Raw genomic sequence first — 56728 nt, forward strand, 5'->3', positions numbered from 1 at the left:
CGCCTGGGGATGAGGAAACGAGGCTCATCTTATCTCCCGTTCACCCGCAAAAGACGACAACAAAACGTCATCATCCCGAAAAAGAAAAAACCCGCCGAAAATATCGACGGGTTTGTCAGCGGTCTGAAGAAGCGGCCTTCGGGCCGCTTCTTTTTTATTGTCGTCCTGTCTATGGTTTATGTAGGGCATTGCGAGAGTCAGCAGGCGAGATCGGCCACCACGGCATCGAGAATGAGCATGCCTGATGGTGTGCAGCGCAGGCGGGAATTGCCGATCCTCTCCACGAAACCGTGCTGGAGAAGAAACTCTTCTTTTTCCGGGTCAAGGTCGCGGCCGGAAAGATCGCTCCAGCGGGCGAGGTCGATGCCCTCGCGCAGGCGAAGCCCCATCAGCAGCAATTCATCTGCCTGTTCATCGACACCGAGCAATTCCTGATCGACCATGCCATGGCCTTCCCGCTCTACTGTTTCGAGCCAGGTCTCGGGATGCCGCTCGGTGGCGGTGGCGAGCTTGGAAGCGCCACGCGTCAGGCGTCCATGCGCACCGGGGCCGATGCCGGCGTAATCGCCATAGCGCCAGTAGGTCAGGTTATGGCGGCTTTCGGCGCCGGGCCGGGCATGATTGGAAACCTCATAGGCGGGCATGCCGTAACGCTCGGTGATTTCCTGCGTCGCTTCATAAAGCACGGCCGAATGCTCGCCATCGGGCACGATGAGCTTGCCGGCCTTGTGGAGGCCATAAAAGGGCGTGCCTTCCTCGATCGTCAGCTGGTAGAGCGACAGATGGTCGACAGCATAGGAGACAGCCTCCTTCAGTTCGGCGTCCCATTCGGTCACCGTCTGGTTCGGGCGGGCATAGATGAGATCGAAGGACATGCGCGGAAAAATCTCCCGCGCCAGCCGGATGGCTTTCAAGGCATCGGCAACATCATGCAGGCGGCCAAGGAACTTCAGGTCGCGGTCGTTCAGCGCCTGCACGCCGAGCGAGACGCGATTGACGCCCGCCGCGCGGTAACCGCGAAAACGCTCCGCCTCGACGCTGGAAGGATTGGCTTCCATGGTGATCTCGATACCATCAGGCACATGCCAGAACCGCGCCACGCCATCCAGCAGCGCGCCAACAGTCTGCGGGTCCATCAGCGAGGGCGTACCACCGCCCATGAAAATGCTGGTGACGACGCGCGGGCCGCTCAGCGTCCGCATATGTTCCATTTCACGCAGGAAAGCCGCCGTAAACCGTTCCTGATCCACCGGCCGGTGGCGGACATGGCTGTTAAAGTCGCAATAGGGGCACTTGGCCGCGCAGAAGGGCCAATGCAGATAAATCCCGAAGCCGGGATCGCCCGTATCCGGCAGAAGCGATGCGCCGGGGGCAGAAAGTTGGTGCTCCCCGACCATCGGGTTCATGCCTCCAGGCAGGTTTCTACGAATTTCTTGAAGGCGCGGGCGCGGTGCGACAATGCAAAGGCGTCGCCATGTTTCCAGCCGTGTTTCTCATCCGCGCTCATTTCGCCGAATGTGGTCTCATATCCCTCGGGTTTAAAGATGGGATCATAACCGAAACCGCTCGTTCCGCGCGGCGGCCACACAACAGTGCCTTCCACCTCGCCACGGAAATATTCGACATGCCCGTCCGGCCAGGCGAGACACAGCACGCTGACGAAGCGGCCGGTGCGATCCTCCGGCTTCGAAGCTCCTCGCTCGGCCAGCGCATCCTCGACCTTCTGCATCGCCATGGCGAAATCGCGCGTCCCATCGGCCGTCTCCGCCCAATTGGCGGTATAGACACCCGGCGCACCGTCAAGCGCGTCGATAACAAGACCGGAATCGTCGGACAAGGCAGGCAGGCCTGATGCCTTCGCGGAGGCAAGCGCCTTGATGGCGGCATTTTCCTCAAATGTGGTGCCCGTCTCGTCCGGTTCTGAGAAGTTCAGCTCCGCCGCAGATTTGGCGGAGAAACCGAAAGGGCCGATCAGATCGGCGATTTCGGCGATCTTGCCCTTGTTATGGCTGGCGACAACGATCGTTCTGGTATCGAGCTTGCGCATGGTTCTTTCCCGTCGGCTCAGGCGATCGCCTGTTTCTGAAGGGCGACCAGTTCGCTGCAACCGGCCTTGGCGAGACCGAGTAGCGTCAGGAATTCTTCCTCGGAGAAGGGCGCGCCTTCAGCCGTTCCCTGAACCTCGACGATACCGCCCGAGCCGGTGATGACGAAATTGGCATCGGTTTCGGCCGAGGAATCTTCGAGATAGTCGAGATCGATCACCGGCTGGTTGGCGAAGATGCCGCAGGAGATCGCGGCGATATGGTCCTTCAGAACTTTCTCGACCTTGATCATGTTGCGGGTTTCCATCCATTTCAGGCAGTCATGCAGGGCAATCCATGCGCCGGTAATGGAGGCGGTGCGGGTGCCGCCATCGGCCTGGATGACGTCGCAGTCGATGCTGATCTGGCGCTCGCCGAGCGCCTGCAGGTCGACGACGGCGCGCAGCGAGCGGCCGATGAGGCGTTGGATTTCCTGTGTGCGTCCGCCCTGCTTGCCGGAAGCGGCCTCGCGCTTCATGCGTTCATGGGTGGAGCGCGGCAGCATGCCATATTCGGCGGTGACCCAGCCCTTGCCGCTGTTGCGGAGCCACGGTGGCGTCTTTTCTTCAAGGCTTGCGGTGACGAGCACATGCGTGTCGCCGAATTTCACGAGACAGGAGCCTTCGGCATGTTTCGAGAAATTGCGTTCGAAGGAAACCTTGCGCATCTGGTCGATTTTTCTGCCTGAAGGCCGCATATGATCCACTCTCCATGTTGGTCCCTGCCTTCTAAGGCGAGGTCCGGGCTTTTGCAAAGCCAATTTCCATTTTGCCGCGGCGTTGCAACGCATTATATTGATGCAAGCTGGTTTGAACGACAAAGAACGGACGAAATGGGTTTTTCCGCACCGCTATCACAAGATCAGGCATCGCTGCTGGATGAACGGTCTCGGGAAATTTTCCGGCGCATCGTCGAAGGTTACCTCGATACGGGCGAACCGCTCGGATCGCGCAGCCTGTCGCGACTTCTGCCGATGTCGCTTTCGCCTGCCTCCGTGCGCAATGTCATGAGCGATCTCGAGGAGCTCGGCCTCATTTATTCGCCGCATATCAGCGCCGGGCGTTTGCCCACGCAGACGGGATTGCGCTTCTTTGTTGATGCCTTCATGCAGGTGGGCGATCTGCCCGCCGAGGAGAGGGCTAGTATCGACCGCCAGATCGGGCCGGTCGCCGGTCACGAACAGTCGCTGGAAGGGTTGCTGACGGAAGCAAGCCGCATGCTTTCCGGCATGTCGCGTGGCGCCGGACTGGTGCTGACCGCCAAGAACGATGTCATCCTCAAACATGTGGAATTCATAAGGCTGGAGCCCACCAAGGCGCTCGCCGTGCTGGTGGGTGACCACAATCAGGTCGAAAACCGCATCATCGAATTGCCGGCCGGTATTTCCTCGTCGCAATTGACCGAGGCTGCGAATTTCATCAATGCTCATCTCTCCGGTCAGACGCTGCATGAATTGCGCGGTCAGTTTCAGGCGCAGCAGGCGGAACTGCAATCGGAACTCGGCATATTGGCGCAGGACCTCGTGGAACGTGGTCTTGCGGTGTGGGCGGGAGACAATGAAGAGGGCAAGCTCGGCCGTCTCATCGTTCGCGGTCGCTCCAACCTGCTCGAAGGCCTCGCCGGTGAAGAGGATATCGATCGGGTGCGCCTGCTGTTCGACGATCTGGAGCGTAAGGAAAATCTCATCGAAATCCTCAACCTTGCGGAAAGCGGCTCAGGCGTCAGGATTTTCATCGGCTCGGAAAACAAGTTGTTTTCGCTGTCCGGTTCGTCGCTGATCGTCGCGCCCTATCGTGACGAGGACAATCGTGTCGTGGGCGCGGTCGGCGTTATCGGCCCGACCCGGCTGAATTACGCCCGTATCGTGCCGATGGTGGATTATACCGCGCAGATCATGGCGCGCCTTTCCCGCAAGCAAAGATAGGACAGGCCCGCAAAGGTCAGAGAATGCGGCAAGCTTTTCGCCGCAAGCCTTGATTTTTGCCCGTCAAAGCTCGATATCGGGCGCAACCAACAATATTCAAATCTGGAGAACGTCATGACCGACGATACAAAAAAGCCCGGACCTGACGCGGACGTCGCGGAAGAGTTTGTCGATCCTGCCCTGGTAGGTGAAGAACAGGCCGAAACGGCAGAACCCGATCCGGTCGAGCTGCTCAAGGCTGAGAACGCCGATCTGCGCGATAAATTCCTTCGCCTTGCAGCCGAGATGGACAATCTTCGCCGTCGCACCGAGCGCGATGTCAAGGATGCCAAGGCCTATTCCCTGGCCGGTTTCGCACGCGACATGCTCGCCGTTTCCGATAATCTTCGCCGCGCGCTCGAAGCCATTCCCGATGAACTAAAGACCAACGGCGAAGCCGGTCTCAACGGTCTGATCGAAGGTGTCGAGATGACCGAACGCTCGATGCTGTCGACGCTGGAACGCCACGGCGTGAAGAAGATCGATGCCGAGGGCCAGAAATTCGATCCGAATTTCCATCAGGCCATGTTTGAGATTCCCAACACTAAGGTTCCAAACAACACCGTGTTGCAGGTGGTTCAGGCTGGTTTCACCATAGGCGATCGCGTCCTGCGTCCGGCGATGGTCGGCGTTGCCAAGGGCGGCCCGAAGGCGGACGTTGCAGCATCCTCTGAGCCGGGCACTTCGTCTCTCAATGAAAAGGACGCGTAAGGCTTCTGTCCTTACGTCATAAAAAACGCGCCTTCAGGGCGCGTTTTTTATTGCCGTTAAAACTAAGGCGGAACCCGCGATCAGGCCGCTGTTGCTTGCTCCTGATTGAGGAAAGCGTAGATTGCCGTGTCGGAATCGGTAGCGCGCAGTTTGGCGACCAGTTCAGGGTCGCGCAGGGCGCGTGCGATTCTGGACAAGGCCTTCAGATGATCCGCGCCGGCGCCCTCGGGCGCGAGCAGCAGGAAAACCAGGTCGACCGGTTGGTCGTCCAGCGCTTCGAAATCGACCGGTGTTTCAAGACGTGCGAAGACGCCGGTGATCTGATGGATGCTGTTGAGCTTGCCATGCGGAATGGCGATACCGTGGCCCACACCGGTGGAGCCGAGTTTCTCACGCTGGAGGATGACGTCGAAAACTTCCCGTTCCGAGACTCCGGTAATTCTGGCTGCCTTTGCGGCCAGCTCCTGAAGCAACTGCTTTTTGGAATTCACCTTGAGGGCGGGAATAATCGCATCTTGTTGCAGCAAATCTGCCAACGCCATTCTCTTTTTCCTTCATGCCATCGAGACGATGCAGGAGGCAGACTGCACTTTCGCGCCCTGCCTCCCACGTCTTGTCAGACTGTTCAGCTCTTGATCGTTTCCGCGTCGATCCAGCCAATATTGCCGTCATGACGCCGGTAAACGATGTTGAGATATTCCTTGCCCGGGCTGCGGAACAGCAGAACCGGTTCGTCCGTCATGTCGAGCGCCATCACGGCGCTGGCGACGGACATCGTCTTAATCTGTTTGGAACTCTCCGCAACGATGGTGGGTGCGTAATCGTCAGGAACCTCGTGGTCCTCATCGGGAACAGCATCCATCACCGTATAGGCGATTTCCTGCGACATGCCATTGGCGCCATTATGGTGGTCCTTAAGCTTGCGCTTGTAGCGGCGCAGGCGCTTCTCGATCCGCTCTGCGGCGGCATCGAAGCTCGCCTGCGGATCATTTGCCTGACCCGCCGCGTGCAATACAACGCCGGTATCGAGATGCAGCTTGCAATCGGCGGCAAAACGCGATCCGGATTTCTCCACGGTTACCTGGCCTGAATACCCCCCATCGAAGTATTTGGTAACCGCCAGACCTATATTGTCCTCGATCCGCTGCCGGAAAGATTCACCGATCTCCATATGTTTACCAGATACACGCACACTCATGGAAATTTTCCTTTTTGTAGTGATTTGCGAGTACCAGCTTACGTCAAGCCGCGCGCGCATCCAAGCGTTTCGAAGACCTTAAAAAGCCCTCATTCGAATTTTACGCCCATGGACGGTGGAGATGAATCCGTTACAAATGACCTTGCTGACGTGTGCGGCGGGCTTCTAGCCGCTGCCGTGGCAAGAGTCAATGGTGCGGCAAAAAACCGCCATAAACGTTCTTCGTGGCTACCGCTCAGAATACAGCCAGCTTGGCCAACGCCTTCTTTTCCCGACGCCTCTGCACGGAGGAGGGGATGTTCATCGCCTCCCGATATTTGGCGACGGTGCGCCGGGCGATATCGACGCCGCTCTTTTTCAGGTTGTCGACGATATCATCGTCTGAAAGAACCGCCTCGGCGGCTTCCTGCGCGATCATGGCCTTGATGCGGTGACGCACCGCTTCCGCCGAATGGCTGTCTCCGCCTTCCACGGCGCTGATCGAGACGCTGAAGAAATATTTCAGTTCGAACAGCCCGCGCGGCGTCAGCATGTATTTTTTGGTTGTCACCCGGCTGACGGTGGATTCATGCATCTTGATGGCGTCGGCCACCGTCTTGAGGTTCAGCGGGCGCAGCTGGTCGACACCATTGACGAGGAAGGCATCCTGCTGGCGAACGATTTCCGTCGCCACCTTCATGATCGTCCGGGCGCGCTGGTCGAGGCTGCGGGTCAGCCAATGGGCCGTTTGCATGCATTCGGCCAGAAAATCCTGATCCTCGCCCGCGCGCGCCTTATGTTTCGACACCTCGGCGAAGTAACTCTGGTTGATGAGCACGCGCGGCAGGGTCTCTGGATTGATTTCCACCAGCCAGCCGCCGGTGGAAGAGGGGCGAACGATAATATCGGGAACGATGGTCTCCGAAACCATCGAATCGTAACCGGCGCCGGGGCGGGGATTGAGCGTGCGGATTTCCGCCAGCATGTCGAGGAGATCTTCCTCATCGACGCCGCAGATTTTTTTCAAGGAGGCGAAGTCGCGTTTCGCCAGAAGTTCCAGATTGTCGACGAAAGCCCGCATGGCCGGGTCGAGCCGATCCTTCTGGGCAAGCTGGATCGACAGACATTCGCTTAAGGAACGGGAAAATACACCCGGTGGGTCGAAGCCCTGAAGCGTCTTCAGAACGTGTTCGACCGCCGATGGAGCCGCCCCCAGCCGTTCGGCGACGTCGTCGACGGCATCCGCCGCAATATAGCCGGTCTCGTCAAGCTGGCCGATCAGCGCATCGGCGATCATCCGGTCCTCGGCGGCGGATATGGCGAGCGGCAGTTGCTGATTGAGATGGTCGCCGAGGCTCTGTCTGGCCGCAACGAAATCGTCGAGATCGTAACTTTCTCCCGACTCCTGGCCGGGCATGGATTTCCATTGGCCGGCCAGTTCGGGCGCATCGGCCTTTCTGGGCTCGGCATCGTCGGGAAAGACGTTTTCAAAGCTGGTGTCAAGTTGCTCGCCGAGATTTGCGGCGCGGTCGCCGTACCAGTCGTCACTGTCTGACGTCACCGTGGCGGATCTCTCCGAACTTTCGCTATCGGCGTCGCCAAAACTTTCCGCGTCTACAGGTGTATCGCTGCTTAAATCGCCATCGTTTGCCGCAATTTCCAGCAGCGGATTGCGCTCTACCTCCTGCGCGATGAACTGCGTCAGCTCGAAATGCGTCATCTGAAGCAGCTGGATGGACTGCATCAGTTGCGGTGTCATCACGAGAGACTGGTTTTGACGCAGCAAAAGGCTGGCAGACAATGCCATGGCGGACGCGAAACTCCCCTTACAGCTTCTCCATCGTCTGATTTTCCAGAAATTTTACTGAGACGACAGGACTTGGCCCAAAAATTGCTTTTTTATTTTGTTTGGTCAAGCGTCAGGGCCGGGCGCGATGAAGAATCTTTCGCGTGCCGATCATGATGATTTAAAGCCGAAACGACCTGAAATCCTAAATCATGATATAGATCATATAATTAGAGCCGGATTTCAAGCAAAACCGCACACAGGCTTCGCCGTCCGGCTCCAGGTCTCAAAGGCTGAAATTATTGCCGAGATAGAGGCGGCGCACATCCGGATTGTTGACGATATCGTCCGGACGCCCATGCGTCAGCACTTCGCCGGCATGGATGATGTATGCGCGGTCGATGAGGCCGAGCGTTTCACGGACATTGTGGTCAGTCACGAGAACGCCGATGCCACGCGCTGTCAGGTGCCGCACCAGATTCTGGATATCGCTGACCGAAATCGGATCGACGCCCGCGAAGGGTTCATCCAGCAGCATGAAGGTCGGATCGGTCGCGAGCGCGCGGGCAATCTCCAGACGCCGCCGCTCGCCGCCCGAAAGCGCCACGGCCGGCGATTTCCGCAGTTGCGCGATATGAAACTCTTCCAGCAGCTCATCGAGCTTGCGGTTGCGCTTGGCCGCGTCCGGCTCATGCACTTCCAGTACGGCGCGGATGTTTTCCTCGACCGTCAATCCCCGGAAGATCGAAGCTTCCTGCGGCAGGTAACCGACGCCGAGACGGGCGCGCCTGTACATCGGCATGGTGGTGACGTCATTGCCGTTGATGGCGATCTTGCCGGTATCGACGGGCACCAGGCCCGTTATCATATAAAAACAGGTGGTTTTTCCGGCGCCGTTCGGGCCGAGCAGACCCACGGCTTCGCCACGGCGCACGACCAGCGAAACCCCGTTGACGACGCGGCGCGTATTATAGGTCTTCGTCAGACCATGCGCGATCAGCGTGCCCTGATAGGGGGTCTTGTCCACCGGCGAGGCTGCGTCCGCGGATCGATCGCGCCCGCCGCCGAATATCTTTGAGATCGAGGGTATCTTCACGAGGAAAGACTACTGTTTTTTCTGGGATTTCGGATCAAGCATGATCCGAACAGGGCCGCCGCAGCTTTCCAGCTTGGCCTGCCCCGTATTCATCAGCACGGTCAGCTTGCAGCCGGTGAAGACATTCGTACCTTCAGACAGCACGACCTGCTTGCCCGTCAGAATGAAGGTCTGCGCCGCCATGTCGAATTCACCGTGGTCGGCCGTGGCTTTCTGGGTCTCGGACGTCAGGTAGACATTATTGTCGACGAAGATTTTTTCGATATTGGCGTCGCCGCTGGTGAGCGAAGAACCCTCGCCCTTGTAATTCACCGTCATCTTGCCAGCCTGAAGGGTGGTCGTTCCCTGCACCACTTTCACATTGCCGGTGAAATAGGCCTTGCGCTCCTGATCGCGAATCTCGAGCTGATCGCTTTCAATCGCGATAGGCTGGTCGCCGGAGAGTTTGACGCCCTGCATGTTGCTGGTGGTGTTCTGGGCGAAGGCCACAGTTGCAAGACACGAAAGAACAAGACCTGCGGCTGCAAGGCCGGCGGATTTGCCGAGGGAAACGGGACGGGAAATTTGCATCATCTGGACCGGGCTCTCACTTGCCTTCATTCTTGATATTGGATGCAGCGATACGTGCCCGTACCTGCCCCGAAAATGTAATTGTTTTGCCATTATCGGCGATGTCAATCGATTGCGCAACAATCGAGCCGTCGTTTGTTTTGATCGAAACCGGCTCTTTGCTGCTCATTTTTCCGGCCTTCAGATCGACATCCGCAGACTGGAACTTCGCTTGTATGCCATTGCTGAGATTGATGTCAAAAGGCGCAGTCATCTTCAGCGTGTTGGTCGCCCGGTCGAAAATGCCTTCCTGGGCGATCACCTGCGCAACACTGTCGTTTACCGGCACTGCCGCCAGAACCTTTTCAAGCGTCATGAGATTGGGGTTGGCGATGTCCTGCAACGCACGGTCGGCGTTCATGGAATAATCGATCCCCTTCTCGTTGCGGCCGGCGACAGCAGGCTTTTCCATCACGATCTTGCCGTCTTCAATTCGTGCGCTCTCAAGAGAGACTTCGTCGGGGGCCCAGGTTCGGATAACCGAAACCGCGATGAAGGCGAGCGAAATGATTGCCGCGCCGAGCGGCAGAATGATCTTCAGCCGCTTCACGCGCGTGGAATGCCGCAGCGCGGTGTCATAGGCGCCGTTCTGGTCATTGCGCGGCGAAAATGCTGGCGCGGGTTCGCGGAGTCTTTCGAGCATAAGAGCGGGTCCGGAATGCCTCTAGGGCGCCATAATGGCGCATCATCGAAGCTTGTGTCTCTATCTAAATGTCTTTGGCATGTGTGCTTTGTCCTGCCAATATGGTTTTTGTCTGGATAGGTGCAAGGGAAATGCGAATTTTATCTTAATTCTGGTTTCCTTATTGTTTCCTTGCGGCTTCGCGTTAGAAGAACCATATGGCCTGAAGCGCAAAAGCGGATGACAGGGGTTTTTATGGACAACATGGCGATAGCGGATCGCAGGCGGTTGCGCCGCAAGCTGAGTTTCTGGCGGATTGCCGCCGTTCTGCTGCTTGTCGCCGGCGCTTTCGGTCTTTACCGGTTTTTATGGGATGGACCGCAGCAAAGTGCGAAGCCTCATATTGCCCGTGTCGAGGTTTCCGGCCTGATCACCGACAATACCGAACTGCTTGAGCGGCTCGACAAGATCGCAAGGAGCGAGAATGTCAAAGGGCTGATCGTGTCGATTTCCTCGCCAGGCGGCACCACCTATGGCGGGGAGCGCATCTTCAAGGCTATCAGAGGTGTGGCCGAAAAGAAGCCGGTTGTGTCCGATGTCCGCACGCTTGCCGCTTCCGCCGGTTATATGATCGCATCGGCAGGCGATGTCATCATTGCCGGTGAAACCTCGATCACCGGCTCGATCGGGGTGATTTTCCAATACCCCCAGATCGGCCAGCTGATGGACAAGCTCGGCGTCTCGCTGCAGGAAATCAAGTCGTCACCGATGAAGGCCGAGCCTTCGCCTTTCCATGAGGCGCCCGAAGAGGCAAAGACCATGATCCGCGCCATGGTGATGGACAGCTACGGCTGGTTTGTCGATCTCGTTGCCGACCGTCGCAAATTGCCGCGCGAGGACGTGCTGAAACTGGCGGACGGATCAATTTACACCGGCCGGCAGGCGCTTGCCAACAAGCTCGTCGATACGCTCGGCGGCGAAAAGGAAATTCGCAGCTATTTCGAAACACGCGGTGTTGCCAAGGATTTACCGATCGTCGAATGGCGCGCGCCGTCATCCCGTTCGCCTTTTGCGCTTTTTAGTGTTGCGCAAATAGCGAAACTTCTGGGATATGACGATTTAATTCCCTTCGCAGGCCCCAGCCAGCTCGGTGCGGACAAGTTGTTTCTTGACGGTCTTGTTTCCGTTTGGCAGGTTGAGCCGCGTTAAAAATCCAATTCTTTCAGGGGGCAACCGTGATCAAGTCTGAACTGGTGCAGATCGTTGCTGCGCGTAACCCGCACCTTTATCACCGTGACGTGGAAAACATCGTCAACGCGGTGCTGGATGAAATCACCGATGCCCTGGCGGCAGGAAATCGCGTCGAGCTTCGTGGTTTCGGCGCATTTTCGGTGAAGAACCGTCCGTCCCGCTCGGGCCGGAACCCGCGTACGGGTGAGTCGGTTTTCGTCGAGGAAAAATGGGTGCCTTTCTTTAAAACGGGCAAGGAACTGCGCGAGCGCCTGAACCCGGGTATGGGCGACGAAGAGGACGATTGATCGTTCTTGACGCCGGGCGACTGAAAAGGAGCCTGCGAAACGCCCGCAGCGATGGAGTATTGTCGGATGTCGAAAAAAATCATCAACCTCATCATCCTGCTTCCACTGGCGATCATCCTCGTCATCCTGTGCGTGGCCAATCGTCAGTCGGTAACCCTGGCGCTCAATCCGTTCCGGCCGGAAGACGGCGTTCTGTCCTTCACCGCGCCGTTTTTTGTTTTCCTGTTTCTGGCGGTCATTTTTGGCGTTCTCATGGGCTCGGCGGCCACATGGTTTGCGCAGGGCAAACATCGCAAACGTGCCCGTATCGAAGCAAAAGAGGCCGTTCGCTGGCACGATGAGGCGAACCGCCAGAAGGCGGCCACCACAGGGCAACTGCCGCATGCGGGACAACTCCCGGCAAAGTGATGGTGCCGACAGTCGCTGCGGCTCTAGTCGAGCGGCGTGCGGAATGCTATTTGCTGGCGCAATAAGACGCGGGCAGAAGCGGAAAGATTTCCATTGAAGAAAAAAGACAGCCGGCCGGGCAATCGTGCGCGTGCCGGGAGCGAAAAAAAACAGGTCCATGCCGCAAAGCCGGCGCGGCGCACGGATACGGCGCCGAAGAAGCGCGAGCCGGACGCAGTCCGCAGCGTGCCGAAACCTGCGCCAAGGGAAAAGGCCATTCCGGTGGCGGCCGTTGAACAGGTGCCCGCGCGGCCCCTCAAGCATCGCACCGGTGAACTGCCAGCGGAACAGGTTCCTGTCATTCTGGAATCGAGCGGCGCGGGTGATTTTCACCTGATCGACAGCGGTAACGGCCTGAAGCTCGAACAATATGGCGATTACCGCATCGTTCGCCCCGAGGCGCAGGCTCTCTGGAAGCCTTCGATCCCGGACCGCGTATGGCAGAATGCCGATGCTGTCTTTACCGGCGATACGGATGAGGATGGCATGGGCCGCTGGCGCTTCCCGAAGGCGGCGCTCGGCGAAACCTGGCCCCTTTCCCTGCTTGGCATCGAATTTCTCGGCCGCTTCACGGCCTTTCGTCATGTCGGCGTCTTTCCGGAACAGATCGTGCATTGGGAATGGCTGAAACATGCCGTCGAAAAGGCCGATCGCCCGCTGAAAGTGCTGAACCTCTTCGGTTATACCGGCGTCGCGTCGCTGGTCGCGGCGGCCGCAGGCGCTGAAGTCACCCATGTCGATGCTTCCAAGAAGGCGATTGGCTGGGCCAAGGAAAATCAGGCGCTTGCCGGGCTCGAGCAGGCGCCGATCCGCTGGATTTGTGAAGACGCGATGAAGTTCATCCAGCGTGAGGAACGCCGGGGCAGCAGCTACGACATCATCCTCACCGACCCGCCGAAATTCGGCCGCGGCACCCATGGCGAAGTCTGGCAATTATTCGACCATCTGCCGCTGATGCTGGATATCTGCCGCGAAATCCTGTCGCCCAAGGCGCTCGGCCTTGTGCTGACGGCCTATTCGATCAGGGCCAGCTTCTATTCGATGCATGAGCTGATGCGTGAAACCATGCGCGGTGCCGGCGGTGTCGTCGCGTCCGGCGAACTCGTTATTCGCGAGGCCGGGCTTGATGGCAAGACGCCGGGCCGTGTGCTGTCCACATCGCTGTTCAGCCGCTGGGAGCCGAAATGATGAAAGATATGCGCGAAAATACCACGCGCCGCGTTGGCCAGGTCAAGGAAGTGACCAGCCTTGCCAATCCCATCATCAAGGACATCAAGGCGCTCACACAGAAAAAGGGCAGGGAAGAGACCGGCACCTTCATGGCAGAAGGCCTGAAGCTGGTCATTGACGCGCTCGAACTGGGCTGGACGATCAAGACGCTGGTTTACGCAAAGGCCGCCAAGGGCAAGCCGCTGGTGGAGCAGGCGGCGGTCAAAACGGTCGCGTCGGGCGGACTGGTTCTCGAAGTCAGTGAAAAGGTCATCGCCTCGATCACCCGCCGCGACAATCCGCAGATGGTCGTCGGTATTTTTGAACAGAAATGGAAACCGCTGAAGGAGATCCGCCCGGAAAAGGGCGAGACCTACATCGCGCTCGACCGGGTTCGCGATCCCGGTAATCTGGGCACCATCATCCGCACTGCCGATGCGGCGGGTGCTTCGGGCGTCATTCTTGTCGGCGACTGCACCGATCCGTTTTCGCTGGAAACGGTGCGCGCCACCATGGGGTCGGTCTTCGCCACGCCCGTCGCCCGCGCTTCGGCCGAGGAATTCCTGTCCTGGAAAAAATCGGCGCAGGTCAGCGTCGTAGCCACCCATCTGGCCGGTTCGGTGGACTATCGAAAGATCGACTACGCCGGAAAGCCGGTCGTGCTCTTGATGGGCAACGAACAATCCGGCCTGCCGCCGGAACTCGCCGGCAAGGCCGACCAGTTGGCGCGCATTCCCCAGCAGGGCCGCGCCGACAGCCTCAATCTCGCCATCGCAACCGCCGTCATGCTGTTTGAGGCGCGGCGACATCTCCTCCAACTCGCACCGGTGACGTAATGGCCAAAGCGGCATTGTTCTCGAAAATCGGCCCGGCTTTCGCGTTGATCGCCGCCGCGCTGGTGCTGGACCAGATCGTCAAGCAGCTGGTCGAAGCCTATCTGCCGCTGCAGGAGATGGTTCCCGTTGTCCCGTTCCTGGCGCTTTATCGCACCTACAATCTCGGCGTGGCCTTTTCGATGCTGGAGGACATGCACGGCTGGTTCATCGTCAGCATGCGGCTCGTCATCGTGGTCTTCGTCTTGTGGTTGTGGCGAAAGACGGCGGAGGACCGTACCTTTGCCCATCTCGGTTTCGCCTTCATCATCGCAGGTGCTGCCGGCAATCTGCTCGACCGTTTTTTTTACGGCCATGTCATCGACTATATCCTGTTCCACACGCAGACATGGTCTTTCGCAGTCTTCAATCTGGCTGACAGTTTCATAACCATCGGCGCAGCCTGCGTCATTCTCGACGAGTTTTTGCACGCCCGGACGGCTAAAAAGTAAAATTTTAGGGTTTCAGCCAAACATATCAAAACCGCTGCCGTGGTAGCGGTTGCCTATGAGCGAACTGACAAGACTTCGTCAAAAAGTTTCAGATGATCTGGGCCTGACCGCGACGGCGGCGCAGCCGGCGGATCGTGTCGAGGCAATAACGCGCCATGCGGATGAAGAACATGCGCCCGATGCCAGATCGATCGCATTCTATGTCGCCGTGTCGTTATCGCTCGGGGCTTTTTCCGCCGCCTTGATTGCGCTTGCCATGCCTTACGCGGTTACCGTCGCGCTGGCGACCTTGTTTGGCGCCGTGCTCGTCGGCGTCCTGCTCTACGCGCTCTTCGGCGAAACTTCCCGGCATCCCGCTGCGCTGGATGAAGGTTCCGATCTCCGGCTGAGACAAGCGCAAAACCGCTCGCTGATTGCCGAAATGCAGGAATTCATGGGTGATATCGTCGTGGTCCGCGACATGAACCGGCGCATTGTCGAGGCGAACGGGGTCTTTCGGGAAATCACCGGCTGCGCCGCGCCCGAAGGGCTCAGCTGCGAGGAAATCGGCATCGCTTTCCGTCCGGGCGACAAGGTCCATGCTTATGATGTGGAGATAGCGACCCCGTTCGGCCAGCGCATCTTTTCCTGGCATGATGTCGTGACCCGCGATCTGGCAAGCAGCCGTCTTCTCATCAGCAGCATTGCCCGGGATGTGACCGAGGAGCGGCTTGCGCTGGCCGAAAGGGAAGACGCCAGGCTGCGCGCCGAACAGGCCGATGCTGAAAAAGCGCGGCTGCTTGCAACGGTAAGCCATGAAATCCGCCTGCCGCTTTCCGGTATGCTGGGCATGAACCATCTTCTGTCGAAGACGAGGCTCAACGAAGAGCAGCGAAATTATCTCGATGGCATGCGCCAATCCGGCCAGTCGCTGGTGCAGCTTGTCGAGGATCTTCTGGATTATTCGACCATGGAGGCCGGCCGCTTCAGGCTCAATCCGCGCGCGGAAAACCTGCGCCGGCTGATCGAGAGCATCGTCGAGATGCTGGCCCATCGCGCCCATGAAAAAGGCATAGAGATCACCTCTTTCGTCGCGCCGAATGTGCCTGATCATCTCGATTTTGATCCGGCGAGGCTACGTCAGGTCCTCTTCAATCTCCTCGGCAATGCCGTCAAATTCACGCAGGAAGGCGGCGTCGTCATCCGGGCGCGCATGTCCGACGACGAGTTGCACATCACCGTCGAAGATACCGGCCCGGGCATGAGCCGGGCGGAACAGACCCGTATTTTCGGGGAATTCGAACAGGCAGGCCCTTTGTCGCAACGAAGCGCCGGTACGGGCCTCGGACTTGCGATTTCCGCCCGTATCGTGCGGGAATTCGGCGGCCGTCTCACGGTCTCGAGCCGCAAGAGCAAGGGCAGTACTTTCAAACTGGCGTTTCGCCCGGCGGGCGCCCCTGCCGAAATGGCGGATCCAGGACGGCGTCATTGCCTGAGGCATACAAATGTCCTGCTCATCGCACCAAAAGGCGTGGCGGCGGCGGTGACGATGGAGGCGATCGAGGCTTTCGGCGGTCGATGCACGCTCATTCATCAGCCTGAGGATCTGGAAGAACTGAGGAAGGGGTCTGCCACGCGGCCGGTCGAGCTTACCGATATCATCGTCGACCAGCGCAGTTCGCCGCTGTTCAGGGATGCCCTGAAAGATTGGCCGCAGCAGAATGTCCGCCGCACGCTGTTGGTCAGCCCCGAAGAGCGGCCGTCGACCATGCATGTGGCCTTCGATGCCTGGTTGATTCGGCCGTTGCGGGAAAAATCCCTGATCGACGTCCTGTGCGGCCGTCTGCGCGGCATTGAGCGGCGCGACGCCATAAACGACAACCACCCGGATGTGGGTTTTTCTTCGCGGGTGACGGAAGGGGGGAGCGGTATCGAGATACTCGTTGCCGAAGATGATGCCGTCAATCAGCGCATCATTCGCGTCGTTCTGGAAAAAGGCGGCTACATCGTCCGCGCTGTCGAGGACTTTGAAGCGTTGCGGCAATCTGTGGAGCCGGGGGCATCCCGCCTCCCTGATCTCATCGTCTCAGATCTCAACATGCCGGGCGGCGAGGGGCTCAATGTTCTTCCCGAGCTTCTCCATACGCTGAAGGGCGAAAGAAATATTCCCGTCATCGTGCTCAGCGCAGATGCGAGTGACGCAACCGCCGAAATCCTGCTGAAGGCTGGTGTCGGCGCGGTTTTGGCCAAGCCTGCCGATCCGCGACGGCTGATTGAGGAAATTCGCCGCCTGGTGGGGGTGAAACGGCTGTCGCTGTCATAACTTGACAGACTCGCACTGGCGGCGTTTTGTCACTATTCTGTCGTCAATTAGTGATTTATGACAGGAAAATTGTTTGGTGGCGGAGCGATTCCCCATGGTTGCCGAAATCCTCAATCACGACATTTGTGAAAACAATGTTGTCATTAGCCCCCGTCCCGAGACAACTCAGGACAATGAGGGTCTTTTCGGCCGCATAGGCACGCTTGAAACGCGGCTCGCCAGAAATGAACGCGAAATCGATGCCGCGCAATCCGTGCGTTATCGGGTTTTCGTCGAGGAAATGAAGGCGCGGCTTCCCGCGGAAGCGATGCGCCGCGAGCGCGACATCGATGCGTGGGACAGCGTCTGCGACCATCTTCTCGTGCTCGACAAGGCGATTGAAGGCGATAGTGAGGACCAGATCGTCGGCACCTATCGCCTGCTGCGGCAGGAAATCGCGCTTGCCAATAACGGTTTTTATTCCGCCAGCGAATTCGATATTGCCGGTCTCGTCGCGCGCCATCCCGGCAAGCGCTTCATGGAGCTTGGCCGTTCCTGCGTGCTGCCGGAATATCGCACCAAGCGCACCGTGGAACTTCTGTGGCAGGGCAACTGGGCCTATGCCGTCAAATACCGCATGGATGCCATGATCGGTTGCGCCTCCTTTCCCGGCGTGCAGCCGGAAGCCCACGCGCTTGCTTTGTCTTTCCTGCACCATAATTGTCTGGCCAAAGGCGAGTGGGAAGCTTTCGCCCTTCCCGAGCTTTATCGTGAGATGGACCTCGTGCCGGCAGAGGCGCTGAACGCCCGCAAGGCGCTGAACGCCATGCCGCCGCTGATCAAGGGCTATATGCGTCTCGGCGCCATGTTCGGCTCCGGCGCGGTCGTGGATCATGCCTTCAACACCACGGATGTGCTCGTGGTCCTGCCGGTTTCGTCCATCGCCGGCCGTTACATCAGCTATTATGGCGGCGAGGCCGAACGCATCAACGGCTGACCGGGTTTTGATCGAGACCTTCAGGATGTTCCTGTGGGCAGCGGTGCCGTGTGTGTTGTGTTGGTGCGGGCAAAGCCGCTAGTGTCGGCGCTCTTTTCCGCAACACGATATGACATCGGCAGGCCATTGACGGACGTTCTGACAACCGCTTCCCTGATCTCGGAAGAGAGCCGCGCGACGGCCACTCCGATGATGGAGCAATATATCGAGATCAAGGCGAACAATCCCGGTTCGCTGCTGTTCTACCGCATGGGCGATTTTTACGAATTGTTCTTCGACGATGCGGTGGAGGCTTCCCGCGCTCTCGGCATCACGCTGACGAAACGCGGCCAGCATATGGGTCATGATATCCCGATGTGCGGCGTCCCCGTCCATGCGGCGGATGACTATCTCCAGAAACTCATCCTGCGCGGTTATCGTGTCGCCGTGTGCGAACAGGTGGAAGACCCGGCGGAAGCGAAGAAGCGCGGCTCGAAATCGGTGGTCAAGCGTGATGTGGTGCGACTTGTCACGCCCGGCACGCTGACCGAAGAAAAACTGTTATCGCCGACGGAATCCAACTATCTGATGGCGCTGGCCCGTATTCGGGGTAGTGCGGAGGCGCAGTTCGCGCTCGCCTGGATCGACATTTCCACCGGCGTCTTCCGTCTGGCGGAAACCACGCTGACCCGGCTTCTGGCCGATATCTGGCGCATCGATCCGCGCGAGCTGATCGTCGCCGATAGCCTGTTCCATGATGAAGAGCTGCGGCCGGTTTTCGATGTGCTGGGCCGGGTCGCGGTGCCGCAGCCGGCGATCCTCTTTGACAGCGCCACGGCGGAAGGGCGCATTGCGCGCTATTTTAATGTCTCGACGCTTGATGGTTTCGGCACTTTTTCGCGCGTGGAACTGGCGGCCGCCGCCGCTGCCGTCGCTTATGTCGAAAAAACCCAGATTGCCGAACGCCCGCCACTCGGCGCGCCGGAACGCGAAAGCGCGGCCTCCACGCTTTTCATCGATCCCGCCACCCGCGCCAATCTGGAACTTGTGAAGACGCTGTCAGGCGAAAGGGACGGATCGCTCCTGCATGCCCTCAACCGCACCGTGACGGGCGGCGGTGCTCGGCTTCTGGCCGAACGGCTGATGTCTCCCTTGACCGATCCGGAAAGGATCAATGCCCGTCTCGATGCGGTCGCCTATCTCATCGATGACGTCTCCCTTTGCGATGGCCTGCGCGATGCGCTGAAACAGGTGGCGGACATGCCGCGTGCGCTTTCCCGTCTTGCGCTGGAGCGTGGCGGCCCGCGCGACCTCGGCGCCATCAGGCAAGGCCTTGCTTCGGCAGAAAAGATCGCGGCCATTCTCGATCAGGGATTGTTGCCGGATGAGCTTGCCGCGGCGCTCGCGGATTTGAAAGCCCTGCCGGGTGGTCTGGAAGCCATGCTCGGCTCGATGCTGGCCGATGAACTTCCGCTTCTGAAGCGTGATGGCGGATTTCTGCGCGAAGGCGCTAATTCCGAACTCGATGAGGTCCGGGCGCTGCGAGACCAGTCACGTCGTGTGATTGCCGGGCTGCAGCTGAGATACGCCGATGAGACCGGCATCAAGTCGCTCAAAATCAAGCATAACAATGTGCTGGGTTATTTCATTGAGGTCACGGCGGGCAATGCCGATGTGATGACGACGACGGATGAGGCCAAGGCGCGCTTTATCCACCGCCAGACCATGGCCGGCGCCATGCGTTTCACCACCACCGAGCTTGCGGATCTCGAAAGCCGCATTGCCAACGCCGCTGCGCAGGCTTTGACCATGGAACTGGAAGCCTTCGAGCGCATGGTCAAGGCTGTTGTGCAACAGGCGGAAGCGATCAAGGCCGGTGCGCTGGCGCTTGCGGTGATCGATGTCGCCTCGAGCCTTGCCTATCTCGCCACCGAACAGGCCTATTGCCGCCCGATCGTCGATGCCTCCATGACCTTTTCCATCAAGGGCGGGCGCCATCCCGTGGTGGAGCAGGCCTTGCGGCGCCAATCCGCCGGACCGTTTATTGCCAATAATTGCGATCTGTCGGCCGTCAATAACGGCAAAAACGGTGCCATCTGGCTGCTCACCGGTCCGAACATGGGCGGTAAATCGACCTTCCTGCGCCAGAATGCCCTGATCGCCATTCTCGCGCAGATCGGGTCTTTCGTGCCGGCGGAAGCTGCTCATATCGGCGTCGTGGATCGCCTTTTCTCGCGTGTCGGCGCATCGGACGATCTGGCGCGCGGCCGCTCGACCTTCATGGTGGAAATGGTGGAAACCGCCGCCATTCTCAATCAGGCGACGGATCGTTCGCTGGTCATTCTGGACGAGATCGGCCGCGGCACGGCGACCTTTGACGGTCTTTCCATCGCCTGGGCTGCGGTGGAGCATCTGCACGAGGTCAATCGCTGCCGTGGTCTCTTTGCCACCCATTTCCACGAATTGACGGTGCTGTCGGAAAAACTTGGCCGCCTTTCCAATGCCACGATGCGGGTGAAGGAGTGGGAAGGCGACGTCATCTTCCTGCATGAGGTCGGGCCGGGTGCCGCGGACCGTTCCTACGGTATTCAGGTCGCGCGTCTCGCAGGCCTGCCGGCATCGGTCGTGGACCGTGCCCGTGAGGTACTGACGAAGCTCGAGGATGCCGACCGCAAGAACCCGGCGAGCCAGCTGATCGACGACCTGCCGTTGTTCCAGATTGCGGTTCGCCGCGAGGAAACCCGCAAGGCAGGCCCGTCGAAAGTGGAGGAAGCTCTGAAGGGCTTCAACCCGGACGAAATGACACCGCGTGAGGCATTGGACGCGCTCTATGCGTTGAAGAAAGAACTTGGCAAGGCTTGAAGGGATAGAGTGCCTGTCCATCGGCTTTAAAACTCGCTATAGGACACTCCCATCGCAAGTGGTGGGATTTCCCACAGGACATGGATACCGGCATAGATGGCCATCAAGGACCTGGATTTTTCCGACATTCTCGATGTATCGGCGCTGAAGCGCGAATGCGACATCATCTTCAGGGAAGATGGCAAACGTATTGCCGATATTCGCTCCGATCTGCTGCCGATCTTTCGCAGGGCCAGTACGGAAGGTCGGGAAAAGGCCAGAAATCTGCTGAAAGCCGATGGCAGCGGCATCGATTGCGCCAGACGCCTCTCCTGGCTTCAGGATCGGCTGATCGAAATCCTCTATGATCTCGCGTGCCAATATGTCTATCCGAAAGATGCGCCGCACATTGCCGTCGCTGCGGTCGGCGGTTACGGTCGCGGCACGCTGGCGCCGGGATCGGACATCGACCTTCTGTTCCTGCTGCCGGCCAAGAATACGCCGGATATGCACAAAGCCGTGGAGTTCGTGCTCTATCTGCTGTGGGATCTCGGTTTCAAGGTCGGACACGCCACCCGCACGGTGGATGAATGCATCCGCCTCTCCAAATCAGATATGACGATCCGCACCGCCATTCTGGAAGTGCGGGCGATCTGCGGCAAAAAATCCCTGACCGACGATCTGGAAAAACGCTTCGAGTCGGAAGTCGTCACCGGAACCGGCCCGGAATTCATTGCCGCCAAGCTCGCTGAGCGCGACCAGCGCCACCGCAAGGCGGGCGATACGCGTTATCTGGTGGAGCCGAACGTCAAGGAAGGCAAGGGCGGCCTGCGTGACCTGCACACGCTGTTCTGGATCGCCAAATATTATTACCACGTTCGCGATACGGCGGATCTGGTGAAGCTCGGCGTCCTGTCGAGATCAGAACTGAAGCTGTTCGAAAAGGCCGATGATTTTCTCTGGGCGGTTCGCTGCCAGATGCATTTCATCACCAACAAGGCCGAGGAGCGATTGTCCTTCGACATTCAACGCGAGATTGCCGATGCGCTGGGTTATCAGTCGCGCCCCGGCCTTTCCGCTGTCGAACGCTTCATGAAGCACTATTTCCTCGTGGCGAAGGACGTCGGAGACCTGACTCGTATCGTCTGCGCCGCACTCGAAGACCGGCAGGCGAAGGACGTGCCCGGTCTTTCCGGCGTCCTCAGCCGTTTTGCCCACCGTGTGCGCAAGATTCCCGGCTCGGTGGAGTTTGTTGAGGATCGCGGCCGCATCGCGCTGGCCAAACCGGATGTCTTCAAGAACGACCGGGTCAATCTGATCCGGCTGTTCCACATTGCCGATATCAACAATCTCGAACTGCATCCCGACGCGCTTCGTGTCGTCACGCGCTCACTGTCGCTCATCAATGACGAGTTGAGGGAAAACGAAGAGGCAAACCGGCTTTTCCTGTCGATCCTGACGTCCCGGCGCGATCCGGCGCTGACCCTGCGCCGCATGAACGAGGCCGGCGTTCTCGGCAAGTTCATCCCCGAATTCGGCAAGATCGTCGCGATGATGCAGTTCAACATGTATCATCATTACACGGTGGATGAGCATCTGATCCGCTCTGTCGGCGTTCTGTCGGAAGTGGACAAGGGAACGGCCATTGACGCCCATCCGCTCGCCAACCAGTTGATGCCAAGCGTCGAGGAACGCGAGGCGCTTTATGTGGCCGTGCTGCTGCACGATGTGGCGAAGGGTCGGCAGGAGGATCATTCGATTGCCGGTGCCCGCGTCGCCCGCAAGCTCTGCCAGCGTTTCCGCCTCACCGGCAAACAGACCGAAACGGTTGTCTGGCTGATCGAGCAGCATCTTTTGATGTCCATGGTCGCCCAGACGCGCGACCTGCACGACCGCAAGACCATCACCGATTTCGCCGACAAGGTGCAATCCATGGAGCGGCTGAAGATGTTGCTCATTCTGACGGTCTGCGATATTCGCGCCGTCGGCCCGGGCGTCTGGAACGGCTGGAAGGGGCAGCTGCTGCGTTCGCTCTATTACGAAACCGAACTGCTGCTGTCAGGCGGTTTCTCGGAAGTTTCCCGCAAGGAGCGCGCGCAGATCGCCCGGCAGGCGCTATACGACGCTCTTGAGGATTGGGGGCAGAAGGCGCGGCGCAAATACACCAAGCTGCACTATGAGCCCTATCTGCTGACAGTGGCGCTGGAAGACCAGGTGCGCCACACTCGCTTCATCCGCGAGGCCGACAAGCAGGAAAAAGCGCTGTCGACCATGGTGCGCACCCACTCCTTCCATGCCATTACGGAGATTACCGTGCTGGCGCCGGACCATCCGCGCCTGCTATCCATCATCACCGGCGCCTGCGCGGCGGCGGGCGCAAACATCGCCGACGCGCAAATCTTCACGACGTCCGACGGGCGGGCGCTGGATACGATCCTCATCAATCGCGAATTTCCGATCGATGAGGACGAGACACGACGCGGCAATAATATCGGCAAGCTCATCGAGGAGGTCCTGTCCGGCAAGCAGCGCCTCCCGGAAATGATCGCCACGCGCACCAAAAGCCGCAAGAAGAAGAGCGCTTTCACCATTCCGCCGTCGGTCATCATTTCCAACGGGCTTTCGAATAAATTCACTGTCATCGAGGTCGAGTGCCTCGACCGACCGGGGCTTCTGGCGGATATGACGGCCGTTATCGCCGATCTGTCGCTCGATATTCACTCTGCCCGCATCACTACCTTCGGCGAAAAGGTCATCGACACCTTTTATGTGACTGACCTCTTCGGCCAGAAGGTGACGAATGATAATCGGCAGGCCAGCATTGCGCAGCGCTTGAAGGCTGTGATGAGCGAGCAGGAAGACGAATTGCGCGACCGCATGCCGAACGGCATCATCGCCCATCCAGACGTGGCGGCTCTGCCGGCCGCGCGCACGGCGAAGGCTTGATATCATGAGCCTGATCGGCAAGTTCGCCACCGTTGGCACCGCCACGCTCGGCAGCCGCATTTTCGGCTTCCTGCGCGAAACCCTGATGGCCGCCGCCGTCGGCACGGGGCCTGTGGCCGACGCCTTCAACGCCGCGTTCCGGTTTCCCAACACCTTTCGGCGGCTTTTTGCCGAAGGTGCGTTCAACTCGGCTTTCGTGCCGCTTTTCGCCAAGGAGATCGAGGCGAACGGCATGGAGGGCGCAAGACGTTTTTCCGAAGAGGTCTTCGGCGTTCTGTTCACCGTGCTTCTGGCCCTGACAATTCTGATGGAATTGTCGATGCCGTTCATCGTGCGCACCGTTATTGCGCCGGGCTTTCTGGAAGACCCGGTGAAATTCGAAAACACCGTTCATCTCGCCACCATCATGTTTCCTTATCTCGCCTGCATGTCTTTGGCGGCGATGATGGGCGGCATGCTGAACTCGCTGCATCGTTACTTTGCGGCGGCGATCGCGCCTGTTTTCCTGAACATCATTCTCATCGGCGTGCTCGCCCTGGCATGGTGGAAGAATTACGATCCTTTGCAGGTGGGTTATGCGCTCTCGTGGGGCGTGATGGCGGCGGGTCTGGTGCAACTCGCCATCGTCTGGATCGCCGTGCGCAATGCCGGCATGCGCATCGGTTTCCGCAGGCCGCGGCTGACGAAGAACGTGCAGCGCCTGCTGGTCCTTGCCCTGCCGGCGGCAATCACCGGCGGCATTACTCAGATCAACCTTCTCATCAACACCAATATCGCCTCTGCCGGCGAGGGCGTGATCTCCTCGCTTGCCTATGCCGACCGGATTTACCAGCTGCCGCTCGGTGTCGTCGGCATCGCGGTGGCCACCGTGCTTCTGCCGGAACTGGCGCGGGCGTTGCGCGGCGGGCACATGGTGGAGGCGGGAAGCCTGCAGAACCGTTCGGTCGAATTCGTACTGTTCCTGACATTGCCCGCAGCGGCAGCGCTTCTTGTCATGGCCGAGCCCATCGTTCGTTTTCTGTATGAACGCGGCAACTTCTCGCCTTCGGCCACCATCACCGTCGCGCAAATCCTTGGCATTTACGGTCTGGGCCTGCCGGCTTTCGTACTGATCAAGGCCTTCATTCCGGGCTTCTTCGCCCGCGAGGATACGCGCACACCGATGATCTTCGCGGCGATTTCCGTCGTCGTGAACGTTTCCCTGGCGCTGACACTGTTTCCGCGGCTTGGAGGCCCGGGCATCGCCATTGCCGAAATCACCGCCGGCTGGGTGAACGCCATCCTGCTGTTAGGCATGCTTTTGTGGCGCGGTCACTGGCAGGTGGATATTCCACTGCTCACCCGTATTCCACGCCTGCTGCTGGCTGCGGCCTTGATGGCCGGTTTCGTGCACTATGCGCTGACCTATTTGACTTTCGAATTGTCTTCCGCTTCGTCCATTTTCGTGCGGGCAGGCACCATCATGGCTCTCGTCTTCGCGGCCATGCTGGTTTATTTCGTGCTCGCTTTCGTTTCCGGCGGCGCCGATATCGGCATGGTCAAACGAGCCATCCGCAAGCGCGGCAAGAAGAACATCGAGACGGAGGCGGGCTGATGTGCTTTGCCGAGAACCGCCGCATCGCGCTCGTCACGCTTGTCGTGGACGATTACGATCGGGCGAAGGCGTTTTATTGCGACGTTCTTGGATTTGAGTGCCTTTCCGATCAGCCGCTTGGCGACGGCAAAAGATGGCTGGTGGTGAAGCCACAAGGAACCGAGGGCGGCGGCCTCCTGCTTGCCGAGGCGGATGGTGAGCCGCAGACGCTTGCTATCGGCAACCAGACCGGCGGGCGCGTCGGATTTTTCCTGCATACCGACGATTTTGCACGTGACTATGAAACCATGATTGCGCGCGGTGTGCGCTTTCTGGAAGAGCCGCGCCATGAGATTTACGGCTCCGTTGCGGTCTTTGCCGATCCTTATGGAAATCGCTGGGATCTTCTGGAACCGCGCGGCTGACATGCCCTGAAACCGCTTGATTGCTGGGGGCTGCGGGTGCATAAGCGCGCGTGCAATTCCAACCATGGGGCGGGGCCCTCCACAAGCCTTTTCGAGGACGACAATGAACGCATTCAAGCCGCTGGTTTTCTCGGGCGTCCAGCCGACCGGCAATCTGCATCTCGGCAATTATCTCGGCGCCATCCGCAAATTCGTGGCGCTGCAGGAAGATAACGACTGCATCTATTGCGTCGTCGATATGCATGCCATCACCGCCCAACTCGTTCACTCCGACCTGAAGGCCCAGACCCGCTCGATTGCGGCCGCCTTTATCGCCGCCGGCATCGACCCCGTGAAGCACATCGTCTTCAACCAATCGGCGGTGCCGCAGCATGCCGAACTGGCCTGGGTGTTCAACTGCGTGGCGCGCATCGGTTGGATGGAGCGCATGACACAGTTCAAGGACAAGTCCGGCAAGAATACCGAGCAGGTGTCGCTTGGACTGCTCGCCTATCCGAGCCTGATGGCCGCGGACATCCTTGTTTATCGCGCCACCCACGTTCCTGTCGGCGACGACCAGAAGCAGCATCTTGAACTTGCCCGCGATATAGCCCAGAAATTCAACATCGATTTCGGCGACCATATCCGCAAGGCGGGCCTCGGGCTGGATATCACCGTGGGCGATGAGCCGGTGCACGCCTATTTCCCTATGGTGGAGCCGCTGATCGGTGGTCCGGCGCCGCGCGTGATGTCGCTGAAGGACGGCACCAAGAAGATGTCGAAGTCCGATCCCTCCGATCTGTCGCGCATCAATCTGATGGACGATGTCGATGCGATCTCGAAGAAGATCAAGAAGGCAAAGACCGATCCGGATGCGCTGCCGAGCGAAGTGGAAGGCCTGAAGGGTCGCCCCGAGGCCGAAAACCTCGTCGGTATCTATGCCGCGCTTTCCGACAGGACCAAGGCGGATGTTCTTTCCGAATTCGGCGGACAGCAGTTCTCGGCCTTCAAGCCGGCCCTGGTCGAGCTTGCCGTCCATGTTCTGGCCCCCGTCAATAACGAGATGCGCCGCCTTCTCGATGACCCGACCCATATCGACGCCATCCTCAGCCAAGGCGGCGAGCGGGCGCGCACCATTGCCGAAAAGACGATGAACGAAGTGCGCGACATCATCGGCTTCCTGCGCTGACAGGTCGCTGCTGCGCGAATGCGGCTGGCGGTTTGCGCCTGCCGTGATTTGATATAATCTCCGCCCGAACCGTCGGGCGGTTTTGCGGATCACGGCGGACCTAGGGAGTGCAGAATGGTTTCAAAACGGCTGTCGCGTCTGGAAGGGCATCGTCGCAAGTTTCTCGCTGTTATCGATGACACACCGGAATGCGAAAGGGCCGTGCACTATGCCGGTCGTCGCGCCAAGAACTCCAATGGCGGTCTGGTACTGCTCTACATGATCCCGGAAGGCGATTTCCAGCAATGGCTGGGTGTCGAGCAGATCATGCGGGCCGAGGCGCGGGAGGAGGCGGAAGCCACGCTTGCGAAGATTGCCCAGAAGGTGCGTGAGACCATCGGCATCGAGCCGGAAGCGGTGATCCGTGAAGGCAGCGCAACCGAGCAGATCCACGGGTTGATCGAGGAAGACCGCGATATCGCGATTCTCGTTCTGGCTGCGGGATCGACCAAAGAAGGGCCGGGACCGCTCGTTTCCTCCATCGCCGGGCGAGGGGCAGCCTTCCCGATCCCCGTCACCGTACTGCCGGATACGCTGTCGGACGAGGAAATCGACGCACTCTGCTGACGCCGGGGTTGGGGCAAGATTTAGGGGCTGACGATTTCTTGAATGTAATTATCATGTCAGGGCTTGAAGTGTAGCTTCGCCGGGCGTATTTTTTGGAAGAATTCTAAATTACGGGGCGTGAACCGCGGCCTCGAAGGAGACGACGATGTTCATTCAGACGGAAGCCACGCCCAATCCCGCCACGCTGAAGTTCCTGCCGGGCAAGGTGGTGCTGGAAAGCGGCACAGCGGAATTTCTCAATGCGTCGCAGGCGCAGGCCTCGCCCCTGGCGGAACGCCTTTTCACCATTCCGGGTGTGACCGGGGTCTATTTCGGTTTTGATTTCATCACCGTGACCAAGGACGATGCGGAATGGCAGCATCTGAAACCTGCCATCCTCGGCTCTATCATGGAACATTTCATGTCCGGCCGGCCGATCATGGGTACGGCGATTGCGGCCGAAGTCTCGGATGAGGAAGGCGAGTTCTTCGAAGAGGGTGACGAAACCATCGTCGCCACCATCAAGGAACTGCTGGATACCCGCGTCCGCCCCGCTGTGGCACAGGATGGCGGCGATATCACTTTCCGCGGTTTCCGCGATGGTACGGTGTTCCTGAACATGAAGGGCGCCTGCTCGGGTTGCCCGTCCTCCACCGCCACGCTGAAACACGGCGTTCAGAATCTGCTTCGCCATTTCGTGCCGGAAGTGCGCGAAGTCGAAGCGGTATAAAAGCGCAAGCCAGGCCATCATGATTGTTCTCGCACTCGACACTTCAGGTGTGGATTGTTCCGCCTGCGTTTATGACAGCACCTTTGACAGGGTGCTCGGCGAGGTCTGCGAAACGATCGGCAAGGGCCATGCCGAAAGGTTGATGGCGGTGATCGACGGCGCTCTGGAGCAGGCGCAACTGTCGCTCCAGAATGTCGAACGCATTGCCGTGACGATCGGGCCGGGGTCTTTCACCGGTATCCGCGTCGGGGTCGCTGCCGCGCGCGGCTTTGCCCTGTCGCTCGGCGTCGAGGCCGTGGGCGTCACCACGCTTGAAACGCTGGCGCTTCATCATCTGCTTGCAAATCCCGGCCGGCCCGTGGCCGTTGCGCTGGATGCCAAGCGCGGCGAAGCCTATCTCCAGACATTCGGTGCGGATGGATCGCCGCTGCGCGATGCCGCGCTTCTGTCTCTGGACGACGCCCGAACGGCCACTAGTTGTTTCGACGGCGTCGTCATCGGTTCAGCCGCGCCGCTTTTGGCAGGGTCGGAGGCGGGTTCGGGGCCGGATCACTTCCCGGTCGCTTCGGTCGCGTTTGCTGCTGCGCGTAAGCCGGCTGGCCAGCCGAAACCTTCGCCGCTTTACCTGCGCGGGCCGGACGCCCGGCCGCAGACCGGTTTTGCGCTGGCACGTCAGGGCGTTGCCTGATAGGGCATTCGTCAGCCTGTGCGAATGATTCCCGTGATGCCCGATTCCTGTTATGTTTGACGACTATCTGACCTGGAAACCCTATTTCGAGATTGTGCCGATGCAGCATGAGGATTGCGCCGCGGTGGCGGAGTTGCATGCGCTGCGCTTTCCGCGCCCGTGGAACGACGGGGAGTTTTCCGGCCTGCTCACGCAAGGGGCTGTTTTCGGTGCTGTCGCACGCCAGACCAACGCCTTTTTCAGCAAGCCGCTCGGTGGTTTCGTGCTGGCGCGGGAAGTGGCGGGCGAGGCGGAAATCCTGACCGTTGCCGTGGCCGACAAGTTCGCACGCGCGGGGCTCGGCTGGCGTCTGATGCAATCGGCTATCCGCGAGGCGATGATGCGCGGCGCGGAAACCATGTTTCTCGAGGTGGATAATAATAACGCCTCCGCCGTCGGGCTCTATAAGAAGCTCGGCTTCAAAACTGTCGCGGAACGCAAGGCCTATTACACCGCCAAGGATGGAACGAAGTCGACGGCGCTTGTCATGCGCCGCGATCTTCGCTAGTTCCCTGCGACAGGCATTTTTTCGGCGAAAGCCGCAAACCGCGAGTCTCAAAAGGCCAGAAGACGTGACAGACCTTTCGAAAACGCTGGAGGAGCTTTGTGCCGAACGCGGCATGCGGATGACGGATCAACGCCGTGTTATCGCCCGCGTCCTTCAGGAGTCAGCCGACCATCCCGATGTCGAAGAGCTTTACCGCCGTTCCTCCGCCGTGGACCCGCGCATCTCGATTTCCACCGTCTACAGAACGGTGAAGCTGTTCGAGGATGCCGGCATCATCGAGCGTCACGATTTTCGCGACGGCCGCTCGCGCTACGAGACCGTGCCCGAAGAACATCATGATCACCTGATCGATTTGAAGAACGGCGTGGTCATCGAATTTCATTCGGCCGAGATTGAGGCCCTTCAGGAAAAGATCGCCCGTGAACACGGCTTCAAGCTCGTGGATCACCGGCTGGAACTTTACGGCGTGCCGTTGAAGCCAGACGAACGTTGAGACCCCGGTGAACGAGCGGGCGTTTTCCCCATGATGTGGCTCCGGACAGCCTATATTGCGGTCATTCTCCTGATCGTCACGCTTGTCTTGCTGCCGCTTCAACTGCTGGGCCTTGCCTTCGACTGGCGGCTTCGCCGTCGCATTCCGCGCCTCTGGCATCGCATCGCCTGCCATGTCCTCGGCATCCGCGTTCATGTGCACGGCGATGTGGAGCGGGCGAAACCGCTGATGCTGGCGGTCAATCATGCCTCGTGGAAGGATATCCTCGTTTTGGGCAGCATTGCCGATGTGGTATTCATTGCCAAGACCGAGGTGCGGGACTGGCCGGTGTTCGGCTGGCTCGCCCGCTTGCAGAAAAGCATCTTCGTTCAGCGTGAGCAGAAGCGCAGCACCGGCGCGCAGGTGAGCGAGATCGCCAGTCGCATGGCGGATGGCGAAATTGTCGTCCTGTTCCCCGAAGGCACCACCTCGGACGGCAACCGCATGCTCGCCGTCAAATCCTCGCTGTTCGGTGCGGCCTCCACCGCCGCTGAACAGGTGCCGGGAAAGCTGGTTTATGTCCAGCCGGTCGCCATTGCCTATACAAGGGTGCAGGGCATGGCCATGGGGCGTTACCATCGCGTCATCGCCGCCTGGCCGGGCAGCATCACGCTCGTGCCGCATCTGCTCGGCATCATCAGGGCCGGCGCCATCGATGTCGACGTGACATTCGGTGACAGCGTTCCGTTCCACAGCACGGATAACCGTAAGCGCTTGGCGACCGATGTTGCCGCCGCCATCCGCTCCATGCTGGCCTTCAGCCTGCGCGGCGGCTGGCGGAATTAGCGAGATCGTAGCTTTTCCGGCATTTTTCTGTTTAATCTGGCCGGGAAAAACACTAGATAGCCGCCATGACCCAGGAAACGCTTGGCCTTGACGCCACACCCATGATCGCCCGCAACGGTTCGAACAGCCGAAAGGTCTTCATCAAGACCTATGGGTGTCAGATGAATGTCTACGATTCCGTCCGTATGAGCGATGCGTTGGCGAAGGACGGTTACGTTCAGACCGAGGATATGGGCGAGGCGGATCTGGTTCTGCTGAACACCTGTCATATCCGTGAAAAGGCGGCTGAAAAGGTCTATTCGGCGCTTGGCCGCCTGCGCGACATGAAAAAATCGCGCGAAGAGCAGGGCCGCGAATTCATGATCGGCGTTGCCGGCTGTGTCGCGCAGGCGGAAGGCGAGGAAATCCTGCGGCGCGCGCCCGCCGTCGATGTCGTGATCGGCCCGCAGACCTATCACCGCCTGCCTGACGCCTTAAAGCGGGTGCGCGGCGGTGAGCGCGTCATCGAGACCGAGTATGCGGTTGAGGACAAGTTCGAGCACCTGCCGGTCGCGGAGAAAGCGACATTGCGGACACGCGGCGTCACGGCGTTCCTGACCGTGCAGGAAGGTTGCGACAAGTTCTGTACCTTCTGTGTCGTGCCCTATACGCGAGGTTCGGAAGTCTCCCGCCCCGTGCGCCAGATCGTCGATGAAGCGATGAAGCTCGTCGATGCCGGCGTGCGCGAGATCACGCTGCTGGGCCAAAACGTCAATGCCTGGCAGGGCGAAGGCCCGAAGGGCGAGAAATGGGGCCTTGCCGAACTGCTTTACCGGCTGGCGGAAATTCCCGGCCTTGCACGGCTTCGCTACACCACAAGCCATCCGCGCGACATGGACGAGCGCCTGATCGGCGCGCATCGCGATCTGCGCATCCTGATGCCCTATCTGCACCTGCCTGTTCAGTCCGGCTCGGATCGCATTCTCAAAGCGATGAACCGTCGCCATACGGGTGAGGAATATATCCAGCTCATTGAAAAAATCCGGAGCGCGCGCCCTGATATCGCCATGTCGGGGGATTTTATTGTCGGCTTCCCCGGCGAGACGGATCGCGATTTCGAAGATACGATGGCGATGGTCGAGACCGTGAAATATGCGCAGGCCTTCTCGTTCAAATACTCCACCCGCCCCGGCACGCCGGGAGCCGATCTCACCGATCAGGTTGCGGAAGAGGTGAAGGCCGAACGACTGGAAAGATTGCAGGCCCTGTTGCTGCGGCAGCAGAAGGAATTTGCTGAATCGCTGGTCGGAAAAACCATGGATGTGTTGCTGGAAAAGCCCGGTCGCATGCCTGAGCAGTTGATAGGTCGCTCTCCGTGGCTGCAATCCGTGAATCTTGATGCAAAGACGTTGAAAATCGGTGACATTGTTAATGTACGAATCACCGCAACGGGTCCAAACAGCTTGTTTGCCGAGGTGGCAGGGAGTTAGAGTGAGGAGCCGACACTGATTGGGACAGGAGCCTGACCGCTTGAACGCACACGAATTGGTATCAAATTCATCGCGCCAGCCACGCCAAGCCGCGACCGACGCCAATCACTTCGTCCTCACGTTCGAGAATAACAGGATAGCGGGAGAGCTATTCGGTCAGTTCGATCAGAACCTGAAGCTCCTGGAGCAGCGCCTCAATATCGACGCTCGACCGCGCGGCAATTCCGTCGCCATCACCGGCGATGTCGTTGCCACCAATCAGGCTCGTCGGGCGTTGGATTTCCTTTATGAACGGCTGCTCAAGGGCGGAACCGCCGAGGTTTCCGATGTCGAAGGCGCGATCCGCATGGCTGTGGCCGCGGACGACCAGTTGACCTTGCCGACGATGGAACGCAAGGCGAAGATTTCCATGGCGCAGATTTCCACACGCAAGAAGACCATCGCTGCCCGCACGCCGACGCAGGACGTCTATATGCGGGCGCTGGAACAATCCGAACTGGTTTTCGGTGTCGGTCCCGCCGGCACCGGCAAGACCTATCTTGCCGTCGCTCATGCGGCGCAGCTTCTGGAGCGCGGTGCGGTTGACCGCATCATCCTCTCACGCCCCGCCGTCGAAGCGGGTGAGCGTCTTGGCTTCCTGCCGGGCGACATGAAGGAAAAGGTCGATCCGTATCTGCGCCCGCTTTACGACGCGCTTTATGACATGATGCCGGGCGACAAGGTGGAGCGCGCCATTCAGGCGGGCGTCATCGAAATCGCGCCGCTCGCCTTCATGCGCGGCCGCACGCTGGCCAACGCCGCCGTCATTCTGGACGAAGCCCAGAATACCACGACCATGCAGATGAAGATGTTCCTTACCCGCCTTGGCGAGAACGGCCGCATGATCGTGACCGGCGACCCGAGCCAGGTGGATTTGCCGCGCGGCGTGAAATCCGGTCTTGTCGAGGCCCTGCAAATCCTTGGCGATGTGGAAGGCGTGTCCGTCGTGCGCTTCAAGGACGTCGATGTTGTTCGCCATCCGATGGTGGCGCGTATCGTCCGGGCCTATGAGTCCCATACGGCGGTGCCGGATGAGAGCCTTCTGAAGGGCGACTGACATAAAGACGATGACAGTTCTGGATATTCAAATCAGCGTCGAGGCCGAAGGCTGGTCCTCGGAAGAGGACTTGGCTGCCTTTGCCACCAGGGTGCTGGATGCGGCGGTCGATTTCCTGAAGCGGGAAGAGGACCAACCCTTCCCGAAAATGCCAGTGGAGCTGTCGCTGGTCTTCACCGACGACGAAAATATCCGGGAAATCAACGCCGAATGGCGTGACAAGGACAAGGCGACCAATGTCCTGTCTTTCCCGGCTTTTCCGCTGGAGCCGGGCGGAATGCCGGGCCCCATGCTGGGCGATATCGTCATCGCGCGCGAGACGGTTGAGCGCGAAGCCCTTGAACTTGAGAAGAGTTTCGAGGATCATCTGACCCATCTGCTCGTTCATGGGTTCCTGCATTTGTTCGGTTATGACCACATGGACGAGGAAGAAGCGGAAGAAATGGAGTCGCTTGAGACTCGCATTTTGGCGGTGCTTGGCCTATCTGATCCTTACGCGGGTCAGGAACCGCTTTAAATATTGTCTGGAGCCATGAACGAACATTCTGCACGACCTGCCAATGAGGGCAGAGAAAACGGCGAGCAGTCCTCTTCGGAGGAGGGCAGTAGTCACTTACGTCAGGACTACAATGCCAAACCGAAATCGACCATCTGGTCACGCATCGCACGGTTGCTGAAACCATCTCAGGGCGAGCGCCTGCGCGAGGATTTGACCGACGCGCTGATGGACGACACCGAAATCGGTGCGGCCTTTTCGCCCGAAGAACGGGCTATGCTCAACAATATCCTGCGTTTCCGCGAGGTTCGGGTCGAAGACATCATGATCCCTCGCGTGGATATTGATGGCCTCGATGAGAATATGACGATCGGCGAGGCGCTGATCCTCTTCGAGGAAACCGGGCGTTCCCGTATGCCTGTCTATGACGAGACGCTGGATAACCCGAAGGGCATGATCCACATTCGCGATCTGCTGGCCTATGTCGCCAAGCAGGCCCGCAACAAACGCCGGGCCGGTTCGCGAAGCGTTGCTTACGGTGAGGTGAAGGCGCCGCGTTCACCGCGGCCGAATTTCGACCTGGGACGTGTCGATCTGGAGCAGACGGTCGCCGATGCCGGACTGGTTCGCAAAATTCTTTTTGCGCCGCCCTCCATGCTGGCCTCCGACCTTTTGAAGACGATGCAGGCCCAGAGAACCCAGCTTGCGCTGGTGATCGATGAATATGGCGGCACCGACGGTCTCGTCAGCCACGAGGATATCGTCGAAATGGTCATAGGCGACATCGATGACGAGCACGACAAGGACGAGGCGATGTTTTCGCGTCTTTCCGCCGATGTGCTTGTCGCGGATGCACGTGCGGAACTCACCGAACTTGCCGGGGCGATCGGTCCGGCATTCGATGTTCGTGAACACCTGGAGGAAATAGATACGCTCGGCGGTCTCATCTTCTTCGCGCTCGGCCGTATTCCGGCCAAGGGCGAGGTGGTTCGGGCCGTGCCAGGTTTCGAGTTCCAGATACTCGATGCCGATAGCAGGCGCATCAAGGGCGTTCGTATCGTCCGGGATCACGGCTCCGAAGGTGAGGATGATCGCGCTCCGGGCGAAGCGGACGCCAATGAGGTGATTGCGCTGCCTGCGCCCGATGTTCGCCTCATCACGCATCAGCAGAATGCCGATTAAGAAAGGTCGACGGGGTTTTCCCCGTCGCGCCCTTTTTCGACATCTCTCAATCCGGCAGCTATGAAGGCCGTGTTCGGCGTCGAAAAGAACATATGGCGCTTCGGTCGCCATGCCTCCTGTGGACTGCGAATCTTTTTTCCTTTACGTCGGGTCTGAGGGAAAATTCCGCGGCGCGGCCTTGTCGGCTGCGGGCTTTTCCCGACGCGCATAAACGGAGATGGCATGGAGCGTCTTGCAGGCAGGGTAATGCTGGCCGGCGGCATGAGCCGCGCAGTTATGGCGATTGCTGCAGGTGCGGTCGGGGCGCTCGCTCTGCCTCCATTCGGCTTTTTCGCGGCGCTGTTTTTCTCTTTCACCCTACTTGTCTGGCTCGTGGACGGCTGCACCGGCAAACCTGGGGGCGGCCTCTTCAGCCGCGTCATGCCGGCCTTCGGCATCGGCTGGTGTTTCGGGCTCGGTTACTTCGTGGCGGGCCTATGGTGGCTCGGCAATGCTCTTCTGCTGGAGGCCGATGAATTCGCCTGGGCGCTGCCGCTCGCCATTCTTGGCCTCCCCGCTTTTCTGGCATTGTTTTACGGTTTTGCGGTCGCGGCAGCCAACCTCCTCTGGTCGGAGGGCCTCGGCCGTATCGCTGCACTTGCTGCCGCGTTCGGTTTTTCAGAATGGCTGCGCAGCTTCCTGGCCACCGGCTTTCCCTGGAACGCGATTGGCTACGGCATCATGCCCGTCCCGATCATGATGCAATCGGTGCATCTGCTTGGCCTTTTCAGCATAACGACGCTTGCGGTTTTCATCTTCGCCTCGCCCGCACTGATAGGCACGAAAAAAGGCATGTGGCCGGGTCTCGCTGTGGCGGGCCTGCTGCTGGCCGGCCATTTCGGGTATGGCTTTTACCGTCTCCAGACGCCGGCGGAGGTGCCCGCAGACGCACTGACCGTTCGGATTGTGCAGCCTTCCATCGATCAGTCACGCAAGATGCTGAACGCGGACAGGGCGGAGATTTTCGGCGAGCATCTGCGGCTCTCGGCTCTGCCGCCGGGCGAAGGGAAAAAGCGCCCTGATATCATCGTCTGGCCGGAAACCTCCGTGCCGTTCATTCTGACGCAAAATCCGGATGCTTTGGCGGAAATCGCCAAAACGCTGGAGGATGGGCAGGTGCTGTTCACCGGCGCCGTCAGAATGGAAGATCAGGGTGCAGGCCGTCCGCCGCGTTACTACAATTCGGTCTATGCGATCGACAGCCAGGGCGAGATCATCGGCGCGACCGACAAGGTGCATCTGACCCCCTTTGGCGAATACGTTCCCTTTGAAGGTATCCTGCGGGAATTCGGCATCGACAATGTCATCGCTTTGCCGGGAGGCTTTTCCGCCGCTTCCTCGCGCACGCCGCTCACGCTTCCTTCGGGTAAGACCTTCTATCCTCTCATCTGTTACGAGATCATTTTCCCGGGTGAGATGACGCCGGGGCTGGCCGGCTCGGCCGCCATCCTGAATGTGACCAATGATGGCTGGTTCGGTGATACGCCTGGCCCCTATCAGCATTTTCTGCAGGCGAGAGTCCGGGCCGTTGAGACGGGCGTGCCGGTGATTCGCGGCGCCAATACCGGGATTTCAGCCGTCATAGACCCCTATGGCCGCATTATTGCGGGGCTCGATTACGGTCGGGTGGGAATTGTTGACGCCACTTTGAGTGGTGGGTCAAACGACGCATTTACTTACGACACACATCGGACGTATTTCTGGTTGATTTTTTCTATCTTGATGATCGTTGCGGTATTTCCCGCCTTGAGTTTCGCTCGGCGCTAGAATTGACCGGGAACCCCTGTAATTGCATAGTGAATACGTCAGTCGTAAAACAAGTTTAGACGCTGTCGAATTGCCGACTCATTTCTTCGAAATGTAATGAAGCGAGATATCAACCCTTTCCGAGTGTCAGGACCGCATGATGACCGAGAATAAGAAAAAGCCTAACCCGATCGACATTCATGTCGGAAGCCGAATTCGCCTTCGCAGAACCATGCTGGGCATGAGTCAGGAAAAGCTTGGCGAAAGCCTCGGAATTACCTTTCAGCAAATCCAGAAATATGAAAAAGGCACGAACCGCGTCGGCGCCAGCCGCCTCCAGAATATTTCCGGTATTCTCAATGTGCCCGTTTCCTTTTTCTTCGAGGATGCACCCGGCGATCAGGCCGGTGGCACGACCGGTATGGCAGAAGCCTCTAGCTCCAATTACGTGGTCGACTTTCTGTCCTCGGCTGAAGGTCTGCAGCTGAACCGCGCCTTCGTGAAGATCGCCGATCCGAAGGTTCGCCGCCGTCTCGTCGATCTCGTCAAGGCGCTCGCCGCTGAGGGTGACGCCGAGTAAGCGCAGCCCGCGCGACGCAGAAAATTTCCGGCACGGGATGCCGGGCACTCAACGGTCCGCAAGGACCGTTTTTTTGTGCGCGATTAGAAAGGAATTCTCACATAAAGATATATTTATGTGGTTGTGTCCTTGTTTTTCACGGCCGAAATGACTAACAAACTCCAAGACCGTTCTTTGAGGGGAATCCCGCATGCGTGCCAATTATCTGTTCACCAGCGAGTCCGTGGCTGAGGGTCATCCGGACAAGGTTTGTGATCGTATCTCCGATGAAATCGTGGATCTCATTTATCGTGAAGCGTCCAAGACGGGCGTTGACCCGTGGACCGTGCGCATCGCATGCGAAACGCTTGCGACCACCAACCGCGTCGTTATCGCCGGTGAGGTTCGCGTTCCCGACACGCTTCTGAAGAAGGACAAGGACGGCAAGGTCGTCAAGGACGCCGCTGGCCACCCGGTCATCAACCCTTCCAAGTTCAAGTCCGCCGCCCGCAAGGCGATCCGCGACATCGGTTACGAGCAGGATGGTTTCCACTGGAAGACCGCCAAGATCGACGTTCTGCTGCATCCGCAGTCGGCCGATATCGCGCAGGGCGTTGACAACGCCTCCGACAAGCAGGGCGACGAGGGCGCCGGCGACCAGGGCATCATGTTCGGTTACGCCTGCAAGGAAACGCCGGACCTGATGCCGGCGCCGATCTATTATTCCCACCGCATTTTGCAGCTGCTGGCTACCGCCCGTAAGAGCGGTGAGGGCGAAGCGGCAAAGCTCGGCCCCGACGCCAAGAGCCAGGTGACCGTTCGTTACGTCGACGGCAAGGCTTCGGAAGCCGTGTCCATCGTTCTGTCCACCCAACACCTCGATGCCAGCTGGGACTCGAAGAAGGTGCGTGAGGTCGTCGAACCCTATATTCGCGAAGCTCTGGGTGACCTGAAGATCGCTGACGATTGCCAGTGGTATATCAACCCGACGGGCAAGTTCGTCATCGGCGGTCCCGATGGCGATGCCGGCCTGACTGGCCGCAAGATCATCGTCGACACCTATGGCGGTGCTGCTCCCCATGGCGGCGGCGCATTCTCCGGCAAGGACACGACCAAGGTCGACCGTTCCGCCGCTTATGCCGCCCGCTATCTCGCCAAAAACGTCGTGGCTGCTGGTCTGGCGGAGCGCTGCACGATCCAGATTTCCTATGCGATCGGCGTCGCCCAGCCGCTGTCGATCTATGTCGATCTGCATGGCACCGGCAAGGTCAGCGAAGATCAGGTCGAAGCCGCGATCCGCAAGGTCATGGACCTGTCGCCGTCGGGCATTCGCCGTCATCTCGATCTTAACAAGCCGATCTACGCCAAGACCTCCTCCTATGGCCATTTCGGCCGGAAGGCTGGCCGCGACGGCTCCTTCTCCTGGGAGAAGCTGGATCTGGTGAAGCCGCTTAAGGAAGCTCTGAGCGCTTGAAGCATTTCCGGTAAAACTGCGTAGCGGTTTTACGTCCGGAGAAGGCGCGGCTCTTTCTAAGCTTGTCATTCGGCGGCGATTGAGAGATACCGACTGCACCTTTTGTAACCCGCACAGTGCCCAACGTGGTGCTGTGCGGGTTAAATCTATTTGTTGTTGAGAGTATGAGATGACGGAAGAACGGCGTTCGCGCGCGACGGAAGCGTTTTTTGGCAGACGCAAGGGCAAGCCTCTGCGCAATCTGCAGGTCGATACAATCGAGAACCTGTTGCCTTTGCTGAAAATCGATCTGGAAAGCGCCCCGCCGCAAAATCTTGCCGCTCTTTTTCCCGCGGATGTGCGGTCGATCCGTCTGGAGATTGGTTTCGGCGGCGGCGAGCATCTCGCTCACCGCGCGGTTGAAAACCCGGAGACGGGTTTCATCGGCGTCGAGCCCTTCGTCAACTCCATGGCCAAGCTGCTCGCCGCCGTGCGCGAACGCGAGTTGATGAATATCCGCCTTTACGACGATGATGCAACGCAATTGCTGGACTGGCTGCCCGAGGGATCGATCGATCATATCGACCTTCTCTATCCTGACCCGTGGCCGAAGAGGAAGCACTGGAAGCGTCGGTTCGTTTCAGACGTCAACCTTGCCCGCTTCCATCGCGTGCTGAAACCCGGTGGAAAGTTCTGCTTCGCTTCCGATATCGATACCTACGTCAACTGGACGCTGCAGCACTGCGCCCGCCATGGCGGCTTCGAATGGACGGCGGCGAGCGCTGACGACTGGCGCACGCCCTATGCCAACTGGCCGGGAACGCGCTACGAGAACAAGGCGAAAAGAGAAGGCCGCAGCTCGGCCTATCTCACTTTCATCCGTCGCTAAAGCATTTCCAGTAAAATTGCGCAGCGGTTTTACGTCCGGAAAATGCGCTAACGAAAATATCCCTCAGAGGGCAGCATCCACTTCCGCTGCAAGCGGAATGGAAGGCTGCGCGCCGGCGCGGGTGCAGGCGAGCGAGCCTGCGACAGCGGCGCGCTTCAGCGCCTTTTCGAAATCCATGCCCTGATCGAGGCTGGCGGCAAGATAACCGCAGAAAGTATCGCCCGCACCGACCGTATCGACCGGCTCGATCTTGAGGCCGGAAGCCCGGAAAACCTTGCCGTTGCGCATGGCGATCACGCCATCGGCGCCAAGCGTTACGATCAATGTCTGGCCGGTCCTGTCGTGCAGGTTTTTCAGTTCATTTTCCCGCTCAGAAGCGGAAAGGCCGTTCTTTCCGACCAGCAATTCGAACTCGGTTTCGTTGGCGATGACAATATCGGCAAGGCCCGCAAGGCGCGGTCCATCCGCGGTCAGTGGCGCAGTATTGATGACGGTGGTGACGCGCTTTGCCTTCGCAGCCGTCAGCGCCGCTTCGATAGCGGACGCGGGTATCTCAAACTGCAACATCAAGATATCACCCGCCGACATTTCAGCCAGGGCTTTCGCGGCGTCGGATGCGGAGACTTCACCATTGGCGGCGGGAATGACCGAGATCATGTTTTCCCCGCCTTCGCCGATAAGGATCACTGCCGTCCCCGTAGGGCCGGGCGTGGTCTTCACCAGTGAGAGATCAGTGCCGGCGTCGCGCAGCAAGGTCAGCGCCGGTGCGGCAAAGGTGTCATCGCCCGCAGCACCCGCCATCTTCACCGTGGCGCCCGCACGTCGCGCGGCCAGCGCCTGATTGGCGCCCTTGCCACCGGCGGCAGTGGAAAAGGCCTCGCCCGTCACGGTTTCACCGGGCTTGGGCAGGCGTTTGGCGGTGGCGACGAGGTCCATGTTGATGGAACCGAAAACAGTAATCATGGGGCGCTGGGTCCGTATGAAATTTGAGCAAGGCGGCGACTTTGCCCGAGACGATCACTCGTCGTCAACTACCCGCAATTTCGCCGCACCGGCCCGGTTTTCCGCAAAGCGCCGGGCCTGCTCGATTTCTCCATGCGAAGCCTCTTTTTCCGTCGGCGAAAAATCGAGGCCTTCGATCTTCTGGCCACGCGCCAGCACCTTGTCGGAGGAGATCAGCATCATGTCGACGTCTTTCTGGGCCAGCCCGAAATGGGCCTGCAGCTTGCGCGTCCTGTCGTCCAGCCGCCGCACATCGTCCATCAGAAGGGCGACTTCACCCTGAATGAGATGCGCCTGCTCACGCATGCGCTGATCCTTGAGCACGGACTGGATGACCTGCACAGACAGCATCAAGAGCGACGGCGAAACGATGACGACCCGGGCGCGATGGGCGCGCTGCACCAGATATTCGAAATGCTGGTGAATATCGGCGAAGATCGATTCGGAGGGCACGAAGATGAAGGCCGTATCCTGTGTCTCGCCGCGGATGAGGTATTTCTCGGCCACATCACGAATATGCACTTCCATATCGCGGCGGAACTGTTGAACGGCGGCGCGTTTGGTTTCGGGTGTCTCATCCGCCTTGATTGCATTCCATGCCTCCAGCGGAAACTTGGCGTCGATGACCAGTGCTGGCGCATTGTTCGGCATCTTGATGATGCAGTCGGGCCGATAACCGTTGGAAAGCGTCGGCTGGAGCTGGAACGCCCCGGCGGGAAGCGCATCGGCGATCAGCGTTTCCATGCGCGCCTGCCCGAAGGCCCCGCGTGTCTGCTTGTTGGAAAGAATGGCTTGAAGCCCGACAACGTCTTTTGCCAGATCCTGAATATTGCCCTGCGCGGCATCGATGACAGCCAGGCGCTCCTGAAGGCGGCTCAGATTTTCATGGGTCGAGCGGGTCTGCTCGGTGAGCGTTTCACCAAGGCGCTGCGACATGCCGTCGAGGCGCTGGTTCAGCGTCTGGCTCATCTCGGTCTGGCGCGTGCCAAGCGTTTCCGCCATGGCCGCGATCCGCCCGTGCAATTCGGACTGTGTTTTCAGGAGATCGGAGATTTCACCGTCAGCTCCAGCCTTTTTCGACCGGTTTGCCGTCACAAGCCACGCCACGGCGAGGCCGAAAACCGCGGCAGCGAGAAGCGCGCCGAAGCTGATATCGACGGAGCCGGCCCGCAGCGCGGGTTGAAGGAGAACTGAAAAGTCTATGCTCATGGCCAAATCTAACAGATTTCCAATGATTCGTAAGATCAAAACAAGAACATTCCTGCGGCAGAAATGAGTCAGGCGGGGCACATGCCGGAGGCGGTTTGAACCTCGTGTTTTTTATTTCCTCCGCGCAAGAGATACGTTATGGGAAGCCATGACCATCAAACCGCTTATCATTTTGCCCGATCCCGTGCTGCGTCAGCAATCCAAGCCCATCGAACAGGTGGATGCTGAGGTGCTGCGCCTTGCCGACGATATGCTCGAAACCATGTATGATGCGCCGGGTATCGGCCTCGCCGCCATTCAGATCGGCGTGCCGCGCCGCATGCTGGTGATCGACGTGGCACGCGAAGGTGAAGAAAAGGCTCCGGTCATTTTCATCAATCCGGAAATCCTCAAAGTGTCGGACGATGTCTCGACCTATGAGGAAGGCTGCCTCTCCATTCCCGACTATTATGCCGAGGTGGAGCGTCCTGCCTCGCTCACGGTGCAATATGTCGGCCGTGACGGCAAGCAGCAGACGGTCGAGGCGGACGGTCTGCTCGCGACCTGCTTGCAGCATGAGATCGACCACCTGAACGGCGTTCTCTTCATCGACCATATTTCGCGGCTCAAACGCGACATGGTCATCAAGAAATTCACGAAAGCGGCCCGCGCAAAGATCTGATCCGGCCTCTTTGGGCTGGAGTGGACGACAGGGAAGGGGGCGACGATGTCTCTTCGCATCATTTTTATGGGCACGCCGGATTTTTCCGTTCCCACGTTGCGTGCACTGGTGGATGCGGGCCACGAGATCGTTGCCGTCTACACCCAGCCGCCGCGTCCCGGCGGCCGCCGTGGTCTCGATTTGCAGAAGTCGCCGGTCCATCAGGCAGCCGACTTGCTGGGGCTGTCGGTGCTGACGCCCGTAAACTTCAAGGCCGAGGAAGACCGCCAGCATTTCCGGGATTTCAACGCCGATGTAGCCGTCGTCGTCGCTTACGGTCTGCTTTTGCCTGAAGCGATCCTCTCCGGCACGCGTCTCGGCTGTTATAATGGTCACGCCTCCCTGCTGCCGCGCTGGCGCGGGGCTGCCCCCATCCAACGGGCGATCATGGCCGGCGATGCCGAAACCGGTATGATGGTGATGAAAATGGAAAAGGGGCTCGATACCGGCCCCGTCGCGCTCACCGCAAAGGTCGCGATCGACGAGAATATGACGGCTGGCGAACTGCATGACAGCCTGATGCTGGCGGGTGCGCGGCTGATGCGGCAGGCGATGGACAAGCTGGAGGCAGGCGACCTGCCTCTCGTTACGCAGGCGGAAGAGGGCGTGCTCTACGCCGCGAAGATCGACAAGGGCGAGACCCGTATCGATTTTTCAAGGCCCGCACAGGATGTCCATAACCACATTCGCGGCCTGTCGCCGTTCCCCGGCGCATGGCTGGAGATGAATATCGGCGGCAAACCCGAACGCGTGAAGGTTCTGGCCTCCGAACTGGCAAGCGGAATGGGAGAAGCGGGCGCAGCGCTCGACGATGCTCTGACCATTGCCTGCGGTAGCGGCGCCGTGCGGCTCACCCGTTTGCAGAAGGCGGGTGGCAAGCCGATGTCGGCGGCCGATTTCGTGCGCGGCACACCGGTTCCGACCGCAACGAGGCTCGGCTGATGCCACGTTTCCGCATGACCGTCGAATATGACGGCACGCCTTATTACGGCTGGCAGAGACAGGATAACGGCCCCTCGGTTCAGGGCGCGCTGGAGGCTGCGGTTCGCTCGTTGACGGGAGAGAGCGTCTCCATTCGCGGTGCCGGCCGCACCGATTCCGGCGTGCATGCCGTTGGACAGGTCGCCCACATCGATCTTTCCCGCGATTGGGAACCCTACAAGCTCCGCAATGCCTTGAACGCGCATCTCGCCATGGCCGGTGAGGCCGTGGCCGTGCTCGATGCTGCAGCCGTGACCGAAGATTTCGACGCCCGTTTTTCAGCGCTGCGCCGCCATTATCTCTATCGCATCATCTGTCGCAAATCCCGGCTGGCGCTGGAGCACAAGCGGGCATGGTGGGTATCGAAGGATATGGACCACGAGCGCATGCATGAAGCCGCACAGATGCTGGTCGGCCGGCATGATTTCACGACCTTCCGTTCGGTCCATTGCCAGGCAAACAGCCCGGTCCGCACGCTCGACCGGCTGGACGTGACCCGCAACGGCGACCTCATCGAAATCCGCGCGACCGCGCAAAGCTTCCTGCATAATCAGATACGCTCTTTCGCCGGCACGCTGAAGATGGCAGGTGAAGGCACTATGACGCCTGATGATGTGCGTGCAGCGCTGGAGGCACGAGATCGCAAGGCCTGCGGTCCCGTTGCGCCGCCGGACGGTCTTTATTTCATGCAGGTCGATTATCCCGATGTCATTCCGCCGCGCCGCCGCCCCGAAGTCGAAGTGACGGAAGACGCGGACTGACCTGAAGCCTCACTGCCTCTCAGGCCGGATAGACGCCGAGAAAACGCTGCAATGCTTCCGACAGCAACATGGCGGGCACCAACAGCGTCATGACGACGGCCGAGACGAGCAGCGACTGGTCGCGGATGAAAAATCTGACGATCCGCGAAAAAGCGAAGACCAGCGACAGAAGCAGTGCCAGCCAGAGAATGGCGATCAACCCCTGCAGCGGCGGCAGGAAGAATGCGATCAGGATGAGAACCGCATAGGCATAAGAAAAGGGCAACGACAGCCAGTTCACGGTGGTGACGAGCGGTGCGAATTTTTCCCGGGCGCCAAAGGCGTAGAGCAACATGCCGATCAGCAACAGCGGCACGATCCAGCAGATGGCCTCGACCATAGCCAGGCGGAAGAAGAAGATGAAGCCTGTTCCGGTTCCCGGCGGATAGCTGGCGAGAAAAGCGGCGCGCAGCCACAGCCAGGAAACCAGCATGGCCGGCAGGCACCACAGCGCCGAATAGAAGGATCGCCACATGCCGCGCTCGGAGAGATCGAGATACCGCGCGCCAGTATGGTCGCCGAACAGCAGCAGCCACAGGCCTGTCAGATAGAGCCTTACTTCACTTGCCGTCGGCATGGGCGAACCAGCGTTCGATGAAGGTCTCGTAAATGCGTGTCAGCATCTCGAGATCGGCAACGGCCACGCGCTCGTCGACCATATGCATGGTCTGCCCGACAAGGCCAAATTCCACGACAGGGCAATAATCCTTGATGAAGCGCGCATCCGAGGTGCCGCCCGTGGTCGAAAGCTTCGGTTCTTTGCCTGTCACGGCTTCCACCGCACCTGACAGCGATGAGATGAGCGCATTGTTGCGCGTCAGGAAAACATGGCTCGGACGGTCCGCCCAGACGATCTCATATTTGACCGGAGCCCGGTCGGGGCGAAGCTCGCCTTCGGCTGCGGCGGCATCGAGGCGGCGGATGATTTCCGCCCGCAGGCTCTCTGCCGTCCAGCTATCGTTGAAACGAATGTTGAAGGAGGCTGTCGCCCGCGCCGGGATGACATTGGTGGCGGCATTACCGGTGTCGACGGTCGTCACTTCCAGATTGGAAGGCTGGAAATCATCCGTGCCGTGATCGAAGGCCGGATGCATCAACGCATGGGTAAGCTGCAAAAGACCGCGAATGGGGTTGTCGGCTAGATGCGGATAGGCGGCGTGGCCTTGAACGCCGTGGACCGTGATGCGGCCGGAGAGCGAACCCCGGCGGCCGATCTTGATCATGTCGCCCAGCTGGTCGGGATTGGTCGGCTCGCCAACCACGCAGGCGTCCCATGTCTCGCCTTTGGCGGCCGCCCATTCCAGCAGCTTGGAGGTGCCGTTGATCGACGGGCCTTCCTCATCGCCTGTAATCAGGAAAGAAACGGACCCCTGCGGCTTGCCGTGTTTTTCGATATGGCGGGCAATGGCCGCCACGAAACAGGCGATACCGCCTTTCATGTCCACCGCACCGCGACCGTACATTTCCCCACCGGCGATGTCTGCCGAAAAGGGCGGATGGCTCCATGCGGCCTCATCACCCACGGGAACGACATCCGTATGGCCCGCAAACATCAGATGCGGACCTTCGGTGCCGAGCCGTGCATAGAGGTTTTCCACGTCAGGCGTTCCCGCCTCGCTCGCCACCATCCTGTCCACCTTAAAGCCGAGCGGCGAAAGCAGGGTGTCGAGCAGGGAAAGCGCGCCGCCTTCCGCAGGCGTTACCGAAGGGCAACGGATGAGGGCGGCGAGATTGGCAACGGGATCGGTCGTGGTCATGGTATCAGCTTTTATCAGTCGCGCAGAAGCTCGTTGATGCCGGTCTTGGAACGGGTCTTTTCATCGACGCGCTTGACGATCACGGCGCAATAGAGGCTTGGGCCCGGTTCGCCGTTCGGGAAAGGCTTGCCCGGCATGGTGCCGGCAACGACGACGGAATAGGGTGGCACTTCGCCATAGGTGATCTCGCCGGTGGCGCGGTCCACGATCTTGGTGGACTTGCCGATGAAGACGCCCATACCGAGAACCGCACCTTCGCGCACGATGCAGCCTTCGACGACTTCCGAACGGGCGCCGATGAAGCAATTGTCCTCGATGATCGTCGGGCCCGCCTGCAAGGGCTCCAGAACGCCGCCAATACCGACGCCGCCCGAAAGATGCACATTCTTGCCAATCTGCGCGCAGGAGCCGACCGTCGCCCAGGTATCGACCATCGTACCTTCATCGACATAGGCGCCGAGATTGACGAAGGACGGCATCAGCACGACGTTCTTGGCAACGTAAGCCGAGCGGCGCACGACGGCGTTCGGCACGGCGCGGAAACCGGCGGCGCGGAACTGGTTTTCACCCCAGTTTTCGAACTTCGACGGCACCTTGTCCCACCAGGTGGATTCGCCCGGTCCGCCGGTCACGATTTCCATGTCGTTCAGGCGGAAGGACAGAAGCACGGCCTTTTTCAGCCACTGGTTCACCTTCCAGTTTCCGTCAGCCTGCTTTTCGGCCACGCGCGCCTTGCCGCTGTCGAGAAGTTGAAGAGATGTGTCCACGGCGTCGCGAACCTCGCCCTTCGTCGATACGTTCACACCATCGCGGTTGTCGAATGCGGTTTCGATGATGGTTTCGAGGGAGGTTAGATCCGTAAGGCTCATGGAAAATTCCTTGAATGTCGCGTGGTGTTCGTGGTCACGGATGGTCCCGCGCCGCTGGAAGGCTTTGGTCATTTGATCTAAGGGAGTGTTGGAAAGGCGTCAATGTGATTTGGATGATTTGGCGCGTCAGACGAAAGGCATGGAAATGACACGACTGAAAAACGGCAAATTGCGGCGCAAGGACGGGGTATGGGACCCGTTGAAGCGCAGCTCTGCGGACAAGCAGCAGGCCGAGGTCATTCCCAGGACGCCACAGTCGGATTCCCCGTCCTACCGGCTTGCCTATGCGGACATGGATTTTCTCTGCCGCGAGGAACTGCGTCCCGTCAGGCTTCAGCTGGAACTTCTGAAGACAGAAATGGCGCTGGCCGAGCGGGGCATCAAATCCACCGTCGTCATGTTCGGCGGCGCCCGTATTCCTGAACCCGGCGGCGAGGCCTGGGCGGCGCGCAACGAGACGCAGAAGCGCAATCTGGAGCAATCCTCGGTTTATTACGACGAGGCGCGCAAATTTGCCCGTCTCTGTACCGATTATGCCGCGAAATCAGATCACCTCGAATATGTCGTGGTCACCGGCGGCGGTCCCGGTGTCATGGAAGCGGGCAATCGCGGCGCTGCCGATGCCGGCGGCCCGTCTATAGGCCTCAACATCGTCCTGCCGCACGAGCAGGCGCCGAACCCCTATGTAACACCGGAGCTGAGCTTCAACTTCCACTATTTCGCCATTCGCAAGATGCATTTCCTGATGCGGGCGAAAGCGGTGGTGATCTTTCCCGGCGGTTTCGGCACGCTTGATGAGCTCTTCGAAACGTTGACGCTTATCCAGACGAAGCGCATGGAGCCCATTCCGCTCGTCCTGTTCGGTGAGAAGTTCTGGCGATCGGTAATCAATTTCAAGTTCCTGGCGGATTTCGGCACCATTGCACCGGATGATATGAATTTGCTGCATTTCGCCGAAACGGCTGAAGATGCATGGAAAGTCATCTCGGCCCACTACGAACACTGATTATGCTTGGCGCGGCGAAGTAATTTTAGGGTTTAATTAGCAATCTTCTTCTAATTTCACCTCGTCGCGCTGCAGCGCACTGTCCCCTGCGGACGGGCCTCCATGACGGAGATTTATCATCCGTTGACGTCAGCCTTCTTCGGGCGGGCGATTTGATCGAGGCCAAAATGTTCAATTTCCAAGTGAAGTCGCTTGCGACGAAGCTGATCCTCGTAACCGGCTGCGCCATCACCACGGTTCTCGTTGCATCGAATTCCTTTCTCATTTCCCAGACGAGTGAGCGCGTGCACGCGCTGACCATGGATCAGGCCAATACCGAAGCGCGCGCCATCGCCAATGTGATCGCCGCCGATGTGGGCGAACTCGGCAGCGCCGCACGCTCCATGGCCGGCGTCATCGGCCGCGCGCATCAGGCGAAATCGATGGACCGGCCCGGCATCGTCAACATCCTCAAGGCCAATGTCGAGCAGAATACTTTTGCTTTCGGAAGCTGGTTTTGCGAGCAGCTCGGCCTTTTTGATGGACAGAGCACGGAGATTGCGGGCAGGCTCGATCTTGGCACCAATGAAAACGGCGCGTTTGCCCCCTATTGGTCGAAGACCCAGAAGGGCGACATCCAGTTTTCGACCTTCAAGAACGATTATGCGGCGGAATGGTATGCGCTCGCCGCCAAATCCGGCAAGGGCGCCATTACCCAGCCTTATCTCGCCGAAGGCACGGAAGTACCCACAACCATGACCTCGCTTGCCTATCCGGTCATGTCGGACGGCAAGATGATCGGTGTGGCGGGTGTCGATATCTCGCTGGCCTCGCTGTCGCAGAAGCTGCAAGCGCTGCATCCTTTCGAAACCGGCCGCGTAACGCTCGTTTCGCAGGGCGGCCAGTGGCTGGTGCCGCCGACGCCCGAGCAGAACATGAAGGCTTACGACGGAGACGGTGCGAGCACCGTGCAGGCGGCGATTACCTCCGGCAAACAGGGCCTCATTGAAAATCTCGGCCTCCATACGGACGCGCCCTATAACCGTCTCGTCTATCCCTTCGCCGTTCCGGGTCTCAACGCGACCTGGGTGGTACTGGTGGATATTCCCCATCAGGCCCTGAACGCACCGGTTCAGGAGCAGACCTACATGATGATCATCGGTGCGATCGTCATTCTCGCTGCCGTCATCACTGCGCTTTATTTCGCCGTGCGCCATTTCGTCCGCAATCCGCTTGCCTCGCTGGTTTCCGACGTCAGGACGCTGAGCGACGGTCGCTACGATGTACCGGTTTCCGGACAGGAGCGCCGGGATGAGACGGGTGCGGTGGCTACTGCACTTGAAGGTTTCCGCGCGAAGCTTGCCGGTATCCGCGAGATGGAGGCCGAAGCCGAGGCCCAGCGTGGTCACGCGGAAACGGCGCGCCAGCGCTCGGAATCCGAGCGTACTGAAAACAGCCGCATGCAGCAGCACATTGTCGGCGTGCTGGGTGCTGGCCTCAATGCGCTTTCGCAGGGCAATCTCACCTACCGTATCGAAGACGAGTTCCCCGGCGAATATGCGAAGCTGCGCGAGGACTTCAACTCGGCGCTCGCCAGCCTCGAGGAAACCGTTTCCACGGTCAACGCAACCGTCGTCAGCATCGGCAACGGCACCGGCGAGATCACCCGCGCAGCCAGCGATCTTTCGCACCGCACGGAACAGCAGGCCGCAAGCCTGGAAGAAACCGCCGCCGCCCTCAATGAGCTGACCGCGCAGGTGAATTCCAGCGCGGAAAACGCCGCAGAGGCGGCCGGAGCCGTCAGCCATGCCTGCGACGATGCGGGCAAATCGGGTGAAGTCGTGCAGCAGGCCGTGAACTCCATGGAAGGCATCGCGCAATCCTCTGCCGAAATCTCCCGCATCATCGGCGTTATCGACGAGATCGCCTTCCAGACCAACCTTCTGGCGCTGAATGCGGGTGTGGAAGCCGCGCGCGCCGGTGATGCCGGCAAGGGCTTTGCCGTCGTAGCACAGGAGGTGCGCGAACTGGCGCAGCGGTCCGCCACCGCGGCCAAGGAGATCAAGGGCCTCATCAACACCTCGGCCACCCAGGTGGACGAGGGCGTCCAACTGGTCGGCAAGGCCGGTGCGACGATGAAAAAGATCGCCGATCAGGTTCTGCAGATCAACCAGTTGATACGGCAGATTTCCGCCTCCGCCAGCGAGCAGGCGGTAGGCCTTAAAGAGATCAATTCCGCTGTCACGCAGATGGATCAGGTTACCCAGCAGAATGCGGCGATGGTAGAAGAAACCACGGCGGCCAGCGTGACGCTGAACAGCGAAGCCGAAACGCTGAAGTCGCTCGTGGCCGGTTTCTCCGTTTCCGGCGGCCATTCCAGCCAGCAACTGCGCGCCACGGCGGCGGCAATGCGCGCCCCCGCCGCTCCGGCAAGGGCGCAGGCTGCGGCTCCTCGCGCCCGTCCGAGAACCAGCGGTGCAAACGCGCTGGCGCAGGATGACTGGACGGAGTTCTGACACGCCTTCCTGACTTCAAATAAAAAGGGCCGCTGGGGATACCAGCGGCCCTTTTTGGTGTTCGTATTCCGTCACAGACGGGCGAAACGTTCCGTCAGTAATTCGAAGAAGCCGTCGGCGTCCACCTTGCGCATCACACGGGCATTGGCGGGCCGTTCGGTAACATTCCACCAGTCCACCACTGTCATGCCCATGGTCAGCTCGGAATGGACCTCGATTTCGACATTGCATTCGCGACCTTCGAACAACTCGGGCTTGATGAGATAGGCAATGACGCTCGGGTCATGCAGCGGACCGCCATCCGAACCGTACTTCTCAATGTCGAAACGTTCGAAGAATTCCAGCATTTCAGCCATGGCGATGGCCGGCCGCGTGCCAATGTCGCGAATGCGGCTGACCCGAGCCTTGGTCGTCAGCAACTGATGGGTGACGTCGAGCGGCATCATGACGATCGGCATGCCGGAGCGGAAGACGATATCGGCGGCCTGCGGGTCGACATAGATGTTGAATTCCGCCGCCGGTGTGATGTTGCCGCCCTCGAAGAAGCCGCCGCCCATCATCACCAGCTCCTTGACGCGATCGGCGATTTCCGGCGCCTTGAGGAGAGCCAGCGCCACGTTGGTCAGCGCGCCAAGCGTGCAGAGCGTCACCGTGCCGGCCGGTTCGCGCATCAGCGTTTCGATGATGAAATCGACCGCATGCTGCTTTTGCGCTTCCATGGTCGGCTCATCGAGAACCGGGCCGTTGAGGCCGGTGCTGCCGTGAACATGCTCGGCGGTGATGGGCTTGCGCACCAGCGGCTTCTCCGCGCCCTCATAGACGGGAATATCGGTGCGGCCGCACAATTCGCAGATGATGCGGATGTTGCGGCTGGTCAGTTTCAGCGGAACGTTGCCGGCAACGGCGCACAGCCCGAGAATGTCGATTTCGTCAGGGCTTCCAAAAGCGAGCATGATTGCCGCCGCGTCGTCCTGGCCCGGATCGGTGTCGATGATGATTTTTCTGCGTTCTGCCATGTCTTGCCCGCCGTTGAGATGAGCGCTTTTTTCGAGCGGCGGGTGCTCACTTGTCAAGCCTCATTCCCCGGTATCCCCTTTGCTCGTCGCCGCGTCTTGCGTATTGCGGTTGTGCTTCCCATATTGCAGGGGCCGGTGCGATTGACCGGCAAGGCTGCCGGAAGCGGGGCCGCGAAACGTCGCTTGGTTGCAAGGACAAAAGAGACATGAGCCGCATGACGCCATTCACCCACCCGCTTTTGCTGGGTTTTGATGCCATGGAAAAAACGCTGGAGCGCATGGCTAAGGCCAATGACGGCTATCCTCCCTATAACATAGAGCGTCTGCCCGGCAACGATGACGTGCCCGAGCGCCTGAGGATTACCATCGCGGTTGCCGGTTTTTCGCAGGACGATCTGGATGTCACGACGGCCGATAACCAGCTTGTCATCCGCGGCCGCCAGCAGGAACAGGAGAAGCGCGATTTTCTCTATCGCGGAATCGCGGCGCGCCAGTTCCAGCGGGTCTTCGTGCTTGCCGACGGCATGCAGGTCAGGGAGGCGCGCCTGCGCAACGGCCTTCTTTCCATCGATCTGGTCCGGCCGGAAATTTCAAACGTGGTGAAGAAAATTAATATTTCCGTCTCAGAGTAGACCATGAACGCCGGAATCCGACACGAATCGCTCGGCGTGAAGAAGGAGGCTGAAATATGCTGTTGAAAGAAGCGCATGCGCGTCTCACCCAATCCCAGCTCGCCCATATCGGCGAAGGAGAAGTGGGATATATCCGCAAGATTCGCGCGGAAGACGTCAGCCGCTGTTTCCCGGAAGCGCCCGATCTCGATCCGCAGTTGGACCTTTGGGCGCTGTTCGGTGCAGATGGTACGCCGATCCTCCTGACGGACAACCGGTCCAGTACGTTTTTCAAGGCTGCCGAAGACGATCTCCAGACCGTCAGCCTGCATTGAAGAAAAAAGCCCGCTTTTGAGCGGGCTTTTCTTTCGCGGGTTAAAGGAACGGGCGGTCCGGCATGTCGTCGATGGAGATGACGCCGTCCTTGTTCTTGTCCAGCCGTTCAAACATCTTTTCGCCGGCGGCGGTGAATTCGGCCTTGCTGACCTGACCGTTCTCGTCGGTATCGGCCCAGCGGATCAGCGCGAAACCTGCGCCCTTGCCGCCATGCTTGCCCCATCCCTGATGGCCGAAACGGCCGCCATGTTCGCGCTCGGCATGTCCTTCGGCGCGCTTGCCCTCGGGGCCCTTGCCGTCTTCGGCTTTGGCCTCCTCACGCTCGGGACGGGGGTTGGCGGCGCGGAAAGCTTCCATTTTCGCCTGGCGATACTCACGCATTTCCTTCGGCGTGATCGAGCCGTCCTTGTCCTTGTCGATCTCGGTGAAGAGCGCGTCCTGACGGGCGGCGAATTCTTCCTTGGAAATCTTGCCGTCCTTGTTGACATCCGCAACCTTTAAGAGGTGAACGAAGGCGGCTTCCTGGCGGATTGGCATGCGATCCTTATGGCCTTTGCCGGGTGCGGCGAAACTTGCCGTTGCGGCCGTGCTGAGCACAAGGGCTGCGCCAAGAGCAGACAGGGCGATTTTACGTGTGGTCATCGTCATTACCTTTCTTTGGTGTCCCTGAAGAGAAGATAGTGACGTCCAGCAAGCCCCACCACTTAAACATCGGTAAGGTGTATGAAGCTTCGGTAATGTTCGCTGCTCAGCCTGCGATGGTTTTCGTCAGGAAGCCGGTCAGATCGTCGGTGATGTAGTCGATATGCGCATCCGTGACGGCCGGGATTTCCCAGCGTTCCATGACGACACCCTCGAGATTGGCGGGGACGAGCAGCACGGTCTTCATGCCAAGCGCCTTGGGCGCCGCGAGATTGCGGGGTAAATCCTCGAACATGGCGGCTTTTTGCGTGTCGAGCTTCGCAAGCGCCGCGAACTTCTCATAGGTCGCGCTGGCCGGTTTCGGCAGATAGCCGGCGGCGACGATATCGAAAATATCCTCGAAATGATCGAGAATGCCAAGCGCACCGGCGGCGGCCTGCGCATGTTTGACGCTGCCGTTGGTAAGGATGAATTTGCGGCCCGGCAGAGCTTTGATCGCCTCGCCAAGTTCCGGATGCGGTTTCAGCGCCGAATAGTCGATGGCATGGGCACGTTCCAGAAACTCGTCCGGGCTGATGCCGTAATGGATCATCAGGCCCTGAAGCGTCGTGCCGTGGTCGTGATAATAGCGCTTCTGCAGCGCCCGCGCCTCGTCGGGATCGAGCTTCAGAAGCTCCGCCACATAGGCCGTCATGTTACGGTCGATCTGCGAAAACAGATTGATGTGATGCGGATAGAGCGTGTTGTCGAGATCGAAGACCCATTCGCTCACATGGGCGAAATCGGCGGCTTCGGGCAGGTTTTTCGGCTTTGTGTCCATGGGCTGCTTTATGCCTGTTTCGAAGGCCGAAGAAAATCGAAAAGACGACGATTGATCAGAAAATCGGGCTTGGCTGCGGGCTCCCGCGCATGATACCGGCAAAGCCATGGAACTCTGGATTGGTATCACTTTCGCAAGCGCGTTCCTGCAGAACCTGCGCTCGACCCTGCAAAAGCACCTCAAAGGCATGATGGGCACCACGGGCGCGACCTTCGTGCGCTTCGTGTTCGGCATGCCTTTCGCTCTCGCTTATCTTGCTTTCCTGCATTTCGGGCTCGGTCGCCCTCTGCCGGTGCCGAACATGTCCTTTGCCGTGTGGGCGACGGTCGGCGCCATGGCGCAGATTGCCGCCACCTTCCTGCTCGTGCACCTGTTCTCCTTCCGTAATTTCGCGGTTGGAACGGCCTATTCCCGCACAGAACCGGCGCAGGCGGCACTGTTCGCGCTTATTTTCATCGGGGAAAGCGTCAATGGCGGCACATTGGCGGCCATCGCCATCTCGGTCGCCGGCGTCATGCTGATTTCGGTGGCGCGCACGGAAGTCACGCCCGCTTCCTTCTTCACCTCGATCTTCAGCCGGACAGCGGGTATCGGTCTTGCCTCGGGCGCTTTCTTCGGCCTGTCATCAGTCGCTTACCGGTCGGCGTCGCTCGCGCTTGCGCCGAGCCTTCCCGCTCTGGACGCGATGATGCAGGCGGGCTTTACTCTGGTTGTCGTCATCGTCATGCAGACGGTGTCGATGTTCCTGTGGATCGTCTGGCGCGAGCGGGAAGAGTTGCGGCGCATCGCCAAGGTGTGGAAACCGTCGCTTGCGGTCGGTTTCGTGGGCGCAACGGCCTCGTTCGGCTGGTTCACGGCGATGACCCTGCAGCAGGCCGCCGTGGTGAAGGCATTGGCGCAGGTGGAGATACTCTTCGCCTTCGCCTCGACCGTGCTTTTCTTCAAGGAGAAGATCAACCGGCTCGAACTGTCCGGCTGCCTGCTGATTGTCGTGGGTGTGCTGTCGCTTTTGGCATTCGGCTGAATGTCAGTTGTGGCGGACAGGCTTGCCGTCCGCCACCTGAAGCACATCAGGGCACGATGAGCGTGCCGGCGCCTTCCGTGAAGATTTCCAGAAGGACGGAGTGGGGCGTCTTGCCGTTGAGGATCACAACGCCTTGAACACCGGCCTTGATGGCGTCGATGCAGGTCTCGACCTTCGGGATCATACCGCCGGAAATCGTGCCGTCCTTGATGAGCGCACGCGCCTGCGAGACGGTGAGTTCCTTGATGAGTTCCTTGTTCTTGTCGAGAACGCCGGGAACGTCGGTGAGAAACAGCAGACGCGAGGCGTGAAGCGCACCCGCAATCGCGCCGGCAAAGGTATCGGCATTGATATTGTAGGTGGCGCCATCGCGGCCGGGCGCGACCGGGGCGATCACCGGGATCATTTCCGACTTGGCGAGCAGGTCGAGCAGGGTGCGGTCGACTTCGGTGACTTCGCCGACGAAGCCGAGATCGAGCACACGTTCGATATTGCTGTCAGGATCGATGACGGTCTTTTTCGCCTTTTCGGCAAAGACCATGTTGCCGTCCTTGCCGCACAGGCCGATCGCCCATTCGCCCGTCTGGTTGATGAGGGCGACGATTTCCTTGTTGATCGAGCCGGCCAGGACCATTTCGACGATCTCGACCGTCTTGGCGTCGGTGACGCGCAGACCGCCCTCGAATTTCGATTCGATGCCCATCTTGGTCAGCATCGCGCCGATCTGCGGGCCGCCGCCATGCACAACGATGGGGTTAATGCCCGATTGCTTCAAAAGGGCGATGTCTTCCGCGAAAGCCTTGCCGAGCGTGGAATCCCCCATGGCGTGACCGCCATATTTCACCACGATGGTCTTGTTCTCGTATTTCTGCATGAAAGGCAGAGCCTGTGCGAGCAGCCGCGCCTGAGTTTCGCTTTCGGAAGACGTCATCTAAAAACCTCGGTCTGTGGTTGCGGCCGTTGAAAGCCTGCCACCGCTCTAAAGCAAGTCTTTGACGGATGAAATAACCTCCTGGCCTTATTGTGTCGGCAACGGTCAAATTTCTTTTTTTTGGCTGTCCCGGCCCCGTAATGAGATTGACATAAAGGTCCAATGGGACCAGCCTTACACCGAAAAGGGGAGGGGTTAATTCAGGGTGACAGGTGATGTCGCGCGCCGCGGGAGCGATGCTGACCTGAACGACCGAGGAGCGAGAAACCACATGACGGCACCCGATCGAGACAAGCAAAGCGGCTTGCAGGATGAAGTGCTTGCGGGCGAATATGTGCTGGGTGCGCTGCCGCCGGAAAGCATGGCGGAGCTTGCCAAGCGCGTCAAACGCGACCGCCAGTTCGCGGCCATGGTCAGGCGCTGGCGGGACAATCTGGCGGAAACCGAATATCGCGAAAACGCAACCGTCGCCGTGCTGCTGGAACGGGACCCGAGCCGCTCCGGCCTGCCGTTCAGGGGCCAGCCGCTACGGGGCGGCAGCATGTTAGCAGCCATATTTTCGGAGGTCTGGCATTCCGTGCGCTTCTGGCGCCTTCTGGCGTTGACGGCGATGCTCTGGACCGCCGTTCTGCTTTTCACCATCGCCTGAGAGGCATGCCCCTCAAAGAGAGATCGTTCTGACGATCTCGGCCCGCAGGCTATCCAGCCCGAATGATTTTTCCGAGGATGTGGCGAGAACTTCCGGATAGGCGGCGGGACGCTTGCGGATTTTCTCCAGCGTTTCACCGATCAGCCGCGGAACGCCGGCATCCTTGATCTTGTCCGTCTTCGTCAGCACGATCTGGTAGGAAACGGCCGCCTTGTCGAGCAGGGTCAGAACCTCCTCGTCATTCTTTTTCACGCCATGGCGGGAATCGATCAGCACGTAAACGCGCTTCAGCGTCGCCCGGCCGCGC

58 protein-coding genes (1 of these 58 cut by a window edge) are annotated in these 56728 nt (G+C 59.5%); 39 read left to right on the forward strand and 19 right to left on the reverse strand.

Annotated features, from left to right (window positions below; all coding sequences use genetic code 11):
* Positions 1-245 (forward strand): hypothetical protein (locus tag PL599_RS06000; RefSeq protein ID WP_271358941.1); only part of this gene is annotated, 245 nt, incomplete at its 5' end.
* On the opposite strand, the gene hemW is transcribed toward PL599_RS06000, so the two are convergent.
* Genes hemW through rph form a run of 3 tightly spaced genes read right to left on the reverse strand, consistent with a single transcriptional unit; the run spans position 198 to position 2781 of the window.
* Positions 198-1397, reverse strand: coding sequence for a radical SAM family heme chaperone HemW (gene hemW, locus PL599_RS06005; protein ID WP_269825319.1), 1200 nt, complete (start codon positions 1395-1397; stop codon positions 198-200). The genes PL599_RS06000 and hemW overlap by 48 nt on opposite strands.
* Positions 1398-1402: 5 nt before the next feature.
* Complete coding sequence (gene rdgB / locus PL599_RS06010) at positions 1403-2047, reverse strand: RdgB/HAM1 family non-canonical purine NTP pyrophosphatase (protein WP_191217359.1); 645 nt, start codon at positions 2045-2047, stop codon at positions 1403-1405.
* A gap of 17 nt (positions 2048-2064) precedes the next feature.
* Entirely contained in the window at positions 2065-2781 is a 717-nt protein-coding gene (gene rph, locus PL599_RS06015; protein ID WP_269825317.1) for a ribonuclease PH, read from the reverse strand.
* Positions 2782-2916: 135 nt separating this feature from the next.
* Between rph and hrcA the strand changes: the two genes are divergently transcribed.
* Together hrcA and grpE are read left to right on the forward strand one after the other, a co-directional pair.
* On the forward strand, positions 2917-4008 hold the full coding sequence (gene hrcA, locus PL599_RS06020) for a heat-inducible transcriptional repressor HrcA (RefSeq protein ID WP_142914203.1): 1092 nt from the start codon (positions 2917-2919) through the stop codon (positions 4006-4008).
* Between the two features lie 114 nt (positions 4009-4122).
* Positions 4123-4758, forward strand: coding sequence for a nucleotide exchange factor GrpE (gene grpE / locus PL599_RS06025; RefSeq protein ID WP_077984404.1), 636 nt, complete (start codon positions 4123-4125; stop codon positions 4756-4758).
* A gap of 80 nt (positions 4759-4838) precedes the next feature.
* Here the strand turns inward: grpE and ptsN are convergent, their stop codons facing one another.
* The 6 genes from ptsN to lptC form a co-directional block, all read right to left on the reverse strand.
* On the reverse strand, positions 4839-5300 hold the full coding sequence (gene ptsN, locus PL599_RS06030) for a PTS IIA-like nitrogen regulatory protein PtsN (protein WP_003503792.1): 462 nt from the start codon (positions 5298-5300) through the stop codon (positions 4839-4841).
* Between the two features lie 83 nt (positions 5301-5383).
* Positions 5384-5956: a ribosome hibernation-promoting factor, HPF/YfiA family gene (gene hpf / locus PL599_RS06035; protein ID WP_077984405.1), complete on the reverse strand. Its 573-nt coding sequence runs from the start codon at positions 5954-5956 to the stop codon at positions 5384-5386.
* Positions 5957-6191: 235 nt separating this feature from the next.
* A complete protein-coding gene (gene rpoN / locus PL599_RS06040) occupies positions 6192-7742 on the reverse strand; it encodes an RNA polymerase factor sigma-54 (RefSeq protein WP_142914204.1) in 1551 nt (516 codons plus the stop codon).
* A 265-nt stretch (positions 7743-8007) separates the two neighbouring features.
* A complete protein-coding gene (gene lptB / locus PL599_RS06045; protein WP_373692769.1) occupies positions 8008-8793 on the reverse strand; it encodes an LPS export ABC transporter ATP-binding protein in 786 nt (261 codons plus the stop codon).
* A 33-nt stretch (positions 8794-8826) separates the two neighbouring features.
* Positions 8827-9390, reverse strand: a complete 564-nt coding sequence (locus tag PL599_RS06050) for an LptA/OstA family protein (RefSeq protein WP_077984408.1) — start codon at positions 9388-9390, stop codon at positions 8827-8829.
* Positions 9391-9403: 13 nt separating this feature from the next.
* Positions 9404-10069 (reverse strand): LPS export ABC transporter periplasmic protein LptC, encoded by a 666-nt coding sequence (gene lptC / locus PL599_RS06055; protein ID WP_269825316.1) that lies wholly within the window; start codon positions 10067-10069, stop codon positions 9404-9406.
* Positions 10070-10303: 234 nt separating this feature from the next.
* Here lptC and sppA point away from each other — a divergent pair, with 234 nt between their 5' ends.
* The 27 genes from sppA to trmB all read left to right on the forward strand — a co-directional run bounded on the left by sppA (position 10304) and on the right by trmB (position 39573).
* Entirely contained in the window at positions 10304-11257 is a 954-nt protein-coding gene (gene sppA, locus PL599_RS06060; protein WP_137410944.1) for a signal peptide peptidase SppA, read from the forward strand.
* A gap of 2 nt (positions 11258-11259) precedes the next feature.
* On the forward strand, positions 11260-11586 hold the full coding sequence (locus PL599_RS06065; RefSeq protein ID WP_219256707.1) for an integration host factor subunit beta: 327 nt from the start codon (positions 11260-11262) through the stop codon (positions 11584-11586).
* A 66-nt stretch (positions 11587-11652) separates the two neighbouring features.
* A complete protein-coding gene (locus tag PL599_RS06070; protein ID WP_162520623.1) occupies positions 11653-11994 on the forward strand; it encodes a LapA family protein in 342 nt (113 codons plus the stop codon).
* 93 nt (positions 11995-12087) lie between these two features.
* Complete coding sequence (locus tag PL599_RS06075) at positions 12088-13221, forward strand: class I SAM-dependent methyltransferase (protein ID WP_269825315.1); 1134 nt, start codon at positions 12088-12090, stop codon at positions 13219-13221.
* Complete coding sequence (locus tag PL599_RS06080) at positions 13218-14078, forward strand: TrmH family RNA methyltransferase (protein WP_077984412.1); 861 nt, start codon at positions 13218-13220, stop codon at positions 14076-14078. Before PL599_RS06075 ends, PL599_RS06080 begins: the two co-directional genes overlap by 4 nt.
* On the forward strand, positions 14078-14566 hold the full coding sequence (gene lspA, locus PL599_RS06085; RefSeq protein ID WP_077984413.1) for a signal peptidase II: 489 nt from the start codon (positions 14078-14080) through the stop codon (positions 14564-14566). Before PL599_RS06080 ends, lspA begins: the two co-directional genes overlap by 1 nt.
* Before the next feature lie 55 nt (positions 14567-14621).
* Complete coding sequence (locus tag PL599_RS06090; protein WP_269825314.1) at positions 14622-16868, forward strand: hybrid sensor histidine kinase/response regulator; 2247 nt, start codon at positions 14622-14624, stop codon at positions 16866-16868.
* 94 nt (positions 16869-16962) lie between these two features.
* A complete protein-coding gene (locus tag PL599_RS06095) occupies positions 16963-17844 on the forward strand; it encodes a GNAT family N-acetyltransferase (RefSeq protein WP_269825318.1) in 882 nt (293 codons plus the stop codon).
* Positions 17845-18033: 189 nt separating this feature from the next.
* A complete protein-coding gene (gene mutS, locus PL599_RS06100) occupies positions 18034-20685 on the forward strand; it encodes a DNA mismatch repair protein MutS (RefSeq protein WP_142914223.1) in 2652 nt (883 codons plus the stop codon).
* 96 nt (positions 20686-20781) lie between these two features.
* Positions 20782-23610, forward strand: coding sequence for a [protein-PII] uridylyltransferase (locus PL599_RS06105; RefSeq protein WP_077984416.1), 2829 nt, complete (start codon positions 20782-20784; stop codon positions 23608-23610).
* A 4-nt stretch (positions 23611-23614) separates the two neighbouring features.
* Positions 23615-25204: a murein biosynthesis integral membrane protein MurJ gene (murJ, locus tag PL599_RS06110; protein ID WP_269825313.1), complete on the forward strand. Its 1590-nt coding sequence runs from the start codon at positions 23615-23617 to the stop codon at positions 25202-25204.
* On the forward strand, positions 25204-25608 hold the full coding sequence (locus PL599_RS06115; protein WP_137409692.1) for a VOC family protein: 405 nt from the start codon (positions 25204-25206) through the stop codon (positions 25606-25608). The genes murJ and PL599_RS06115 overlap by 1 nt, the downstream gene beginning before the upstream one ends.
* Positions 25609-25711: 103 nt before the next feature.
* The gene (trpS, locus tag PL599_RS06120) at positions 25712-26776 is read left to right on the forward strand and encodes a tryptophan--tRNA ligase (RefSeq protein ID WP_077984419.1); all 1065 of its coding nucleotides are present in this window, start codon (positions 25712-25714) and stop codon (positions 26774-26776) included.
* 114 nt (positions 26777-26890) lie between these two features.
* Positions 26891-27382 (forward strand): universal stress protein, encoded by a 492-nt coding sequence (locus PL599_RS06125; protein WP_003503758.1) that lies wholly within the window; start codon positions 26891-26893, stop codon positions 27380-27382.
* Positions 27383-27527: 145 nt separating this feature from the next.
* Positions 27528-28091, forward strand: a complete 564-nt coding sequence (locus tag PL599_RS06130) for a NifU family protein (protein WP_077984420.1) — start codon at positions 27528-27530, stop codon at positions 28089-28091.
* Positions 28092-28110: 19 nt separating this feature from the next.
* The gene (tsaB, locus tag PL599_RS06135; protein ID WP_142914211.1) at positions 28111-28779 is read left to right on the forward strand and encodes a tRNA (adenosine(37)-N6)-threonylcarbamoyltransferase complex dimerization subunit type 1 TsaB; all 669 of its coding nucleotides are present in this window, start codon (positions 28111-28113) and stop codon (positions 28777-28779) included.
* 52 nt (positions 28780-28831) lie between these two features.
* Complete coding sequence (locus tag PL599_RS06140) at positions 28832-29326, forward strand: GNAT family N-acetyltransferase (protein WP_077984422.1); 495 nt, start codon at positions 28832-28834, stop codon at positions 29324-29326.
* Positions 29327-29390: 64 nt separating this feature from the next.
* The gene (locus PL599_RS06145) at positions 29391-29819 is read left to right on the forward strand and encodes a Fur family transcriptional regulator (RefSeq protein WP_142914212.1); all 429 of its coding nucleotides are present in this window, start codon (positions 29391-29393) and stop codon (positions 29817-29819) included.
* 30 nt (positions 29820-29849) lie between these two features.
* On the forward strand, positions 29850-30644 hold the full coding sequence (locus tag PL599_RS06150; protein ID WP_077984424.1) for a lysophospholipid acyltransferase family protein: 795 nt from the start codon (positions 29850-29852) through the stop codon (positions 30642-30644).
* Between the two features lie 65 nt (positions 30645-30709).
* Positions 30710-32113 (forward strand): tRNA (N6-isopentenyl adenosine(37)-C2)-methylthiotransferase MiaB, encoded by a 1404-nt coding sequence (gene miaB / locus PL599_RS06155; protein WP_162520625.1) that lies wholly within the window; start codon positions 30710-30712, stop codon positions 32111-32113.
* A 40-nt stretch (positions 32114-32153) separates the two neighbouring features.
* On the forward strand, positions 32154-33209 hold the full coding sequence (locus PL599_RS06160; RefSeq protein WP_077984425.1) for a PhoH family protein: 1056 nt from the start codon (positions 32154-32156) through the stop codon (positions 33207-33209).
* A gap of 10 nt (positions 33210-33219) precedes the next feature.
* Positions 33220-33726 (forward strand): rRNA maturation RNase YbeY, encoded by a 507-nt coding sequence (ybeY, locus tag PL599_RS06165; protein WP_137409694.1) that lies wholly within the window; start codon positions 33220-33222, stop codon positions 33724-33726.
* Positions 33727-33741: 15 nt separating this feature from the next.
* Entirely contained in the window at positions 33742-34887 is a 1146-nt protein-coding gene (locus tag PL599_RS06170) for a hemolysin family protein (protein ID WP_269825312.1), read from the forward strand.
* A gap of 222 nt (positions 34888-35109) precedes the next feature.
* Positions 35110-36693 (forward strand): apolipoprotein N-acyltransferase, encoded by a 1584-nt coding sequence (gene lnt / locus PL599_RS06175; RefSeq protein WP_077984428.1) that lies wholly within the window; start codon positions 35110-35112, stop codon positions 36691-36693.
* Between the two features lie 139 nt (positions 36694-36832).
* A complete protein-coding gene (locus PL599_RS06180; protein WP_077984475.1) occupies positions 36833-37252 on the forward strand; it encodes a helix-turn-helix domain-containing protein in 420 nt (139 codons plus the stop codon).
* A 190-nt stretch (positions 37253-37442) separates the two neighbouring features.
* On the forward strand, positions 37443-38705 hold the full coding sequence (gene metK, locus PL599_RS06185) for a methionine adenosyltransferase (protein ID WP_173987995.1): 1263 nt from the start codon (positions 37443-37445) through the stop codon (positions 38703-38705).
* 169 nt (positions 38706-38874) lie between these two features.
* Positions 38875-39573 carry a tRNA (guanosine(46)-N7)-methyltransferase TrmB gene (trmB, locus tag PL599_RS06190; protein WP_269825311.1) on the forward strand — a complete coding sequence of 233 codons (699 nt, stop codon included), beginning with the start codon at positions 38875-38877 and terminating at the stop codon, positions 39571-39573.
* 63 nt (positions 39574-39636) lie between these two features.
* Here the strand turns inward: trmB and PL599_RS06195 are convergent, their stop codons facing one another.
* Together PL599_RS06195 and PL599_RS06200 are read right to left on the reverse strand one after the other, a co-directional pair.
* Positions 39637-40536, reverse strand: a complete 900-nt coding sequence (locus PL599_RS06195; protein WP_269825310.1) for a ribokinase — start codon at positions 40534-40536, stop codon at positions 39637-39639.
* A gap of 54 nt (positions 40537-40590) precedes the next feature.
* Positions 40591-41784 carry a DNA recombination protein RmuC gene (locus tag PL599_RS06200; protein ID WP_162520626.1) on the reverse strand — a complete coding sequence of 398 codons (1194 nt, stop codon included), beginning with the start codon at positions 41782-41784 and terminating at the stop codon, positions 40591-40593.
* Positions 41785-41932: 148 nt separating this feature from the next.
* Here PL599_RS06200 and def point away from each other — a divergent pair, with 148 nt between their 5' ends.
* Genes def through truA form a run of 3 tightly spaced genes read left to right on the forward strand, consistent with a single transcriptional unit; the run spans position 41933 to position 44226 of the window.
* Positions 41933-42445: a peptide deformylase gene (def, locus tag PL599_RS06205; protein ID WP_269825309.1), complete on the forward strand. Its 513-nt coding sequence runs from the start codon at positions 41933-41935 to the stop codon at positions 42443-42445.
* Between the two features lie 45 nt (positions 42446-42490).
* Positions 42491-43426 (forward strand): methionyl-tRNA formyltransferase, encoded by a 936-nt coding sequence (gene fmt / locus PL599_RS06210; RefSeq protein WP_269825308.1) that lies wholly within the window; start codon positions 42491-42493, stop codon positions 43424-43426.
* Entirely contained in the window at positions 43426-44226 is an 801-nt protein-coding gene (gene truA, locus PL599_RS06215) for a tRNA pseudouridine(38-40) synthase TruA (RefSeq protein WP_077984434.1), read from the forward strand. Before fmt ends, truA begins: the two co-directional genes overlap by 1 nt.
* Before the next feature lie 19 nt (positions 44227-44245).
* Here the strand turns inward: truA and PL599_RS06220 are convergent, their stop codons facing one another.
* From PL599_RS06220 to dapD, 3 genes are read right to left on the reverse strand one after another with little or no spacing between them, the layout of a single operon-like run.
* Positions 44246-44842, reverse strand: a complete 597-nt coding sequence (locus PL599_RS06220) for a hypothetical protein (RefSeq protein WP_269825307.1) — start codon at positions 44840-44842, stop codon at positions 44246-44248.
* A complete protein-coding gene (gene dapE / locus PL599_RS06225; protein ID WP_269825306.1) occupies positions 44826-46022 on the reverse strand; it encodes a succinyl-diaminopimelate desuccinylase in 1197 nt (398 codons plus the stop codon). The genes PL599_RS06220 and dapE overlap by 17 nt, the downstream gene beginning before the upstream one ends.
* A 14-nt stretch (positions 46023-46036) precedes the next feature.
* Entirely contained in the window at positions 46037-46891 is an 855-nt protein-coding gene (dapD, locus tag PL599_RS06230) for a 2,3,4,5-tetrahydropyridine-2,6-dicarboxylate N-succinyltransferase (RefSeq protein ID WP_059759385.1), read from the reverse strand.
* A 145-nt stretch (positions 46892-47036) separates the two neighbouring features.
* Between dapD and PL599_RS06235 the strand changes: the two genes are divergently transcribed.
* Both PL599_RS06235 and PL599_RS06240 read left to right on the forward strand, forming a co-directional pair.
* Entirely contained in the window at positions 47037-47897 is an 861-nt protein-coding gene (locus PL599_RS06235) for an LOG family protein (RefSeq protein WP_137409698.1), read from the forward strand.
* A gap of 167 nt (positions 47898-48064) precedes the next feature.
* On the forward strand, positions 48065-50392 hold the full coding sequence (locus PL599_RS06240) for a methyl-accepting chemotaxis protein (protein WP_271358942.1): 2328 nt from the start codon (positions 48065-48067) through the stop codon (positions 50390-50392).
* 71 nt (positions 50393-50463) lie between these two features.
* On the opposite strand, the gene PL599_RS06245 is transcribed toward PL599_RS06240, so the two are convergent.
* Positions 50464-51408 (reverse strand): nucleoside hydrolase, encoded by a 945-nt coding sequence (locus PL599_RS06245; RefSeq protein ID WP_077984438.1) that lies wholly within the window; start codon positions 51406-51408, stop codon positions 50464-50466.
* A 206-nt stretch (positions 51409-51614) separates the two neighbouring features.
* Between PL599_RS06245 and PL599_RS06250 the strand changes: the two genes are divergently transcribed.
* A complete protein-coding gene (locus tag PL599_RS06250) occupies positions 51615-52040 on the forward strand; it encodes an Hsp20 family protein (protein WP_137409699.1) in 426 nt (141 codons plus the stop codon).
* A 56-nt stretch (positions 52041-52096) separates the two neighbouring features.
* Positions 52097-52354: a DUF1150 family protein gene (locus PL599_RS06255; protein WP_003520040.1), complete on the forward strand. Its 258-nt coding sequence runs from the start codon at positions 52097-52099 to the stop codon at positions 52352-52354.
* 40 nt (positions 52355-52394) lie between these two features.
* Here the strand turns inward: PL599_RS06255 and PL599_RS06260 are convergent, their stop codons facing one another.
* Both PL599_RS06260 and PL599_RS06265 read right to left on the reverse strand, forming a co-directional pair.
* A complete protein-coding gene (locus tag PL599_RS06260) occupies positions 52395-53003 on the reverse strand; it encodes an EF-hand domain-containing protein (RefSeq protein ID WP_269823417.1) in 609 nt (202 codons plus the stop codon).
* Between the two features lie 100 nt (positions 53004-53103).
* A complete protein-coding gene (locus tag PL599_RS06265) occupies positions 53104-53817 on the reverse strand; it encodes a pyrimidine 5'-nucleotidase (RefSeq protein WP_077984441.1) in 714 nt (237 codons plus the stop codon).
* Between the two features lie 106 nt (positions 53818-53923).
* On the opposite strand from PL599_RS06265, the gene PL599_RS06270 reads away from it, so the two are divergent.
* On the forward strand, positions 53924-54841 hold the full coding sequence (locus PL599_RS06270) for a DMT family transporter (RefSeq protein WP_269823416.1): 918 nt from the start codon (positions 53924-53926) through the stop codon (positions 54839-54841).
* A gap of 46 nt (positions 54842-54887) precedes the next feature.
* Here PL599_RS06270 and argB read toward each other — a convergent pair whose 3' ends face one another.
* Entirely contained in the window at positions 54888-55772 is an 885-nt protein-coding gene (gene argB / locus PL599_RS06275; protein ID WP_003503698.1) for an acetylglutamate kinase, read from the reverse strand.
* A gap of 271 nt (positions 55773-56043) precedes the next feature.
* Between argB and PL599_RS06280 the strand changes: the two genes are divergently transcribed.
* Positions 56044-56421: a hypothetical protein gene (locus tag PL599_RS06280; RefSeq protein WP_269826118.1), complete on the forward strand. Its 378-nt coding sequence runs from the start codon at positions 56044-56046 to the stop codon at positions 56419-56421.
* Positions 56422-56433: 12 nt separating this feature from the next.
* On the opposite strand, the gene yihA is transcribed toward PL599_RS06280, so the two are convergent.
* Positions 56434-56728 carry the final stretch of a ribosome biogenesis GTP-binding protein YihA/YsxC gene (gene yihA, locus PL599_RS06285; RefSeq protein ID WP_035263945.1) on the reverse strand. 359 nt of this gene lie beyond the right edge of the window, so 295 of the gene's 654 nt are visible here — the last part of the coding sequence; the start codon falls outside the window, past its right edge; its stop codon occupies positions 56434-56436.

The sequence above is a fragment of the Agrobacterium sp. ST15.16.055 genome (genome assembly GCF_027956555.1).
In the GTDB taxonomy this organism is placed as follows: domain Bacteria; phylum Pseudomonadota; class Alphaproteobacteria; order Rhizobiales; family Rhizobiaceae; genus Agrobacterium; species Agrobacterium salinitolerans.

Coding starts and splice junctions, on each gene's coding strand:
- hemW (WP_269825319.1), bottom strand. CDS start 1,397: ATGGTCGGGGAGCACCAACTTTCTGCCCCCGGCGCATCGCTTCTGCCG.
- rdgB (WP_191217359.1), bottom strand. CDS start 2,047: ATGCGCAAGCTCGATACCAGAACGATCGTTGTCGCCAGCCATAACAAG.
- rph (WP_269825317.1), bottom strand. CDS start 2,781: ATGCGGCCTTCAGGCAGAAAAATCGACCAGATGCGCAAGGTTTCCTTC.
- hrcA (WP_142914203.1), top strand. CDS start 2,917: ATGGGTTTTTCCGCACCGCTATCACAAGATCAGGCATCGCTGCTGGAT.
- grpE (WP_077984404.1), top strand. CDS start 4,123: ATGACCGACGATACAAAAAAGCCCGGACCTGACGCGGACGTCGCGGAA.
- ptsN (WP_003503792.1), bottom strand. CDS start 5,300: ATGGCGTTGGCAGATTTGCTGCAACAAGATGCGATTATTCCCGCCCTC.
- hpf (WP_077984405.1), bottom strand. CDS start 5,956: ATGAGTGTGCGTGTATCTGGTAAACATATGGAGATCGGTGAATCTTTC.
- rpoN (WP_142914204.1), bottom strand. CDS start 7,742: ATGGCATTGTCTGCCAGCCTTTTGCTGCGTCAAAACCAGTCTCTCGTG.
- PL599_RS06050 (WP_077984408.1), bottom strand. CDS start 9,390: ATGATGCAAATTTCCCGTCCCGTTTCCCTCGGCAAATCCGCCGGCCTT.
- lptC (WP_269825316.1), bottom strand. CDS start 10,069: ATGCTCGAAAGACTCCGCGAACCCGCGCCAGCATTTTCGCCGCGCAAT.
- sppA (WP_137410944.1), top strand. CDS start 10,304: ATGGACAACATGGCGATAGCGGATCGCAGGCGGTTGCGCCGCAAGCTG.
- PL599_RS06070 (WP_162520623.1), top strand. CDS start 11,653: ATGTCGAAAAAAATCATCAACCTCATCATCCTGCTTCCACTGGCGATC.
- PL599_RS06080 (WP_077984412.1), top strand. CDS start 13,218: ATGATGAAAGATATGCGCGAAAATACCACGCGCCGCGTTGGCCAGGTC.
- lspA (WP_077984413.1), top strand. CDS start 14,078: ATGGCCAAAGCGGCATTGTTCTCGAAAATCGGCCCGGCTTTCGCGTTG.
- PL599_RS06090 (WP_269825314.1), top strand. CDS start 14,622: ATGAGCGAACTGACAAGACTTCGTCAAAAAGTTTCAGATGATCTGGGC.
- PL599_RS06095 (WP_269825318.1), top strand. CDS start 16,963: ATGGTTGCCGAAATCCTCAATCACGACATTTGTGAAAACAATGTTGTC.
- mutS (WP_142914223.1), top strand. CDS start 18,034: ATGATGGAGCAATATATCGAGATCAAGGCGAACAATCCCGGTTCGCTG.
- PL599_RS06105 (WP_077984416.1), top strand. CDS start 20,782: ATGGCCATCAAGGACCTGGATTTTTCCGACATTCTCGATGTATCGGCG.
- murJ (WP_269825313.1), top strand. CDS start 23,615: ATGAGCCTGATCGGCAAGTTCGCCACCGTTGGCACCGCCACGCTCGGC.
- PL599_RS06115 (WP_137409692.1), top strand. CDS start 25,204: ATGTGCTTTGCCGAGAACCGCCGCATCGCGCTCGTCACGCTTGTCGTG.
- trpS (WP_077984419.1), top strand. CDS start 25,712: ATGAACGCATTCAAGCCGCTGGTTTTCTCGGGCGTCCAGCCGACCGGC.
- PL599_RS06125 (WP_003503758.1), top strand. CDS start 26,891: ATGGTTTCAAAACGGCTGTCGCGTCTGGAAGGGCATCGTCGCAAGTTT.
- PL599_RS06130 (WP_077984420.1), top strand. CDS start 27,528: ATGTTCATTCAGACGGAAGCCACGCCCAATCCCGCCACGCTGAAGTTC.
- tsaB (WP_142914211.1), top strand. CDS start 28,111: ATGATTGTTCTCGCACTCGACACTTCAGGTGTGGATTGTTCCGCCTGC.
- PL599_RS06140 (WP_077984422.1), top strand. CDS start 28,832: ATGTTTGACGACTATCTGACCTGGAAACCCTATTTCGAGATTGTGCCG.
- PL599_RS06150 (WP_077984424.1), top strand. CDS start 29,850: ATGATGTGGCTCCGGACAGCCTATATTGCGGTCATTCTCCTGATCGTC.
- miaB (WP_162520625.1), top strand. CDS start 30,710: ATGACCCAGGAAACGCTTGGCCTTGACGCCACACCCATGATCGCCCGC.
- ybeY (WP_137409694.1), top strand. CDS start 33,220: ATGACAGTTCTGGATATTCAAATCAGCGTCGAGGCCGAAGGCTGGTCC.
- PL599_RS06170 (WP_269825312.1), top strand. CDS start 33,742: ATGAACGAACATTCTGCACGACCTGCCAATGAGGGCAGAGAAAACGGC.
- lnt (WP_077984428.1), top strand. CDS start 35,110: ATGGAGCGTCTTGCAGGCAGGGTAATGCTGGCCGGCGGCATGAGCCGC.
- PL599_RS06180 (WP_077984475.1), top strand. CDS start 36,833: ATGACCGAGAATAAGAAAAAGCCTAACCCGATCGACATTCATGTCGGA.
- metK (WP_173987995.1), top strand. CDS start 37,443: ATGCGTGCCAATTATCTGTTCACCAGCGAGTCCGTGGCTGAGGGTCAT.
- trmB (WP_269825311.1), top strand. CDS start 38,875: ATGACGGAAGAACGGCGTTCGCGCGCGACGGAAGCGTTTTTTGGCAGA.
- PL599_RS06195 (WP_269825310.1), bottom strand. CDS start 40,536: ATGATTACTGTTTTCGGTTCCATCAACATGGACCTCGTCGCCACCGCC.
- PL599_RS06200 (WP_162520626.1), bottom strand. CDS start 41,784: ATGAGCATAGACTTTTCAGTTCTCCTTCAACCCGCGCTGCGGGCCGGC.
- def (WP_269825309.1), top strand. CDS start 41,933: ATGACCATCAAACCGCTTATCATTTTGCCCGATCCCGTGCTGCGTCAG.
- fmt (WP_269825308.1), top strand. CDS start 42,491: ATGTCTCTTCGCATCATTTTTATGGGCACGCCGGATTTTTCCGTTCCC.
- truA (WP_077984434.1), top strand. CDS start 43,426: ATGCCACGTTTCCGCATGACCGTCGAATATGACGGCACGCCTTATTAC.
- PL599_RS06220 (WP_269825307.1), bottom strand. CDS start 44,842: ATGCCGACGGCAAGTGAAGTAAGGCTCTATCTGACAGGCCTGTGGCTG.
- dapE (WP_269825306.1), bottom strand. CDS start 46,022: ATGACCACGACCGATCCCGTTGCCAATCTCGCCGCCCTCATCCGTTGC.
- dapD (WP_059759385.1), bottom strand. CDS start 46,891: ATGAGCCTTACGGATCTAACCTCCCTCGAAACCATCATCGAAACCGCA.
- PL599_RS06235 (WP_137409698.1), top strand. CDS start 47,037: ATGACACGACTGAAAAACGGCAAATTGCGGCGCAAGGACGGGGTATGG.
- PL599_RS06240 (WP_271358942.1), top strand. CDS start 48,065: ATGTTCAATTTCCAAGTGAAGTCGCTTGCGACGAAGCTGATCCTCGTA.
- PL599_RS06245 (WP_077984438.1), bottom strand. CDS start 51,408: ATGGCAGAACGCAGAAAAATCATCATCGACACCGATCCGGGCCAGGAC.
- PL599_RS06250 (WP_137409699.1), top strand. CDS start 51,615: ATGAGCCGCATGACGCCATTCACCCACCCGCTTTTGCTGGGTTTTGAT.
- PL599_RS06255 (WP_003520040.1), top strand. CDS start 52,097: ATGCTGTTGAAAGAAGCGCATGCGCGTCTCACCCAATCCCAGCTCGCC.
- PL599_RS06260 (WP_269823417.1), bottom strand. CDS start 53,003: ATGACGATGACCACACGTAAAATCGCCCTGTCTGCTCTTGGCGCAGCC.
- PL599_RS06265 (WP_077984441.1), bottom strand. CDS start 53,817: ATGGACACAAAGCCGAAAAACCTGCCCGAAGCCGCCGATTTCGCCCAT.
- PL599_RS06270 (WP_269823416.1), top strand. CDS start 53,924: ATGGAACTCTGGATTGGTATCACTTTCGCAAGCGCGTTCCTGCAGAAC.
- argB (WP_003503698.1), bottom strand. CDS start 55,772: ATGACGTCTTCCGAAAGCGAAACTCAGGCGCGGCTGCTCGCACAGGCT.
- PL599_RS06280 (WP_269826118.1), top strand. CDS start 56,044: ATGACGGCACCCGATCGAGACAAGCAAAGCGGCTTGCAGGATGAAGTG.